Origin of the sequence: Botryobacter ruber (genome assembly GCF_003347595.2) — a bacterium.
Lineage (GTDB): Bacteria > Bacteroidota > Bacteroidia > Cytophagales > Hymenobacteraceae > Pontibacter > Pontibacter ruber_A.
The window spans coordinates 1-57,671 of the sequence record NZ_QCZK02000006.1 but is presented as its reverse complement, the minus strand read 5'-3'; the positions used below and the strand labels follow the sequence as shown (position 1 = coordinate 57,671).

Genomic DNA, 57,671 nt, shown 5'->3' with positions numbered 1-57,671 from the left:
GATGTAAACAACACCAGCGGCGGCCTTGCCTATGCCATCCCCGCCGATAACCCGTACAAAGACAACACCCAGGGCTTCCGGGAAGAAATTTTTGCCTACGGCCTCCGCAATCCCTGGCGCTTCAGTTTTGACAGGGCCAACGGGCGCCTGTGGGCTGCCGATGTGGGGCAGTATGCCCGCGAGGAAATCAACCTGATTACCAACGGAGGCAACTACGGCTGGCGCATCATGGAGGGTACGCTTTGCTACAATCCTGCTGCCAACTGCCCGACAGGAGGCCTTGTTCTTCCGGTTTTTGAATATGTTAATTCAGCCAGTACCGGCGAGTCGATTACAGGTGGCTTTGTGTACAAGGGGCAGCAGCTTCCGGGCATGGTGGGCAACTATGTGTACGGCGATTATATCACCAAAAAAGTATGGGCACTCTCCTTCAACGATAACGGCACGGCAGCCGGAAATGAATTGCTGCTGACGGCGCCCTTCTCCATTTCCACGTTTGCGGAGACACGCAACGGGGAGTTGTTGGTAATTGCCTATGGAGCTGCCGGGAAAATATGGCGATTAACCGAAAATGTAACCAACCTGCCGGGCGAATTGCAGGAGGAACTTACATTATACCCGAACCCGGCAAGCGGTAAATTAAACTTAGCAATAGGTGCCGGTATACAGTTAAAAGATATACAACTGCTGATAATGAATACAAATGGCCAGACTGTCAGGCAGGTAAAGCAGGTACTGTCGGAAACTGTGCAGGTAGATTTGTCGGGACTGGCTGCGGGCATTTATGTGCTCCAGGTGCAGCAGGCTGGGAAGGAGATGAAGCGGTACAAAGTCGTGATAAGGTAGGTGGCGGCGCAACCGTGGCTGTTCAGACTTACTTCTGGTTTGCAGGCCTGTCTGGCAATACCCTGACCGGATGACAGGCTGGAGGCTTTTCTGGAGGAACACTTGCAGCAGACACTTTTATTTACAACATTTGTAGGTACATGGGTTGTGTACCCAACTTATATGTGCTATCGTAAGTATAGGTTATGTAGTTAAACCGTCAGCAGTGTACGACACCTTGTCAGGCAGTAATTTTTGGTAACAAATTTGTCGGGCTTATATTTATTATATATTTGTCATTATATAAATTTTGAATCTATTCAACTAAATGTTAAAGTTATGGCTAACAAAGCAATAGAAATTACAGACGCAAACTTTGATGAGATCATCAATTCAGATAAACCGGTTTTAGTAGACTTTTGGGCAGAGTGGTGCGGACCATGCCGCATGGTAGGCCCGATTGTAGAAGAACTGGCTGGTGAATACGAAGGCAAAGCCGTTATCGGTAAAGTAGACGTAGATGCCAATCCGCAGACTTCTGCAAAATTCGGTATCCGCAGCATTCCTACCCTGCTGGTGTTCAAAAACGGCGAAGTGGTAGACAAGCAAGTGGGCGCTGTGCCTAAAAATGTGTTATCTCAGAAACTGGATGCGCAAATGGCGTAAGTAAGCAGTAGGAATTTTTTAAACGAGAAAGGCCTCTTCCGGACAGAAGAGGCCTTTTTTGGTTTTTGGGTAATAACTTAACGCCTCCTGCTGCTGCCGGTTTTATTGTAGAGCAGGTGCAGTGGCTATGGAGGCAGGTGCAGCAAAGAAATTTACTCCTTCTCTTTCAGAATAATGCTGATGTCGCCGCTCCGTTCGAGGTAGGCCGCTTTAATATCGGTAAGTTCGCCGCCACTACCCGACTTTCTCAGGGCTTCCAGTAAATCATTTTCTGTTACACCGTGCTTTTTTAAGGTCTTTTTCTGCAACTCGCCGTCTTTTATTAATACCAGCGGCCTCCCCTTGATAAAGTTTCCAAATCCAAAGTTTGTACGATAGGCAAGGGCTGCCAGAATATTGTGCAGTACTACCAGCACCAGCGCAGCTGCAATAGTGGGCCAGAAGGGGGAGTTGCCGGTAATGGCGCGGCTCAGGATAGAGCCATAAATTACACCCAGCACAATGTCGAAGGCGGTATGTTTGCCAAATATGCGGGGGTTGCCAATTCTGATGATAACGAGGGCTGCAAAGAAAACACCCACTGCCCTTATGGACATTTGCCACCAGGTCAGGCTTTGGTCTCCGATGCCAAACGCAATGCTTAACGAATCCTGCATACCATCAGAAACGGGTACAGCTGCCGGAATGTTATCCGCCAAATTTAACACAGCCACGCGAAACTGAACCTTGCTCCTGCTATTGGAGTATGGATATACTGTGGGGAATTAGCTTTAAAGTTTCTTAATGCATATGGTAAATTATATTTTTTCAGGCGCAGCCTTTCTGCTGTATTTTCTGTTCATTTTTAGCGCTTCGGCCCAGCATTCGGAAACAGATACAGCACGCGACGAGAAACCGGTGCAGCGGCTGTCAGAAGAACAAAAGATTGATCAGCTGCTACAGTACATCAGCAACATGCAAGGGGCCACCTTTATCCGGAATGGCAGCGACCATTCGCCAAAGGATGCAGCAAAACACCTGCGGTCGAAGTTCAGGAAACATGCCGCCAAGATTAAAACAGCGCATGATTTTATAGACCACCTGGCAACAAAATCGTCCATGTCAGGCGACCTGTATAAGGTCAGGATGGCAGACGGAACCATCGTAGAAACGTATAAGCTGCTGAACCTGGAGCTGCAACGGATAGAGGGGCAGTTTAGTCCTTAACAGCACGAATAATTTGATTTCAAGTAAACTACACCTTACACAAACATGCTACATATATTAGATGAATCAAGAGAAAATGTAATTGCGGTACGCATTAATGGCCACGTGGATAAAGGCGATTACGACATGATACTTCCCATTATGGAAGAAAAGATAAAAACATACGGCAAAATAAACGTGTTCGTAGAGATAATGGATTCCATGGACTTTACGGCGAAGGCGCTGTGGGAAGAGCTGAAGTTTGATGTGAAGCATGCCCGCGATTTTAACAAAGTTGCCATTGTAGGCGACGGAAAATGGATAGATGCCCTGAGTGTGGCGGCCACTCCGTTTACTTCGGCCAAAATTAAGAAATTCGGGCGGGGTCAGCGGCAGGAGGCGTTTAACTGGGTGCGGGCGGAAGCGTAACAGTACCTCCGTTGCGCTGAGGTGGAGCAGAGGCTGTGGTGGCAGGTGCAGAACACTTTTTTGCCGGCAATTTGGTTTTGGAAGCATACAGCGGGGTGCCTGGCAGCCTTTTGACAGCTGAAAAGTTCTGCTGTACCTGTCACCACAGCCTCTGCACGAAAAGTTACTGCCAGAACGTATAGCGAGGCTGCAGCAGGCTGTAGAACACGTAGCTCACCACAAACCCAAAAATGATGTGCGCAAAAATGAGCGTTACCAGGTAAGATTTTAAAGAGATATAAGGCGGGTTGGTATGGATCATGAAGAAGAAGTACCAGATAATCATGGCCAGGATGCCGTTGGCAAAGCCCAGGAACACACCCCATGAAGCAGTAGGAGCGCCCACTTCTGAATTCCAGAGCGCCAGGTACCCTATGGCAAACACAATACCTGCCACAAAGTGCGCGATTGTTCCCACAGTCCGGGTTTTAGTATCATCGGCAAGGCCACCATCGGGTTGGGTGCGGTCCAGCAGCATCGTGCCCAGCGTTTTTGCCGTTTTCATAACCCGGTGTGTGGCGTAGGTGAGCAGGTACAAAAAAGCTGTCATGGCGGCAGTGCCGGCAAGTCCGGCCAGGATTGCGTACAGTAGTTTCATGGGACTGGCGTGATGGTTTAGCTTTTATACGCAAGGTATTCGCAAAGTTTAATATTTGTGAAGCGAGGCGGGTAAAGATGTTATAAACCAATTGATTAGCTAAGAAACTTTGCTGCTGTCATGGCAATAAAAGCAAGACTGATACTAAGTGACGAAATCTTATTCATGCGCATGGTATTTTCAAAATTAACCTCCCGCTTATCCCGCTGCGCACGCGTCACCCAGGTCGTGAAAAAGTAAAGCACTGGTGCCGTACACACCAGGAAAATAAAAATGTTGCGCAGCTGACCGGTTGTGTAGTAAAGCCAGAGCAGCGAAGCCGCGCCCAGCAGCAGGCTGATTCCGGCAAACAAAAAGGTGCCATTTATGCCGAGCAGCAAACTGAGCGTTTTATCGCCGCGGCGGGCGTCTTCGTGGTGCTGGTAAATTTGGGTAAGAGGGTAGGAGCCACACAGGAAGAGGGTGCTGATGAGCGCAAACCATGCATTCGGCTTTTGCAGCACCTCCGGCAGCGAAATCCCCAGCCCCACCTGCACCATGGCATAGGTAAAGGCGCCCTGGAAGAATGTAACCACCACCGTGCTGAGAATCGGATACCTTTTGAGCCGGATATATTCGTTGCTGTACGCCTTGGACACCAGCAGGTACAGCGCCACCATCCCCCCAAAAACAGGAGCCACCAGCAAAGCCGTTATAACCGACAGCAGGTCGAAGAGCAGCACCAGGTAAAACAGTTCGCGCGTTACCTTGGGCGGACGTTTTAAGCCCCCGATGCTGTCTTCGTCGCGGTCGCAGTAGGAGTTGTAGCCGTTGCTGGCCGGGTACACCAGCAGGTGCAGTATCACGAAAACCGCCACCGCCCGCCACAGTTCATACCCGGATACCGTGCTTAGCGCAAACCAGAAAATAGGCATCAGGTACACCGAAAACGGTATCCGCATCAGCACCAACGCATTTTTATAACCGGTAGCAGCAACCTGTGGCATTGTTTATATTGTTTAATTGTTGAATTGTTAAATGGTTAAAGCTTCTTCAACTTATAATACTCCTGCTGATCATCAACAATTTAGCAATTAAACCATGTAACCATCAATAAATTAACACATCAGCACATTAAAAAATCAGCACATTAACTTTCCGGATAGCCGATCAGGTAAATCACATTTTTCCCGAGCCGGGAGCTGACTTTGCCGGTGCGCCAGGTGTAGGCAGGCGCATGTACCTTAGCGGCCATTTGCTGCAGCATCTCCGGCGTGTAAATACGCAGGAGCGAAACGGTGCCATCCCAGAGTATGCCCAGCGGAATTACCGGGACCAGGTACGTGAAAAATAGCCTGCTGAGCCTGAACGGGCGGATAAATGGCGTTACGAGCAGGATAACCCACGGAAAAAACAGCCAGAGGGCCAGCATCTCCAGCCAGCTTTTACCTGCACCTTCAAACACCCCGATAGCGGCACGCTTGTTGGCGGCATCCTGCAAAATGGCCTGCGCCTGCTTTGGGCTGAAGTGATGAAAAGAAGAAAATATGGTGCGTACTCCTGTAATATTTTCGGGTACGGCGGTGGCATTTACCGGTTCAGCTAGATAGCGAATCTGGCCGCCGGAGTGCTTTTGTAAATACTGCCAGGCATCCAGGTTGGGGTACAAATCGGTGAGCGTTACCTGCACGGGTGCCTGCATGCGCCGGCTGAGATCCTCCCGGATAACCTCAATACCGCCTCCTGCTCCCGAGCACAGATCCGTAATGTGGTGCTGCCCTGTTTGCTCGAGCAGTTCCTGCAACAAAGGTAGCGCAGCATCATACGCCCGCAGCTTCGAGATCATAAACCGCAGAAAATCCAGCATGCCCTGGCGGATGATGTGCGGAAACCAGGGCTGGTCTTCCAGCTCGAAAAGTTGAAGTCTGACGTTCAAATTGCTTGTTTCTGAGCTGTTACTCCGCCAAGGCTGTAAAGGTTGTCACAACCTGTCCAGAGTAAAAAATAAGAACGTATTATTCCGTCGTCAGTCCGCTTTTGCCTGCGCGCAGGCTTATGTTTTGGTTTGTATTGCTGAAAAGCTGCCAGTATACATCTTCCGGTTTCGAGGTGTCGGGGGTAACCGTGAGGTGTAAGCCATTGGAGAAAAACAGGGAAAAGCTGTAATGTTCGCCTGCCTCTATACGGGTTGGCGCCATTGCTTCGTTTTTATTAACCAGTTCTTTCAGGCGCTGGTCGCGCAGGTTGGCACCCGGTACTTTCCAGTCGAAGGGTGCGCCGGGAGCGGGAAGTCCTGCTTCGCGTTTTCGCTGGAAAACCTCGTCGTGTTTAAGGATGCTCCCATCGGGCAAATACAGCTGCCACGGGCAGTTCAGGGCCAGCGTAAATTCCCCCACATCGAGCACAAGTCCCTGTGGGGTAGTGTAATGCGTGCTTCCAAAATGGAAATATTGAACCAGCTCGTTGCGAGTTGTGTTGGTCAGGGATAGGCCCATGACGTTTGCAAATATATCCTGTAGCTGCTGTTGCATGTTGTTCCGGTTTAAAAGTATTGCCTGTCAGGCAAAGATAGGCAGAGCCGCCAAAAATCCTGCAGGTAAGGAGGTACAGCTACTAAGTTTTATGCCTTTAACCCATAGATGTTCTGTACAAAAGGTATATTTGCATTAGTTTTGGAAGAAGCGTGATTTTGAATAAGTAAGGGTGAGGCCCTCGTTTTATGATAATGCTGGATAAGCAAGAGAAAGTAGACAAGCCAAAGAAGTCAATTTACCGAACGATAGTAAGTACTGCCTGGAAGCTGTTTGTGCTGGGGTTCGTACTGGTGGTGGGCTACCTGTTCAGTGTGGAACACAACCTGTTTTACCTGTTCGGTGCATCTCCAAGCCTGGATAAACTGGAAAACCCCCGAAGCGACCAGGCCTCTGAACTCTACACCGCCGACGGGCAGCTGATCGGGAAATATTTTAAGGAGAACCGCAGCCCTGTCGGCTACCCGGATATTGCACCGGTGCTGATCAATGCGCTGGTGGCTACAGAAGATGTCCGGTTTTATGAACATGCCGGTATCGACCCGAAGGCGATTGCATCTGTCATTTATTCAACAGTGCAGGGCGACAGCCGGGGCGGCAGTACCATCACGCAACAGCTGGCGAAAAACCTCTACAAAACCCGCACCGACGACTCCAAAGGCGTGCTGGGCCATATTCCGGGCCTTAACATCGTTATTTCCAAAACAAAAGAATGGCTCACGGCCATCAAACTGGAGCAGCGTTATACCAAAGAAGAACTGCTGGCCATGTACCTGAACACCGTCGACTTTGGCAGTAACTCCTTCGGCATTAAAGTAGCTTCTAAAACATTTTTCAATACCTCGCCCGACAGCCTGAAGGCGGAGCAGGCGGCCGTGCTGGTTGGCTTGCTGAAGGCCCCGACCTACTATAGCCCCCGCTTTAACCCCGAAAACGCTACCCGCCGCCGCAATACCGTGCTGGCGCAGATGGCCAAGTATGGGTATATGACGGATGCTGCAGCCGATTCGCTCAGCCAGCTGCCGCTGGTGCTGGACTACAAAGTTGAGAACCATTACGATGGGCCTGCTACCTATTTCAGGGGAGCAGTGGCCGATTTTATGAAAGAGTGGTGCAAGCAAAATGGCTATGACCTCTACCGTGATGGTTTAAAAGTGTATACCACCATCGACTCACGCATGCAGGCACATGCCGAAGCTGCCATGGAAAAGCATATGCGTACGCTGCAGCGCCGCTTCGACAATCACTGGAAAGGCAGGAACCCGTGGGTGGATGAGAAAAACCGCGAAATTCCGGGTTTTATCGAGTCGACCATTAAACGCACCGCCTATTACCAGCGCCTGAAAGAGAAGTACGGCAACGACGAAGCTGCCATTAACCGGGAGCTCAACACGCCACGCGAAATGATGGTGTTTACCTGGGATAATCCGGAACGGGAGAAGAAAGTAACCATGTCGCCACTGGATTCGCTGGCGTATTACAAGCGCTTCCTGCATGCCGGTATGATGACGATGGACCCTGTTTCCGGTGAAATAAAAACCTGGGTAGGTGGTATCAACTTTAAATACTTTAAGTACGACCACGTGAAACAGGCCCGGCGGCAGCCAGGCTCAACGTTTAAGCCCTTTGTGTATGTGGCTGCCATCGACAACGGCTACTCGCCCTGCGATAAGATTGTAGACCACCGTGTTACGATCAATTATGTGGAGAAAGGGGAGAAGAAAAGCTGGTCGCCTACCAATGCCGACTGGGAATACACTGGCGCTCCCATGACGCTTCGCAGAGCTATGGGCAAATCGGTTAATTCGGTTACCGCGCAGCTCACGGAACTGATCGGCTGGGAAACGGTAGTGAAGTACGCCAAGCGCCTGGGCATTAACAGTCCGCTGGATGTGGTGCCATCTATTGGCTTAGGGCCGAGCGATGTATCGGTATACGAAATGGTCGGGGCCTATAGCACCTTCCCAAATCACGGGTTCCACACGAATCCCATGTTTATTACCCGCATCGAAGACCGGAACGGCAACCTGATCAAGCAGTTTGTACCCCAGCAGAAAAAGGTGCTGAGCGAAGAAACCGCTTTCCTGATGATGCACATGCTGAAAGGCGGTATGGAAGAGCCGGGCGGCACCTCGCAGGCGCTGTGGGAGTACGACCTCTGGAAAGGAAATGAAATCGGCGGCAAAACCGGTACCACCTCCAACCACTCCGACGGCTGGTATATGGGCGTAACCAAAGATTTAGTAACAGGCGTGTGGGTAGGGGGCGAAGACCGCAGCATTCACTTCCGGACATCGGCACTGGGCGAGGGCTCTAAAACGGCGCTTCCGATCTTCGGTCTTTATATGGAGGAGCTTTACAAGGATAAGGAGTTGGGCTACACCATGGGCCGCTTCCCCAAGCCTACGGTTAAAATCCGGAAAAAGTATAACTGCACCACGGTACTGCCGAAAAAGGTAGAGGTCGATTCCACGGCTGTGGATCTTGGCCTGGAGTTGCTGGAAGATTCGATTTAGAAGCAGTATTGCTGCTTGTTCAGGAGCAGTGGCAATGGTGGCAGCTGCAGCAGAATTTTTTGAACCAGAAGAGGTATCGGGGTAGTATTCGGTAGCTGAAAATAAGAAGCGGCCCGGCAGAAGTGTATCTGTCGGGCCGCTTGCGTTTGGTGCAGAAAGTTTTTAAGCTTCCGGTTTATAAAAAGAATTTAAGGCTTCGTCGATGTAGTTGTACTCAAAAGTAAACCCGGTCTGCAGCACCTTATTGGCGCTAACGCGCTGGCTGGCCAGGATGGTTTCGCTTTTTTCGCCAAGCACCAGGTTTACAGCAAAAGCAGGTAAATTGGGGAGTACGAGTGGCTTGTTCAACACCTCCGCCAGTTCCTTTACAAACTTTTTATTTGTAATCGGGTGCGGGGCTACGGCATTATACACGCCATGAAACCCGTGATCTTCGATGGCACTGATGAACAGGCGGCAAAGGTCGTCGATATGAATCCAGGACATGTACTGGTTGCCGGAACCGAGCGGTGCGCCGGCCATCAGTTTTATGGGGCGTGCCATCTGGGGCATGGCGCCTCCTTTATCACTCAGCACAATCCCGATCCGGTAAATTACCGTCCGGATGCCCAGGTCGTTGATGCGCCAGGCGGCTGCTTCCCAGTCTTTGCAAACGCGGGCCAGGAAATCATCGGCATATATGCTTTCTTCCGACATCAGTTGCTCGCCGGAGTCGCCGTAAATACCAATCGCCGAGGCCGAAATAAAGCCTTTTACATGATGCTCCGTGTTCCGGAGGCAGTTGTACAGTAAGGTGGTGCTTTTAATGCGGCTGTTGTAGATGTTTTGCTTATGCTCTTCGGTCCATTTGGCGCTGGTTACATTGGTGCCTGCCAGGTGAATGATGTAGTCGGCCCAGGTAATGGCGCTATCGTCTATCCGGGCATTCTCGATGTCCCATTTAAACGTTTTGTAGTGGGTAAATTTGGTAGCGTGCCTGCTCAGGTGAGCCACTTCGTACCCCTGGTCTATCAGTACTTCAGATAAGCGGGTGCTGATTAAGCCTGAGCCGCCTGTGATAAGTATTTTACCTGGCATAGTTCTTTTGCATAAGCATTATGGGTTCTGACTATACGTATACAGGGTAGTCTCCTGTTGTTATGAGGCCCTCTGTATGCAAAAAAGCTTGTTTTCTGTTTAGTAGATGAGCTGCGCCTATTTCAGACGGATGTGCCCCAGGAATTCGTTCCGGTACATGTCCTGCTCAAATATACCGGAATATTCGGCAGTAATGGTACTGCTGCTCACATCATTTACGCCACGGCTCATTACGCAGAGGTGGTCGGCCTCTATCAGCACCGCCACATCTTCTGTTCTTAAAGCCTTTTTCAGTTCGTTTGCAATCTGCATGGTCATGCGCTCCTGCACCTGCGGACGGCGGGCGTAGTGCTGCACAATCCGGTTCAGTTTAGACAGGCCGATCACGTGCTCGTTGGGCATATAGGCCACGTGGGCTTTGCCAATGATGGGAACAAAATGGTGCTCACAGGAAGAGTACACGGTAATGTCGCGCTCCACCAGCATCTGCCTGTACTTGTACTTGTTTTCGAAGCGGCGGATAACCGGTTTGTTTTCCGGGTTCAGTCCGTGAAAAATTTCCTGCACATACATTTTGGCCACCCGCAAGGGGGTTCCTTTCAGGCTGTCGTCGGTCAGGTCCAGGCCCAGCGTGTGCATGATTTTTTCGAAGTGGCCGGAAATGATGCGGATTTTCTCTTCGTCAGGTAAATCAAAAGCATCAGGGCGTAAGGGCGTCTCCAGCGAGCTCATCACATGGTCGTCCATTTGTTCGTACTCGTGCTCCTGGTCCTGCTTATCCATGATATTCAACAAAGTTTCGTTCAGTTTCATAAAGTGTTACAGCTAATTCCAGTTCCCTGCTGATTTTATCCCGGAGGCGGTTCCAGATAACGGCCGCAATGTTTTCAGCTGTCGGGTTCAGCTGCTGAAACTCAGGCGTATCGAGGTTCAGGTTTTTGTGGTCGAAGCGCTCCAGCACTTCTGTTTTCAGCAGGTCGCTCAGTTTTTTCAGGTCGTATACATAACCTGTCTCCGGGTCTACAGGACCTGTTAGCTTTACAATAAGTTCGTAATTATGCCCGTGGTAGTTGGGGTTGTTGCACAGGCCGAAAGTAGCGCTGTTTTGCTCATCGGTCCAGGCGGCATTGTGCAGCCTGTGCGCAGCATTAAAGTTCTCTTTCCGGCAGACAGTTAGTTTCATACTAGCTTCAACAAATCCCGAGGGTTTAATGTTCGGCAATTTGCTAAAAACATTATCAAACTGCCTTGCTAAATTATACAAAGTTAGTGTTGTATGTCCGAAAGGCAAATCTATTGCCTTATAACTTCATCCAGCGCTGAACGAGCTTATCGGCAAACCGCTCGTCGCGCCAGCCGGCAAACCTGGCGTGGCGGGTGGGGGTGTGGTACACAAACCACTTTTCGAGGATTTCTTTCAGGGCAGGGTATTGGGTGGAGAGCGCGGCGTAGTCGGTGGCGCTGATCAGTTGCTCGCTTGGCCTTGCCGGCACCGCTATTATTTTGGGCTCCAGCTCACCTTTAATATCCAGGTGCAGCACCCCCAGCGGAACAATTTCTAATACTGTACCTGTCTCCATAGCCTCTGCTATTACCAATACCTCCAGCGGATCGCCGTTGCCGCCAACCTCTGTGGAGGGAATAAAGCCATAGTTGCCCGGGAAGGGGAGGAAGCCGATCACCCTGTCGCGTCCTGCTTCTTTGGTGTTCACAAATTCTTTGGTGGCTTTGTCGTAACGAAGCTTGTGGTTGGTGCCTGCCGGATTTTCGATAACTGCCTGCAATTGTTTACTGGCCGAGTAGGTGGGCAGGTCGGCATAATCGTTTTTACAGCCGGTCAGCAAAAACAGAAACAGAAGAGGAAGGAGGTAAAGGTAGTTTTTCATGCGTGTTGGCAGGAACGAAATAGTTTGCTGCTGCAAATATACGCAATCCGGTTGCAGGTGCCAGAGGGCAGTAGCTTGCAGGCAAAAAAAGAGGAGCCGCTGAAAACGGCTCCTCTTTGTAAAACTATAGTAAACTTATGAAAACAGGTATTTTTATCTTCTTTCTTTGATTCTGGCAGCTTTACCTTGCAGACCACGCAGGTAGTAAAGTCTTGCTCTTCTAACACGGCCTCTTCTGATCAGCTCGATTTTCTCGATGCTTGGAGAAAGAAGCGGGAAGATACGCTCTAAGCCAATCTGATTAGAAACTTTACGTACTGTGAAAGTTTCGCCGTTTGTATTTATGTTTTTACGCTGGATTACAACGCCCTGGAACTGCTGGATACGCTCTTTGTTTCCCTCACGGATTTTAACGTGAATATTGATTGTGTCGCCTGCCTGGAAGTTAGGGAAAGAAGCACGCTTCTCGGTTGATTCCTGCTCAATAAAATTTAATAGTTCGCTCATGGCTATGTTCTTAAAGCTAAATATCTTCTTGAAATTTCGGACTGCAAAGATATGTAAATATTTTTTAGATAGTAACTGTTGGTGAAAAAAAATATTAATTCTTGTAAAGAAGCGAGGAGGCCGCCTGAAACAAGTTCATTTGCCTTGTTGCAGATTAATTTTTGAAGGCGAAAAGGTATTGGCAGCGCTGCCGCCAAAAAATATATTAATATGTAAAAGTTACGACACTGAAGTTTCTGGTTCTTTTGCGCTTTTTGGAATGATTAACGGTGTAGCAGGTTTATTGGCAGGATACCACAGGATGCCGGAAAAAAATTACTTTTCTACATTTAGCCATTCAAGTTTATCTTTTTTACATACTACAGCTGCCCTGGCTTTTTTTTATTTCCGATAGTGCAAACGATAGCGCTTTTGAGCCAGGCAGTAGTATTTTTTTATTTCTTTCCTTACTAACATTAGTTTTAAATTTTTTGCTTATGCAGCCTATGTCTTAAAGCAGAGTTTGGGTGAAGAGCGCTTCCGGAACTGGTGGAGCGGGCGTTCATCCATTGCTTGACCTAAGTTGGTCATCTGTAAGACTTCGGCTGTAAAGAACTGAATAGTTAATTAAAATTAAACTATATGAAGAAATAATTACGCTCTCTTTGTATTCTCCTCTGCCAGCTGAAGGCAACCCTTCAGTTGTGCGTCGTGTCCTGCAATACCCTTTTTTAGTCAATCAGATTACTGACTGCCCTGGCGCAAGCTGTGCCGGTAGTGTTACCGGGTGCCGGAAAAATATCGTTGCTTTTAGAATGTTTTTTATAATAAAATTTACGCAATTAATATGATGTGCAACCTTTTACGGAATTCTTTAAGTCTTCTGCTGCTGCTATTTGTTGTGGCAGGTTGTGAAAAGAAAGAATTCAAAGAATTTTATGAACGTCCTGAAACCTTGGAAGAACCTGTTTACCAGGTGTTGCAGGCAAAAGGAAATTTTAAAAGCTTCCTGGCCTGTGTAGACAAGGCAGGCTATAAGGATGTTTTAAGCAAAGCCGGCTACTGGACCATTTTTGCGCCAAACGACGAGGCTTTTCAATTATACTTTCAAGACGCCGGCATTGCTGGTGTAGAGGCTATGGACGCTGCTACAGCAGAAAAAATTGTGAAGTATGCCATGGTTTACAATGCTTTCAAAACTGACAGGCTGGCCGATTACCAGTCTGGATTAGGCTGGAAATCTAACCAGGCTTATAAGCGGCGAACTGCTTACTATGAGGGTGTTCAGCGGGAAAATATAAATGGCGCTGAAAATCTGGTAGTTGCTTCAAACAGAAACAACAGGTCCGGCAGCGATTACTATAATGTAAACGATAATAATAACAAGTACATCCCGTATTTCCTGAACAAGTATTTCAACGCCAGGGGCCTTACCGCCTACGACTACAATTATTTCTACCCGAACACACCCTTTACCGGTTTTAATGTGGGTGGCGCAAAAATAGTGACCTGGGATATCATTGCAGAAAACGGGGTTGTGCATGAACTAGACAAGGTAATTACGCCTCTTCCGAATCTTGACAAGTACCTTGCTTCGCAGAACCGATACAGCAAGTTCAGATCCATCTTTGAGAAGTACATGGTGTCGTACCTGGTAAATGCGCCGGCAACCGAAAAGTATAATCTCATAAACGGCGGCAGCAACAACGTTTATGTGAAGGTGTACGATGCCGGGCTCATGTATTCGCCCAACAACGAAAACTACCTGAAGTTTGAGGACAATGACGGGCAGCAGGAAGGGTACACGCTTTTTGCCCCTACCAACGAAGCCCTGGATGCTTACCTGAAGAATGTATTGCTCGAGCATTATCCAACGCTCGACGATGTGCCAAAGCAGATCATCTACGACTTTCTAAATGCCCACATGTGGAACATGACGGTGTGGCCGAGCAAGTTCCAGAGCACGCATAACAGCTTTGGACAAGGAGCTTTGTTCAACCCGGAAACAGATGTGGTAGACAAAAAGGTACTGAGCAACGGTATGTTCTATGGTACCAGCAAAGTGCAGGAAGCCAATGTGTTCAGTTCCGTTTTTGGGAAAGTGTACCTTGATCCGAAGTATTCCTTAATGACACGCGCCCTGACGGTAGCACTCAAGCCGATCCTGATCAACACCAGCATTAAATTTACTGTTTTCCTGGCTTCTGACGAGGTAGTGAAAGCAGCAGGATTTGATTACAACCTGGATGCCAACAGGTGGGAATATACTCCTCCGGGCGGTGGCGCTAAGCTTACCGGAACAAGTGCCTGGGATAAACTTAACCGCATTATCAATGCGCATGTGGCTCTCGGCGATTTTACCAACGTGACAACCGGTAACGGTGTTATCGAGACGTACAACGGCGAATATATCCGGTTCAGTCAGAATTCTGTTTTCTCTGCCGGAAACCTGGAAAAAGATATGGCGCCCGGAGCTTCTAACCAGAAAGTTACCTCCAACGGAACCGTGTACTATGTCGATCAGCTGTTCCTGGACCCGCAACAGGCTATGGGGCTGCACCTGAAAAAACTCGCAGAACAGCCGGATTCTCCATACAAAAAGTTTTATGATTACCTGAGCAACGCTGCTATCTACACACCTGCCACAGGTGCGCTTCTGGGAGTGGCAGATGGCTCGTTCTATACCCTGCTCGCTCCGGATAATGCGGCCATCGATGCCGCTGTTGCAGAAGGTTACCTGCCTGCCGCTACCAATCCTTCGGAAAATGAAGATAAAGAGAAAGTTGCCAATTTTATCAGGTATCACATCATCAGCAAAGCAGCTGTTGCGGCTGACGGTAAAAAAGAGGGTGGGTATCTTACCATTTTAGATAAAGAGAATGGTGAGGCAACCATGGTAGCTGTAACAAACACACCGGGCAGCATGACTGTCCGGGATATGAAAGGCGGCACGGCCCGTGTTATCACGGCCAGCAGCAATAATGTATCCAACCGTGCTGTAATCCATTTGCTTGATGACTTTTTGAGATTTGATACCAAGTAATACTAGAATCAATACCAGATTATGAAGAGATTAATACAACTTCCTTTTTATGGTAGTCTTGCTGTTGCGTTGCTGCTGTTGCTGAACTTTGGTTCTTATGCACAGAACACCGGCGTGGGCAAAACCATTAAAGGAAATGTTTCAGACAAGGAAAGCGGCATAACCATTATTGGCGCTGTTGTTACGGAAATCGACAAAGAAGGTCGAATTGTAAATGGCGCCAACACAGACCTGGACGGAAATTTTGTGCTGAAAGTGGCAAACCCGGCTAACAAGCTAGCGGTGTCATTTATCGGTTATAAAAAGATTGTTCAGGAGATAGGCGGCCGAACAGTTTTCAATTTTAAGTTGGAATCTTCGGCCAACCAACTGCAGGAAGTAGTGGTGGTGGCCCGCCAGACCTCCAGTAACGGCCTGATGGAAGTGGAGAAACGGAGTTCCACGGTGAGTGTTGCTAAAATCGATGCCCGCGAACTTGAGGAAATGTCTTCCAGCTCCATCGACCAGGCTATCCAGGGACGCCTTCCCGGTGTAGACATCGCGGCAAATTCCGGTGACCCGGGTGCCGGCATGCAGATCAGGATTCGGGGTACGTCTACCATCAACGGTTCATCAGACCCTTTGATCGTGGTGGATGGCATGCCCTTCGAAACAGAAATTCCCTCAGACTTTAACTTCGGTACCGCCGACGACCAGGGCTACGCCACGCTTTTGAACATTGCACCTTCCGATATCATGGAAATTGCTGTATTGAAAGATGCGGCTGCTACGGCGGTGTGGGGATCCAGAGCTTCCAACGGGGTGTTGTTAATTACCACCAAGCGCGGACGTGTAGGAAAGCCTGCTGTAACCTATACCTTCAGGGGTACCATGGCAAAACAGCCACAGCCCATCCCGATGCTGACCGGCGACCAATTCTCCATGCTGATTCCGGAGGCGGTGATGAACCGTAATGGTGCACCTCTAAATACCGAGCAAGTAAAGGAATTCCTGTACGATATCAGTGATCCTTATTACTACTACAACTACGGCACGAATACCGACTGGCTCGACCTGATTACCCAGACCGGTTATAAGCACGACCATAACCTTTCGTTGTCGGGTGGTGGTGAAAAAGCACGGTACTATGCTTCGGTTGGCTACCTGGATGAAACCGGTACTACTTTAGGCACAGGTTTAAGCAGGATTTCAACCCGCATTAACCTGGATTACGATGTGTCGAGCAGGCTACGATTCAGAACAGACATTGCCTATACAAACACGGATACCGATCGTAATTACAGCAACAACGCGCGCAGCATTGCCTACGATAAAATGCCGAATATGAGCGTGTATGAGTACGATCTGCAAGGCAACAACACCGGTTTGTACTTATCCCCGCTCCGCAATATCCAGGGCGAATACCCGCGTACCTACAACCCGCTGGCTTTGCTGACAATGGGTATAAACAATGTGCGCAGCGAGCGGATTATCCCTAAATTCAACCTGCAGTACGACATTGTGCCCGACCTGCTCCGCACCACTTTTGACGTGCAGTTTGATATTGACAACACGAAGAGCAGCACTTTCCTGCCGCAGCTGGCAACGGGCAGACCAATGAGTGAAACAGTGGTAAACCGCGCCTATGACGGGGATGTGGACCGCTTCGGTATCCAGACCAAAACAAACCTGATTTACACGCCAAAGCTGGGTGAAAACCATAGCCTGATTGGTTTGGTGTCTTTCCTGTCGGACGATAACAAGGTAAGCAGCGTACAGTTGCAGTCTTCTAACTCAGCTTCGGCATTTCTGCAGGATCCTTCAGCGGCTGCCCGTATCCAGGGCATGAGCTCCGGTTATTCCCATGGCCGTAGTGTGGCGCTGCTTGGTAATGTGCAGTACAGCTACCTGGACCGCTATATCTTTAACGCTGCCTTGCGCGGCGATGGTAATTCCAAGTTTGGTCCTGACAACCGTTATGCCGCTTTCCCTTCGCTTTCTACCCGCTGGAGAGTATCAGGTGAGCCTTTTATGCAGCAGTTTGGGTTTATCAACGACCTGAGCTTACGGGCCAGTTTCGGGCAAAGCGGACGTGCTCCTCGCAATAACTATTCCTTCTACAGCGTCTACGGAAACTACGACTGGGACTACATTGGTGGTCCTGCCGTGTACCCGCAGAACATGGAGCTGTCTACGCTACGGTGGGAAACAGTTACCGGACACAACGCCGGGTTTAACCTGATCATGTTCAAAAACAGGTTTGATGTGGATGTTGATTTCTACCGCATGAGAACAACAGACCTGTACTTCCCGGATCTGCAGTTGCCAGGCATTTCCGGTTACAGCTCCATTAACATGAACGTGGGTACCATGGACAACCAGGGCTGGGAAGTGAACATTCAGGGCACACCCATCAAAACAAAGGACTGGACCGTGGACCTGAACTTCAATATTTCCAGGAACGTGAACATCATCCGCGAAATATCAGAGTTTTACCCACGCGAAAAAGGTAATTCAGCTGCCAATGGCCAGTATAAATCCTTCCTGCAGGAAAATACACCGTTTGGGTCTTTCTTCGGTTACCGCTACAAAGGTGTTTACTCCGATGCTGAAGCAACCGTAGCGCGCGATAAAGACGGCAACGCTATTGTAGGTCTGGATGGAGAGCCGCTCTTTATGCGGTTTAACTATCCATACACAGACTATATCTTCCAGCCGGGTGATGCCATGTATGAAGATATTAACCATGATGGCAACATCGATTACCGCGATGTGGTGTACCTGGGCAATGGCAACCCTAAATTCATTGGTGGTTTCGGACCAACCATCACCTACAAGTCAAGACTTAAACTTACAGCTTTCTTCAGCTTCAGAACGAAATACCAGATTGTGAATGGTACACAAATGAACACCACCAACATGTATGGTTATGATAACCAAAGCACTGCCGTGCTGCGGCGCTGGAGAAACCCTGGCGATCAGACCGATATGCCACGTGCGCTCTGGAACAGTGGCTACAACTGGCTGGGCTCCGACCGCTATGTAGAAGATGCATCCTTTGTAAGGTTAAGAGCTCTAACAGCCCGCTATGCTTTAGGTAAAAATGCGCTGAGCAAAATAAAAATGAAGAATGCCAGCGTGTATGTAACAGCAGAGAACCTGCTCACCTTCACCAACTACACAGGCCAGGACCCGGAAGTATCTACCAGGGGAACGGATCCATTCAGAGTTGCCATTGACAATTCCATGACGCCTCCAACCAAAAATATTGTTTTGGGCTTTTCTGTAGGTTTCTAAAATTAAGCAATCCATACCATGACCAGAAATACAACATATATTTTAGTTCTTTCAGCACTGTTATTACTGACTACTACATCCTGTGACAAATACCTCGACCTTAAACCTAAGGATGGCGTGGTGCGGCAGGAGTTCTGGCAAACCAAGGAACAGGTGGCGGCTGCCGTAAACGGCTGTTATGCCTCGTTGCTTGCCCCGCCGCTTGTGGAAAACCTGTTTCTGTGGGGAGAATTGCGGGCAGATATGCTGGAGGCGCGATCAGGCATCAGGCGCCAGGAACTCGATATTATCAATGTGAACATTGAGTCAACCAACCCTCTCTCGAACTGGGCTGCCGTTTATACCACGATTAACTACTGCAACAACGTGATCAAGTTTGCACCGGAGGTGCTCCGGAACGACAATACTTTCACGCAGGCAGCCCTTAATGGCTACATTGGCGAAGCGATGGCACTCCGGGCTTTGATGTACTTCTACCTGGCCCGCACGTTTGGTGATGTGCCGCTCAAGCTGGAGCCAACTGCCAGCGATAAAGACGAAGTGCAGCTACCGAAAAGCTCGCAGCAGGATGTGCTGAACCAGGTGGTGACCGACCTGAAGCAAGCCGAGCAGTATGTGCAAACCAACTATGGCAAAAATGAGCTGAACAAGGGCAGAATTACCAAATATGCCGTAAATGCCATGCTTGCCGATGTGTACCTGTGGCAGAACGATTACCAGAGCAGCATAGCCGAATGTAACAAAGTAATAAACTCCGGCCAGTATGGCTTAGTTGTAGGAGACAATAACTGGTTCCCAACCATTTTCTACGAAGGCGGGTCCAGCGAGAGTATTTTCGAAGTCTACTTCAACATAAACAGGCTGAACCCCTTTTACAGCATGTTCTCGCCTTCCGTGTCCCGGCGCTTCGGGGCTTCGCTGTTAGCTAGAGAAGAAATTTTTGCCTCTAATCCGGAAGAAATAATTGAAAAAGACATTCGGGGCGATGGCGCTGCTTTTAAATTAAATGATGGCAGCATCTGGAAATACCTGGGTGTAAACTCCGGTACAGCGCGGTCATCGGCTGCCTCTTACGGTAACTTCATGGTGTACCGCTATGCCGATATCTTACTGATGAAAGCGGAAGCTCTGAATGAGTTGGGTCAGGGGCAGGAGGCGCTTGACATCATTGAGATAATCAGAACAAGGGCAAATGCATTGCCTGAAACAGCCCAGGTGGTAGAACCTGACGACAAAAACGGCATAACAGATTACATACTGGCCGAAAGAGCGCGGGAGTTTGCCTACGAAGGCAAGCGGTGGTATGACCTGTTGCGCAATGCCAGAAGAAACAACTACGAACGAAGTGATCTGCTATTGAATATTGTAGCAAATACAGCGCAGTTGGAGTTCCAGCAGTCTGCCATTACCAAGCTCCGCGATAAGAACAGTCATTACCTGCCAGTATACTTCTACGAACTCGCCACCAACAAGAAACTGGTTCAAAATCCTTTTTATCAATAATCAAAAACTAAATTAATCAATATAGTAGGATATGGAAAAAATGAGTTCTCCTAAAAACTGGTTGGCCCCACTCGTCGGAGTGCTGCTGCTGATCATTACATTTACATCCTGCCAAAAGGAGGAGTTTGATATCTACACAACTTCTGATGTAAACATATCGGAATACCTGCAGAAAGATCCGGCCACCTTTTCTCATTTTTCAAAAATTCTGTCCTTAACAAAAGCAGAAGGCTCGTTAGGCGGGTACGGTACTTATACCGTATTTGTGCCTACCAACACAGCCATTGAAGCTTATCTGAAGGAGCAGGGAAAAGCTTCGGTAAGCGATATCAGTATTCCGGAGCTGGAAGAACTGGTGAAATTTCACCTTATCCGCGATACCATTCCCTCCAGGGAATTCAACGATGGCAAGTTGCGTACAGCCACTATGTTCGGCCAGTACATCATTACCGGAGCGCAGAACAACGATGGCAACACCAAACGGCTTATCAACAGGCAGGCTTTGCTGGAACAGGCCGACATCAGGGTGGGTAACGGTATTATCCATGTTATCGACAATGTGCTGAAGCCATCCAGGCAGACGCTGGCCCAGATGATCGAGGCTAACCCGGAATACTCTGTTTTCAGCCAGGCACTGAAAGAAACCGGTTATTACGAATACCTGAACATCCTGCCCAAAGACCTGAGCGACTCGTCCAAAATGTTTCATACGGTTATGGTAGAGTCAAACACGGTACTGAAGGCAGCAGGTATCAATTCCTTCAACGATCTGAAAGCTAAGTATTCAAACACCGGTGATCCGAAGTCGGCATCCGACAGTCTGAACCTGTACGTGGGCTATCATATTCTGCCAGGCTTGAAGTACCTGCCCGAAATATTTAAAGCGACATCGCATAACACGCTCTCGCCACTGGATGTAATTACGATCAAACTAAATGGAACTACCATCCTGGTAAATGATGATTCTTTCAATGGTAAGCATGAGCCAGGTTCTGAGATCAAACGGGAATCCAGCGACATTACAGCTGTAAATGGAGTGCTGCACACCATGAAAGATCCTTATGCCATTAAAGTACGGTTTCCGATTGCTGTTTTCTGGGAAGTGACCGATCAGCCCGAGATCACCAAGCTGGCAAACTTCAGAAAAATGAACACAAGCAGCCCTAAATTCAAACCTGGCGATCTGCAGGATGTAAACTGGCAGATGGGGGATGTGCAGTACAGGGTTGCACCAGAAGCACGCCAGTTTTATGTGTATCATAATGATTACTTGTTCTTCCCGGCGCTCCGAACCAATGTGGCAGCTAACAGCTGGATTGAATTCAAGACCCCTCTGCTGGTGAAAGGACGTTACAAAGTATGGATTTCCTTTATCAGGCGTAAAGGCGGTGGTGGTGTACTGGTATCCTTCAATGGCAAACCGCTTCCACGTATCCTGAAATTTAATGAGCAGTTAGCGGGCATGCGGTTGGTGGGTGACACCTATACCTATCCGGAAGGAGTGACTCCGGAATCGCTGGAAGCCTTAGGTATAAAATCACCGTTTGGCGGACGACCTGAACCGGAGTATCGTGTTCCTTTCTACAACAACCCGGAATTATTTATTGAATACCACGGTAGCCAGAACTATGCGCTGCTGGCCGGAACCATTGACGTGGAGAAAACCGACCGTCATGTACTGCGCATGGATGCAGTTTGGGAAGGCAGCGGCGATGTGCAGTTCGACATGATACACTTTATCCCGGAGGGCGAAGACCAGTTATGGCCTAAGTTTAACCCGGATGGAACCATTGTTCCTAAACCTTAAAAGATGAATACAGCGTTAGCCTCAGCCACTGGGGTTAACGCTCTAAAAACCGGAACAAAATGAACTTTAAATCAAGAATTTTTCTCGTTTGCTTTAGTGTGGCAGCGTTTGGTTTTTCGGGCTGTAACGATAAGTTTGAGGAATACACTAAAGTAACTGACGCCACTTTAAACAGTAACCTGTACCAAAAAATACAGGCCAATCAGAACCTGAGCAGGTTTGCCGAATTCCTGAAGCAAACAGGCTATGACCAGGAAATAGCTTCCTCTAAAAAGTATACGGTGTGGGCACCAACCAACCAGGCGCTCGAGCACCTGGATCCTGCCATTGTGAACGATGAGGCAAAGCTGAAGGAGTTTGTAGGCTACCACATCGTTCACCAGAGCTACTTTACCAACAGCCCGAAACCAGAGCTTCGGCTGAAAACACTCAATGGCAAATACCTGAAGTTTTCTAACGCCACTGTGGAAGATGCTGCCATCCTGGAAGCGAACCAGTATGTAGGCAATGGTGTGCTGCACATTGTTGACAAAGCACTTATTCCCAAACTGAATGTGTGGGACTATGTCATGTCGATTTCCGGGAAACAGCGGGATTACATGCAGGGGCTGAAGTACACTGTTTTTGATCCGACGAAAGCAGAGCAGATTGGCGTAGATCCTGATACCGGTAAACCAAAGTACAGAGAAGGAACAGGAGAGATCGAGAAAAACTTCCTGTTCGATAAAACCGGTAACCTGGCTAATGAAGACCAGGAGTATACTTTTATCCTGTTGACGGATGCTGCCATTGAGGCAGAGCGGGAAAAAATAAGACCGTTTACAAAAGGAGCTACTCCGGAGGAAGAAGAAAAGTTAGCCTCTGTGTATGCTATAAAAGACCTGGCCTTCAAAGGTTTGTATACGCCGGAGAATCTGCCGGCCTACCTTACTTCCGAAGATGGCGTGAAAATTCCCATTGACCGGAATGCCATCATCAGCCATCACTTTACCAGCAACGGGATTGTGTATGTAATGAGCGCTGCAGATGTTAGCCTGGCCGAGAAGATACTTCCGGTGCGGGTGGAAGGGGAGCATCCGGCAGGCTTCAGCCGCACCGATAAGTCCGGTAACATTGCTTACCGCCTGCGCCGGAACCCGGAAACGCAGGAGCTTTTCAACGACATCTATGTCTTCAATCATAAGGTAAACCAGTTCCATGTGCGGTACCAGTTGCCCAACATGTACAGTGGCACCTACAAAGTGTACTGGGTAGCGCCAAACGATGTGCAATCTATCGCTTTTAAACAACGGTTTGCCGTTAACGATCCGAAGTCAACGCAGTTCTCCGAGACAGACGTGCCGCTTAAAAATTTTGAAGAAGTATATGTAGGGGAGTTTACTGTCGATAAACTGAGCGATCTGAATATCTACATAGTGGGTGCTGACAACGGGGTAGACGGGCAGAATTCCATCAGCCTGGATTATTTTAAACTTGTTCCGCAGCTACCATAAAGAGAAAAGCAATTCAAAATATCAATTCCTATTAACATGTATATAGTTACCAGATCAATAAAAAGACTGATGCTCCTCGGTTTGGTTGTTATTACTGTGCCGGCAATGGCCCAGGAAACGACAACAGAAGGGAGAAGCGGCGCAGACGCTGTTGCTGTCAGGAAGAACATTAGTTACAAAGGAATTAAAGCAACAGGTACTGTAAGAGATGCTGCCACCGGAGTACCCTTAGCAGGTATCAACATCAGTGTGCCGGGCTATTCTGCTGCCTTTACCGATGAACAGGGCAATTTCAGCATAGAAGTACCTTCCTATAAAGCGACGCTTCATGTATCCAGTCCTGATTTCCAGACCAGGCAGGTGGCTTTGAAGGGCGAGAACGTTGTGGTAGTAGGGCTGCATGAGAAAAGCTTTAACACGGTTTATGAGGCTGCCGTGCTGCCTTCCGGTGCCAGGGCGAAAAGCCAGGTGCCTTATGCCGTTACCTCCATCAACACCGCAGGCAGTTGGCAAAACCCTATGGCATTTCCGGATAGCTACCTCCAGGGAAAGGCAGCCGGCGTGGATGTTATCCGGAAATCGGGAACGCCGGGCCAGGGGGCAGAAATACTGTTAAACGGGTACAACTCGCTCTATGGCAGTAACAAACCGCTCATCATCGTAGACGGGATGATCTATGAACACGAATCCTTCGGTAGTTCCCTCATCAAAGAGCATAGCAATAATCCGCTGTCCAATATCGATATCAAAGACATCGACAACATCACGATCATAAAAGACGGCGCTTCGTTGTATGGCACAAAAGGGGCAAACGGCGTCATCCTGATTTCTACTTCACGGGCCAAAGAACTGGCTACGAAAATAGATTTCGCTGCGTACGGAGGTGTGAATTTTGCACCTAAAAACCTGCCGGTGCTCAACAACGGCGATTTCAGGCTTTACCTCTCGGACCTGCTCAGGACCAGCGGCATGACGGATGCCCAGTTGCAGGCGCAGCCTTACATGAACGACGATCCGTCGAACCCGGAATATGCCCGCTACCACGCCAACACCGACTGGCAGCGCGAGGTTATGAGCAACAGCTATAACCAGAACTATTACCTGAAAGTAACCGGTGGTGATAACATTGCTAAATACGCGCTGTCGGTTGGTTTCCTCGAGAACCAGGGGCTTACAAAAGAGACAAGCCTGCAAAGGTACAGCACCCGCTTTAATGCCGACCTGAACCTGAGCCCTAAGCTAACCGGCAACACCAGCCTTTCGTTTACCTCAAACCAGCAAAGCCTGCGCAACCAGGGCCTCGATTTTGGCACTAACCCGCTACTGGCTGCACTGGTAAAAGCACCTTTCTTACGTGTGCAGCAGGTTACCGACGAAGGCGTGGAGTCACCGAACCTGGCCGATACCGACATCTTTAACCGGAGCAACCCAACGGCGCTGATCAACAGTACACAGGGGCAGGACCAGAATTACCGCTTTTTCGGATCCGCCAAATTCAACTATGCCCTTTCGACTTACAGCACCATCAGCTCCCTGATCGGGCTTACTTTCGATAAAGTGCGGGAAGACATCTTCATTCCTAGACTGGGGGTTGCGCCGGAAGAACTGGACAACGCCATCGCCTACAGCCGTTTGGGTAACCGCGTGCAGCGCTACAATTCTTTATTCAACGATACCTACTATGCCTACAACAGGAACTGGTCCGGAGGACATAGCTTTACCGGCAGGGCTGGTTTTAGGTTCAGCAACATTAAAAGTGAAGAAGACAGATCGTACGGCTATAACTCGCCGAGCGACGACTTTGTAACATTGGGTACAGGTGTGAATTCGCTGCGGTATATTACGGGCGATATGGGCGAAGCAAGGTGGTTAAATTCCTATGTTTCCGCGGACTATGGCTGGCTGAGCAAGTACCTGCTAAGCGTTAATATGTCGGTAGATGCATCCTCCAGGTTTGGTCCTGCCATACCGGATGCTTTCTCCGTGAATGGGATGAAACTGGCTGTGTTGCCTTCCGTTGCTGCTGCCTGGCTTATTTCTTCCGAAGATTTTATGGCTGGTATCAGTGCTGTTAACCTGCTTAAGCTGCGGGCGAGCTATGGCCTGACCGGTAACGACGACATCGGCAACTATACCGCCAAGCAATACTACATTACCCAGAACCTGTTTGGCGCCCAGGGAACCAGGAGAGGCAATATTGCCAACCCGGAAATTATGTGGGAGACAACCCGTAAGCTGAACTTCGGGCTGGATGCTTCGGTGCTCAACGAGCGCCTTTCACTCAGCCTGGATGTATTCAACAGCAGAACAACCGATATGCTGGTGTACGAGCCCGTGCCGGCACAGACAGGCTTAGATTACATGCTGACAAATAATGGCGGCATGAAGAACAGCGGCATCAATGCTGGCTTGTTCAGCAGAGTGGTAAACACCGGTGACCTGAAGCTCGACCTGGGCCTGAACCTGTCTACTTACCGGAATGAGCTTACCCAAATCCCCGGAAACCGCCTGCTGACTAACTTTGCAGGAGCCACCATACTCTCAGAAGCCGGGCAACCTGCCAACCTGTTATATGGCTACAAAACAGACGGCATTTTCACGACTGAGGCAGAAGCGGCGCAGGCCAACCTGAAAACAAAAGCGCCAAACGGTGACCTGATTCCGTTCAGAGGCGGTGATGTGAAGTTCCTGGATCTGAACAACGACCACATTATCGACGAAAACGACAGAACCGTGATCGGCAATCCGAACCCTGATTTTTACGGAAGCTTCAGCAGCAACCTGTCCTGGAAACGGTTTTCGGTAAATGCATTGGTTACTTTCCGTAGCGGGAACGATGTCTACAACGGCGTGCGAGCCAACTTGGAAGCCATGAACTCTACTCAGAACCAACTGGGCTCTGTGAACAACCGCTGGCAGTTCGACGGGCAGAACACCGACATGCCGAGAGCAACTTACGGCGACCCTGCCGGCAATGCCCGTTTCTCCGACCGCTGGATAGAGGACGGTTCCTACATCAGGCTCAGAACCCTTTCGGTTGCCTATGAACTTCCTGTAAAGCCCGGCTTCATCAAAGGCACTTCCGTGTATGCCTCCGCTAACAACTTACTTACCAGGAGCAGCTACATCGGGTACGACCCGGAGTTCAGTGCGGCCAGCCGTCCTGTAGCACAGGGCATTGATGTGGGCCTGGAGCCACTGTATAAGTCGTTTATGGTGGGTGTTCGCCTTGGTTTATAATTTACTTTTAGTCAAATGAAAAGAAATACATTAAAGACATCTTTACAGATCGTGGCGCTTGCTGTTGGTCTTACGGGTGCTGTTTCCTGTAAGGAAGCATTTGATCTGGATCCTCAGAATGCCATAGATTATACGAACAATTACCAGAACATTTACGATGCCGATGCAGCGGTAACGGGTGTGTACGGGCAGTTCCTGACGGTTGCCAGGCAGTACGAAGTGCTGAACGAGCTTCGGGCCGACCTGATGAGCATAACCTCCAATGCCGATGTGTACCTGCGGGAAATAAACAGTCATAACGTAAGCGAAGGAAATCCTTATGCTAATCCGAAGGATTTCTACAGCGTGATCCTGAACTGTAACGATGTGCTGAAGAACCTGAAGATCATGCAGGAGAACAGCAAGATCACGAAAACAGAATACGACCACCGTTATTCGGACCTGGTGGCGGTAAGAAGCTGGCTGTACTTCCAACTGGGCCTGCACTTTGGTGAAGTACCCTACATTACTGAGCCAGTAGAAAATATCGATGAGGTAAAGAACATAGCCAAACATCCGCGCCTGAAGCTGGAGAGCCTTGTGTCGAAGCTTATAGAGGAGATGGAGGCACTTCCCTACAAAGATCCGTATCCGGCTTCCAGTTCGATGGTGGCGCAGATAGACGGGTATCCTACCAAGATGCTGTTTGTAAACAAAAATGCCTTGCTGGGCGATTTGCATTTGTTCCGCAACGATTACCACCAGGCAGCCATTGCCTATAAAAATGTGCTCGAAACAACTACACCCCTGGGTGCCGGCGCTGGTTATGTATACTACAACACTTATATAGGCACCAGTGGCACCGACAACGATGCCGTTACAGCATCGGCCTGGCAGACGTTTATGTCGCGCTCCCAGAACGACCGGGAATACCAGGCAGAGTGGGTATGGACGATGTTTTTTGACAAGAATTTCAAGCCGCAGAACCCTTTCGTGGAGCTGTTTTCGAACACCGGCGGAAAGTACCTGTTAAAACCATCTGAACTGGCCATAGAAAAATGGCAGGCACAAACGCAGACCAACGATGCACCCTACGATTATCGTGGCGAGAACAACTCTTATAAAGTGATTAACGGGCAACCGGTTGTCATGAAATTCCTTTATAACTACCTGAATGCCAATACCGGGGTGCCAACCAACCTGCTGGAAAAAAACGGCAAATGGCTGTTGTACCGGGCTTCGCTGCTTCACCTGCGTTATTCGGAAGCTGCTAACCGCGAAGGGCACGACAAAATAGCCTATGCTTTTATTAACAACGGGATCAAGGCTACTTACAATAAAAATCCGAATGCGACAGCTGCAGACGAAAAGCAGGCTACTTTCCTGGATTTTCCTTACGACCTGGATGCCCGTAAACTCGACGCACCATTCCACCGGGGCAAATACCATCGAAATTTAGGATTAAGAAACCGGGTGAATGTGAAGTTGTCGCTGATAGATTCGGCTGCTTATTTTGATATGTCTGAACCGGCCCGCTTCGATAAGCCGTTGAAAGAGGGCGTAGAGCCGGAATTCAGAAATTACATGGAAGATAAAATTATCGAAGAGGCTGCGCTGGAACTGGCTTTCGAGGGTAACCGCTGGCAGGACCTGGTCCGGATTGCCTTGAGAAGAAACGACCCGTCTTACCTGGCAGACAGGGTATACCAGAAACTGGTAAAAGAAGGTGACCCGGCAGCGGAGGAGGCCCGGCAAAAACTGATGAACAAACAGAACTGGTTCCTTCCCTTTAAGTGGGAGTAGGCATTCCTGATTTTCCTGATATTGAAGCAGGCCTCCGGAGCGTAAGTTTCGGAGGCCTGCTTTTTTAGTGCCTTCCGGTCAAATGTGGCCGAATCGTATCAACCTGCTTTCACACATGAACAGCAGAGGCTGTGGTGGCAGGTGCAGCAGAATTAAAACAGCAAAAAGGGATGCTGGAAAATGGCTCCAATTCTACTTCAGCTTCTCCTTAAAAAAATCAATGGACCGGTTCCAGGCAAGTTCTGCCGCCGCTTTGTCATAACGCGGGGTGGTGTCGTTATGGAAGCCGTGGTTGACGTTGGGGTACATGTACGCCGTGTATTCTTTGTTATTTGCTTTTAGCGCAGCTTCATACGCAGGCCACCCCTCATTTACCCGCTTGTCCAGTTCTGCAAAGTGCAGCAGGAGGGGAGCCTGAATGTTTGGAACATCTTCGGTCGCCGGCTGACCACCATAGAAAGGAACTGCTGCCGCCAAATCTGGGATGCGCACGGCCATCATATTGGCAATCCAGCCACCGAAGCAGAAGCCAACCACGCCCACGTTCCCATTACAGGCTTTGTGGTTTTTCAGGTAATCATAGGCCGCGATGAAGTCTTCTAACATCTCCTTCCGGTCACGCTTGCTTTGCAGGGCGCGGCCTTCATCGTCCGTACCCGGGTAGCCACCTAAGGGGGTTAAAGCATCGGGTGCAATGGTAATAAACCCTGCCAGGGCAGCCCTTCGGGCAACATCTTCGATATGCGGATTCAGGCCCCGGTTTTCATGAACCACTACAATGCCGCCGAGTTTCTTTTTCGCATCCGCCGGCATAGACAACAAGGCTTTTATCCTCCCGCCACCTTTTTTGGACTGGTAATAGATGTATTCCGATTTTAGACGCGGATCATCGGAGGCAACCTGGATGGCGCCTTTGTAATCGGGCATCAGAAAACTCATCAGCGACGCTACGGTAAGGCCTCCGACGGCATACATAGATAGCTTCTGCATAAATTCGCGCCTGTTAACCCGGTTGTGGGCATAATCATCATACAGGTCAAACACTTCCTGTTTGATATCTTCTTTTTTGATTTCGTTCATGTTGTCTGCCGGATATTTTTGTTAATCGTTTAGGTACCCACTGATTCTTTGTTTTACACCATTCCTCCCGTTGCTCCTGACATGGAAGCTATGTAATAGTTGGAAGCATAAATGCCAAGCAAAACCAATAACATGTCCTGCGGTTTTTGGTCGTAAGTGATGTCGTAATTAAAGTTGAATATGCTCCAGCTGAATTTTGGGTCAAATTGCATTAGCTTTTCTTCGTCTTTGTTTTCGATTACATATTTGTTGTGAAACATACCTTTTGCTTTCAAAACAAATTCTTTTCCATCCTGAAAAGTAAACACAACTTGTCCGCGCCAATTCATTTTTAAGTTCGCTATTTCTGCTCCGTCTTTTGTCACGGTGATGCTTGTTCCGAAAATACCAACCGGCTTAACCTGATAGAGGTCCGCATTTGCCAGCTTAATTTCAGCTTTCAGAAAAAACAAATTTTCGTAAATCAGTTCGCCTAACGTTTGCCCGTTATCGAGGAGTTGAAAAGTCTTTTTATCTGTTGATTTTGATTCCATCGTTTTGAAGGTTTACTTTTTACTTCAGTTGGAGTATTTTAATAACCACTGATGGGGTGGTTTGAAAAATGGCGGAGCGTCTGCAAGAATTTTGTCTGTACAGTGTTACCTGCCTTTTACTTTGTTCAATCGTAAAAACCAAGCCAATCATATGGTTGGGGATTTGTTAATTTATACACTGTTTTTTCATGGTCGTTTAGCGATGAGTAATATTTGCTAAACTCTATCATATAATTTTCGCCTTTCCCCATTCTCCAGAACATATCCACGCTTTCTGTTTTTGGATACTGCTGCCAAGGAGGTTGAATGGAATCATTTAGATGTTTGAAAAGCCCGAAAGCTTTGAAGAAATCACGAACTTCCATTAGAGCAAAACCTAAAAGGTTTTGTCCACGCCAAACATAAATATTGTCAATGTCATTATCGTCCTGCGACAAACCTATACCCCAAACTGTGTCAATCGGGCTTGCCTCTACTAATATTCTATTTTCTGTTTTAAGGAGAAATTCTGCTAGCTCTGGATTTTGGTTGAATTTATGAATGTTTCCAAGCTTTACAATCTCGAATTTCTGATCATTCCATACATCGTCGTCATAGCCTGAAACCTCTCTTCCGAGTGCTTTTGCTTCACCTGGTTTGTTGCTGCTAATTATTTTTTCAAAGTTGTTACTATCGCCAAAGAGGAGTGCTTTCTGGGCCATCATCCAATGTTCAGAAGTTTTGTAGGTTATTCCCTGAACTGTAAAGGGACTTTCATACCACTGGCTAAAACAAAATTTTCCTACAGGTTCATTATACTTATTGGTGTGTCCCCAAAAATAAATGAACTTCAATGAGTCTCCTCTTTCAAATCTTTCAATTAACCAATTTATATCGTAATGTGTTTTCATGTAAAATTGCCATAATCTAGCGCATACCAATACTAAATATACACTTTATTATCATGTTTTGCAGCTAACCGGAACTGTGTTATCAACTTCGCTCTGTTTTATTTTCAGGTTATTGGCAAGCTGACTTGCTTAACCGCCATTAGCTCAGTCAGTACCTGTTACGTCAATGTAATAAAAAAATCTTTATAGTTTTAAGAGAGTAGGCCTGTCTGAAGTCCAACAGGACAGCGCAGGATGCGAAAACGAACTATTATTAGTACTTTAGGCTTTTTTAAAAAGATGCCGGCGTTCAAATAAAGGCAGTGCTTAGATAAAAGCACTGCCTGTTCTCTGGCAGCCATTTTAGTAAAGCAACTCATGATAAATAAAAACTTTGGAGCCCTCGCCTTAGCGGTACTGGTATCGTGCCAGTCGCAGCACCTGGCTACCCAGCAGAACAGCACTGCTGCCGCCACCGAAAAAGCGGTGGCTCCTGCCACCACTGCCTCTGATTATAAACTCGATCGCGCCCGCCCGCTGCGTTACAAACCCGAAGGCAACAGCTTTGTGATTGTAAACGGCACGAAGCGCTTCAACCGTGCCCTCTACGGCACCCACAGCGGCTTCCGGGTAGAAACTGGCGACCTGCCCGAGTTCCTGCTTTACATGCCCAACAAAGGCGGCAACCTGAAACTGGGTTTGGCCACCGACAATGGCGACAAATGGCTCATCAAAGCCGACCACATTAAAGCCATCTACACCCCCGGCACCATGCGCTACGAAATTAAAGATGCGCTGCTGGGCGAGGGGCAACTGAACATACAGGTGCTGGCGATGGCCGATGCAGAGGGTATGGTGGTAGCGGTAGAAAGCACCCCGAACACGCCCGCCTTCGATTTGATCTGGACCTACGGCGGCGCCAGCGGCCACCGCCCGTCCCGCGACGGCGACATCGGGGCCGACCCGGAATCCGGCTTTTACCTGCACCCGGAGCACACCAAGAACAACAGCTTCACGCTGAACAAAAATACTTTCCTGCTCGACTTCAAAATCAAGAACAACGACGCGCAGATTTATGGCGTAGTACCGGCTGCTTCCACCATAGCCTTAGCCGATGCCAACCAGCAGGAATCACCGAAGACGCTGCTCCAATCCGGTAAGTCGGAGTTGCCGGTGGTAGCCGGAAAGCAGCAGGTAAAAGGGCAGCAGAAGCTGTATTTTGCCATGCAGAACGGCAAATCGGCCAAGCCGCTTACCTATGAGCAAATCCCGGCAGCCATTGCCAAGGCAGAAGCCGCTGTTCAGAAAACAGCCAGCCAGATTCGCCTCGAAACGCCGGACCCGTACCTGAACACGCTGGGTGGCGCCCTGAGCATTGCCGCTGACGGGATTTACGATGGCCAGAGCTACATGCACGGCGCTATTGCCTGGCGCATGCCGCTCAACGGCTGGCGCGGCGCTTACGTGGCCGATGCGCTGGGCTGGCACGACCGCGCCCGCTCCAACTTCCGGGGCTACAGCGAAGCACAGGTAACCGAACCGGCCAGCGGACCCGTGGTGCCGGACGAAGAACGGAACTGGGCACGCCAGACCGAAAAGCTGGGCATCTCGCTCTACACCAGCGGCTACATCTCCCGCAACCCGGGTAAAAAGCACGTGGCGCACCACTACGACATGAACATGGTCTTCATCGACCAGATGCTCCGCCACTTCCTCTGGACCGGCGACAAAGAATACATAGCGGAAGCCTGGCCTATCCTGGAGCGGCACCTGGCCTGGGAGAAACGCAATTTCGACGCCGACAACGACGGCCTCTACGACGCCTACGCGAGCTTCTGGGCCAGCGACGGCGTGCAGTACAGCGGCGGCGGCGTAACCCATTCCTCTGCCTACCACTACTTCTCGAACAAAACTGCTGCAAGGTTGGCCGAGCTGCTGGGCAAGAACCCGGCACCATACCGCCTGGAAGCCGAAAAGATAAAGAAAGCCATCGAGTCGAACATGTGGCTATCCGACAAAGGCTGGTACGCCGAGTTCAAAGACCTGCTCGGGCAGCGCGGCCTGCACACGTCAGCGGCGCTCTGGACCGTCTACCACACCCTCGACTCCGAAGTGGCCGACCCGTTCCAGGCCTACCAGACGCTGCGCTACGTGGACACGCAGATTCCGAAAATCCCAATTAAGTGCAGCGATTTACCGGACGAGAAGCTCTACACCCTCACCACCACCAACTGGATGCCTTATACCTGGTCGGTAAATAACGTGGCGCTGGCCGAGGTGGTGCACACCGCCCTGGCTTACTGGCAGGCAGGTTTCGCCGAAAAAGCCAACCAGCTGATGAAAAGCGTGCTCGTGGAAAGCATGTACATGGGGTCCAGTCCCGGTAACCTGCAGCAGCTGTCGTACTACGACCACTACCGCGGCGAGCTCTATCGCGACTTCGCCGACGGCATCGGCATGACCTCCCGCGCCCTGGTTGAAGGCATGTTCGGCCTCGTGCCGGATATGCTGGCCGGCGAACTGACGGTACGTCCCGGACTACCGTCCGACTGGAACCACGCGCTCCTCGAAACCCCGGACGTGAAGTACAGCTTCCGCCGCGAGGGCAGCAAAGAAATTTACAGCATCGAGCCACGCTTCGGCAAGCAAGTGAAACTGAACTTCCGGGCCACCGCTTTGAAAGATAAAGTAGCCTCCGTAAAAGTGAATGGCAAGTCCGCGAACTGGAGCAGCTACGCCGAAGCCATTGGCAAACCACAAATTACCATCACGCCTGCTGTGGCTGATACCTATGAAATCGAGATTGAATGGGCCGGAAACACCCTGGCCGCCCCAAAACATGCAGCCGTAGCTGCCAACGGAGCAGCCATGACTGTGGATTTAGGACAGGCCGAAGTGCTCGACCTGAAAGACCCGCAGCAGCTGTTAGCCAGCAGCACGAAGAGCAAAAACAAAGCAGAAGTAAAACTGAAAGGAGAGGAGGGGCACCGCACCTTCTTTGTGCAGACAAAACAGGGCCAGCTGACCTGGTGGCAACCGGTGGACGTAGAGCTGCGGGAGCCTTTCAAACTCGTAGCGCAACCGGATAACGGCCAGCCGCAGCTCCATTTCGTGCTGCAGAACAACACCGCCGAAGACCTGAACAAAGAAGTTACCATCAGCACCGGCAGCTATTCGCGCAAACTCAGTCTCAACGCCAAAGCGCAAAGCGCTTCTGCAGCTGTCACCATTCCCGCTTCACACCTCGTGCCGGGCAGCAACCGCGTCCAGGTAAGCACCGGCGACAACGTACTCGCCACCGCCGACCTCATCAACTGGAACCTGCCGCTACAGGCGCAGGCCACGAAGCAGAAGTTCGAAACCGTAGACCTGGCCGAACACTACAACGACAAGGTAACGCAGATTTTCAAAAACAAATACCTCTCGCCACGTCCCGCCTCTGCCACGCTGCAGCTGCCCACGCAAGGCATAGGTAACTGGTGCTACCCACTGGTAACCGCCGAGATAGACGATACCGGCGTACGTGAAAAAGCTGGCACAAACGGCGGCGTATTCGCGTTGCCTAACGGCCTGCAGTTCAGCACCGCCGGCCCCGGCACGAGCAACAACATTATCTTCACAAGCCAGTGGGACAACTACCCGAAAGAGGTAACGGTACCGGTCAGCGGCAACGCCAGCCACGCCTACTTCCTGATGGCCGGTTCCACCAACCCCATGCAAACCCGCTTCGACAACGGCGAGGTAGTTGTCACCTACACCGACGGCACCACCGAGAAACTGGTACTCCGCAACCCCGAAACCTGGTGGCCTATCGAGCAGGATTATGTCCTCAACAACTACTCCTTTAGCAGCTCCAAACCCAAACCAATCCGGGTAGAACTGAAGACAGGCAACATCATCGGGCAAAACTACCGCTACTCCGACATCAAAGGTTTCGCCTACGACAGCGCCATCCCCGGCGGTGCCGCCACCGTCCTGGACCTGCCCCTCAACCCGAAGAAAGAGCTTAAATCGGTGCAGGTGCGCACGCTGGCAAATGATGTGGTGATAGGGTTGATGGGGATGACGCTGGTGCGGGATACGGTGTCGGCGCGGTAGTAAATTGTCTTAACCTTTGATTTACGGTGATTTGTTGATGGGCTAAGATTTTTGTCTGAACCTTTGATTTAAGGTGATTTTCTTGATGGACTGTGATTTTTTTGACTATTAATGTAAAAAAATCAATTAAATTAAACTAATCACCGTAAATCAAAGGTTCAGACAATTTTTGCAGCCTTTTCCTGTTCCATATTTTTTCTATAGGGCGAGTAGGGCGAGCCTGAATTCCCGGCACATCCAGGAGAAGGTATGCCAACCGATCCAAATAGTTTTCTCCCCAGGGTATGGTTGCTTTATGGAAGCCAAAAGTCTGCTCTACCTCCCAACTTACCTTTTACTGGGTCCCCCGCTTCTCCTGCCAATAAGTGTAGCATTGTAGGTGGTGAACCCGGAAGAGTAGCCCGACATGAGCTGGCCTGGTGGAGTATGCCTGTTAAAAATTGTAAAAAACAGTCAGGATTGGCTAACAAACAGTTGGATTGCTAAAGGTCATAGCTTGATAATTGTAAAGGTAAAAGAAGTGCCTTTTCTGCTGGAGAAGCGGAGTATCCTGTGGGAGAAAGGGATAGGAATTTTAGCCTTCTGAGCTGGTAACTTTAAAAAAATAGCCTAACTATGGTAAGTTAGTTAAGTGTTTTTATTACATTTATAGCCTTGCCTGTTCCTGCCATGCAGCACATCGAGGGGCTGCCGGAACTCAGGGTCCGAGACAAAGCCAGTGGGCACGGCAAACTAAGCCCGGACAGGATGGTACTGATGGTGCAGGTGGTCGGCTTTTAAATTTTAGCAGAATAGTCACTGCAGAAAATGCTACAATAATATGGTCACATCAAAGATCTTATCTTATAAATGGGGGGCGCTGGCCTGCACGGTTATAGCCTTACTGGCTACAGCTGCAACAGCCTACAGCCAGCAGCACCCCATGCTGCTCGACGGTTTTACATCGTTTCAGAAGCCAGGCAAGAGCTGGCAGCTGGCAGGTAACGTAGTGGCCGACCTGGCCAAAGACAACAAGCTGGAAACAAGTGCGGGAACAGGGATACTGGTAAACCTGCCAGGCAAAAAAGCGAAAGGCGAGGACCTGTTCACCAATTTTGAACATGGCGATATGGACCTGGAACTGGATTACCTGATGGCCAAAGGATCGAACTCGGGCATTTACCTGCAGGGGCGGTATGAGCTGCAACTGACAGATAACTGGGGTACAGCTGGTACTTCAGCAGGCAGTAACGGCGGTATTTACGAGCGATGGGATGAGAGTCGTCCGCAGGGGCAGCAAGGCTACCAGGGGTATGCGCCGCGGCAAAATGCAGGACGTGCACCCGGCTTATGGCAGCATCTGAAAATTTCGTTCAAGGCGCCCCGCTTCGACGCGAGCGGCCGCAAAACAGAAAATGCCAGGATCCTGCGCGCAGAACTGAATGGCGTCACCATTCACGAGAACCTGGAGCTGTTCGGGCCTACACGAGGTGCCATCGGTAATGACGAAGCAGCAACCGGACCGCTGCGCCTGCAGGGAGACCACGGTGCGGTCGCTTTCCGGAATATAAAGGTAAGCCACTACAGCAAGCCCCGCCCGGAGCTCAGGAATCTTACTTACAAAATCTACAGGGGCCTGTATGAAGAAGAGCCGAACTATGCCAGCCTGCCAGCCCGGGCAGTGGGACCGGAGGGTAAGTCTGATTTGCTTACTTCCAACCTGAACGAAAAAGCACGACAGTTTATGGTGCGCTACACGGGAACGTTGGTCGTGAAAGAACCGGGCAAATACACTTTTAAAACGAATACAGCTGCCGGAGCAGGGCTGGTAAGAGTTAACAACCAGGAAACCATCCCTATGAAAGCCTGGAACGGTTCAGGTACGGTAACGTTGCCTGCCGGAGAGGTGCCTTTCGAGCTGCTGTACGCCAAAACAATGGACTGGGGAAGACCTTCTTTTACGCTGCATGTGTCCGGGCCGGGGGTACGGGAGTTCCTGATCAGCGATAAGGACGCAGCAGGGCAGTCAGATGCGACCGATCCGATCCTGGTGGATGTGAAGGAAAGACCCGTGCTGCGAAGCTTTATGGACCTGCCCGGGCGCTATCGTGTGACGCATGCCGTGTCAGTGGGCAGCCCGACACAGCTGCATTATACCTATGACATGGATTTCGGTACGATTGTGCAGCTGTGGCGCGGCGACTTCCTCGATGCAACGCCTATGTGGCATGAGCGCGGCGACGGATCTTCCCGTGCGATTGGTTCAGTGCAGTATTTTGGGAAGCCAGCTACCACTCTGGCCAGACTGGCCTCAGAGCAGGACGCCTGGGCGACCGATACGGCAGGCACTTCTTTCCGCCAGAAAGGATATAGTTTAAACCAGCAGGGGGAGCCTACTTTTAAGTACCAGATTTACGGGGCGCGTGTACAGGATGCCGTGCGTGTGATCGACAATGGGAAAGGACTGCAGCGCGAGTTGAACATCCAGCAGCCCGGCGCCGGTTTGTATGCCCGCTTAGTGGAAGGCAGTAGGATAGAGGAGGCCGGTAAAGGAATGTACCTGATAGACGACAAAGCCTATTATGTGCGGCTCGACGATGCAGGCGGCGCTAAACCGGTGATTCGGAATATAGGCGGTCGTCAGGAACTGGTGATACCGGTGCGGGAGAAGCTGGTGTATTCTATTCTTTTCTAATTTCTAACGAACAACACAAATGAAAAATACAGGAAAGAAGTTTTTGCTGAAAGTGCTGCTGGCGGGCGCGCTGTTCGCAGGCATGGGTACTGCAGCCAAGGCGCAGGAGTCGCCGATGGAAGAAGACTTTTTCAAAATCATGCGTGTGCGTGTACCGGAAGGGGTGCTGCTGGAAGTCGGCGGTTTAACCGTATTACCCAATGGCAACCTGGGAATAGCAACACGCAGGGGAGATATTTTTATAGTTGAAAATCCGACCAGCGCCAGACCCCACTTCCGCAAGTTTGCCTCCGGGCTGCACGAAGTACTGGGCCTGGCTTATAAAGACGGCGCCTTGTACTGTGCCCAGCGCGGCGAACTAACCAAACTAACAGACACGAACAACGACGGAAAGGCAGACGAATATGAAACGGTTTATGCCTGGCCTTTGTCGGGAAATTACCACGAGTACAGCTTCGGGCCAAAAATAGCACCCGACGGGTCCTTCTTTGTTACCACCAACCTGGGCTTTCCGGAACCGTGGTGGCATGCCAAAAGCCTGGCGCCCTGGCGCGGCTGGACACTGCGCATTACCGAAGACGGAAAAATGGAACCATGGGCTACCGGCATGCGCTCGCCGGCAGGCCCCGGTATGGTAGACGGCGAACTGTTTTATACCGAAAACCAGGGCGACTGGGTTGGCTCCGGCGGGCTCTGGCATCTGAAAAAAGGCGCTTTTACGGCACATCCCGGCGGGCTGCGATGGGCAGACCAGCCAGAGTCGCCGGTGAAGCTGAGCCACGAACAGATTTATAGCAAAATCGATCCCCGATTTGATAAAAACGAAAAAGGAGGGGATGTGAAGCCGGAGGACAGAAAAGAGGACCCTGCGGTAACCATGTACGACATGAAAAAACAGCTCCCTGCCATGCAGCTGCCTGCCGTGTGGCTGCCGCACGGGGTGCTGGGCATTTCGAACACAGAGGTTGTTAAAATACCCGAAGGGCACTTCGGGCCTTTCGAGGGGCAACTGCTGGTGGGCGACCAGGGGCAGAGTAAACTTTCGCGGGTAGTGCTGGAGAAGGTAAACGGCGAGTACCAGGGCGTAGCGATCGACTTCCGCAGCGGTTTCCAGTCGGGGGTACTGCGCATGGCCTGGGCAAACGACGGCTCCCTGTTCGTAGGGGAAACTAACCGGGGATGGGGATCTGCCGGCGATGCCGCGCAGGGCTTGCAGCGCCTCGTGTGGAACAACAAAGTTCCTTTCGAGATGCGCACCGTACGGGCCATGCCCGACGGGTTTGAGGTAGAGTTTACTACTCCTGTAGACCGGAAATCTGCTGAAGATCTGGCTTCGTACACCGTAGAAAGCTTCATCTATAAGTACCATCCGGTGTATGGCAGCCCGACGGTAAACAAAGAGCAACTGCCAATCAAGGGTGTAAAGCTGTCGGAGGACGGCCTGAAAGCCCGTTTGGTGGTAGACAAGCTGCGGGAGGGTTACATTCACCTGCTTCGCCTGGAGGGCGTACGTGCAAAAGAGAACTACTATACCCTGGTGCATCCGGCGGCTTATTATACGCTGAACAGCATTCCGGAAGGGCAGAAGCTCGCGCTGAACGAACTAAGCACCAGGAGCTCAGAAAAGGCAGCAGCGCCAAAAGCTGCTCCTTCAAAAACAACAAAAGCAGTTGCTTCCACTGCAAAAACGGCTGCTGCTACCACCAAAGCCACTCCCGCCAAAGAAGCGCTTACGTTCAATGATGTGAAACCCCTGCTGGCAAAAAACACCTGCCTTGCCTGCCACAACACCAACAAGAAACAAGTAGGACCGGCGTTTAAAGAAGTAGCTGCTCGCAACTACACCAACCAGCAGATTGTGGAGCTGATTCACACGCCTAAACCCGAAAACTGGCCGGACTATGCTACCCCTATGCCGCCTATGCCGCAGGTTCCTAAAAGCGAAGCTTTAAAAATTGCTGCCTGGATTAATTCCTTGAAATAAATGTTAAACTGATGTTACACAAAAAATTACGATAGGAGAAAAAGTCCCCCTTTGAAGCTAATCTTGTAGGGAAAAATGGTACTATTAATCAATTTCTGCCGCAAGTTTGAGCGCAGCGGTAACTTGTGGTACTAAATAGGGCCAGTTTGTAACTGGCGTGCGTACAAAAGCACAAATATTCAGCCACGCCAGTTACAAACTGGCATCATAAATAACCACAAGTTACCGCTGCGCTCAAGCTTGCGGTATATAAAAAACAATAGGCTTTTAAAATATTACAAAACTTTCCCTACAAGATTAACTTTGAAGGGAGTTGGGGGATGATTTACACCTGCAAACAAAATACTACTGTACAGGTTGTAGTCCACATTTTTTCTTCAGCCCGGGTATCATCCCCCTTACCCCCTTCAAAAGGGGACTTTTTGTTCGCATGGATTTATGAGTAACATCAGTTTATAAGTTAGAGAAATAAGTTCGTTTCTTGGGATGGAAGAGAACCTAACACAAAAGATACTATGGATATTCCCCTTTCAATAACACGAAAAACGGCATTTGCTGCCCTGGCAACCGCACTACTGGCCTTTACAAACGCGCAGGCACAGGAGGTGCCTAAACCTCCGAAAATGGCACCTGAAATGACGGAGTTCTGGGAACCGGAACCACGGGTGGTAACGCCGGGAGCCACGAATACAGCTGCCCCCTCAGATGCCATCGTGCTGTTCGACGGGAAAAACCTGTCGGAGTGGAAAGCTAAAAATGGCGGAGGCGAAGCAGCCTGGCAGGTAAAGAATGGCGAATTTACAGTAGGCAAAGGCGATATCGCTACCAAAAGAGAATTCCAGGACTTCCAGCTGCACATCGAATGGAGTGCGCCTGACGAGGTAAAGGGCAACAGCCAGGGGCGCGGCAACAGCGGCATCTTTTTGCAGGACCGCTACGAGGTACAGGTGCTGGACTCCTACAACAACCGCACCTACTCCAACGGACAGGCCGCCAGTATTTACAAGCAGCACCGTCCGCTGGTAAATGCCATGCGCAAGCCCACCGAGTGGAACGTGTACGACATCATCTACACAGCCCCACGTTTTAAAGAAGACGGAACCGTTTTTACGCCTGCACGGGTAACGGTGCTGCACAACGGGGTTTTGGTGCAGCATAACGTGGAAATAAAAGGGCCAACCGAATACATCGGCCTGCCGGAGTACAAAGCACACGGCAAAGCCCCGATTAGCCTGCAGGACCACGGCAACCCGGTAAGCTACCGCAACATCTGGATAAGGGAACTGTAATTTTCCTGTACCGAAGCTATTGGCATTGAAACGAGTGGCAGCCTTTGCTGCCCCTGCCAGAACATTCAAACTGCAGCAGCCACCTTACCTGTTCAGGAGAAACACACGCAGGTCTCTGAACTACTTTGGGACAGGCTTTCAGGCGCTGCAGTGACATTCCTTGCAGAGGGGGAGTCTGATAACCAAAAAAATGTACACCTGAACGGGAAGTGCTGAGGCAGTGGTAACAGGCGCAAGAGTGGCTGCTGCCCCAGTTGCTGTAGCACTTACTCAAAGAGCTGCTGTGCACTCTGGCACTCTTTCTTGTATTGCAGCGGGGTTTTACCGGTTATCTCCCTGAAGAGTTTGTTGAAGTTGGAAAGCGTATTGAACCCGCTTTCGTAGCACACCTGGCTGATGTTTTGGTCTTCTTCGCTGAGCAGTTTGCAGGCGTGCCCGATGCGTATTTCGCTCAGGAAATCGGAGAACGACTTGTTTGCCCGCGACCTGAAGTAGCGGCTGAAGGAGCTAAGCGACATATTGGCAATGGCGGCTACTTCTTCCAGGCTTATCTTCTTGTCAAAGTTTTTCAGCACGTGCGCATACACCCGGTTCATGCGGTCTTTCTCAGACTCCTTGTTCAGGTTCACGTACCCGGCGTTGGTAATGGGGTGGCAATCGGTGGACTGTGAGAGGATGTGCAGAATCTTTAAGAGTTGTATCACGCTTACCACACCTTTCATCTGCGTCAGGGCTATCATCATCTCGCCCACCAGGGCGTTGGTAGCTCCTGTAACCTCCAGTCCGCGTTTCGACCGGTGGAAGAGGTGGAGTATTTCTTTCATCTCTTCTTTCTGCTGAATGGCATCGCCCAGGAAATCTTCGCTGAAATAGACAACGATGCCGCGTGTCCGGAGGTCGTTGTTTTTGTCGAAGTACTCGTTGTTGCTGCGCCACAGGTGGGGGAGGTCAGGCCCCATTAGCACCAAATCGCCTTCTTTAAATTGTTTAATGTTATCGCCAATAAAACGGGTACCTCTTCCTTCCTGCGCATAAAATAGCTGGTACTCAGGGTGGAAGTGCCAGTTAGGGTCGAAATAGGGAGCGACCAGGTGTTTAACCACGAAAGCCCTGGAGTCCGGTATAGCGGATTTTCGCGCTGCAATTTTCATGAGGCTAATGACTTTTGTCTTGATTTAAAGCAATAATAAAAAATAATTGGCAAAATACAGTCAGTGTTGGCTAACGTGCAGTAGTTTTGATGTGCCTGATAAAAGCATGTATTAGTTACCAGTTTCCCTTCTCTAAAGAGCCAGATGCCTCATGCGGCTCAAGAGTTCTTTGCCCGCAATTTCAGGTAAATTGGCCTAAGCAATCTTAATTTTTTCTTAACAATTGGTCGGCTGTGTCTTTTTTATAAAAGAAAAATACTTATATTCGCCTAATTAATGTTAGTTAGACACTTTATTGTGTGGCTGGCTTAAGTCTGAATAAATTAAGGTTTTCTTTACCTGGTGCTGGTGTGCACCGGATTGTTTTAATATAGCGTGTGCAGCCACGCCGGTTTCGCTGCTTTAAACTTTAAATTTCTTTTCCTATGACTGTCTACCAGGTTGATTTAGAAAAAACGCAGGCGTTTCTCTTCGGACTGTTCAAGCGAACTGCGTCGGAGCAGGCTGTGGGCTGGCTGGAGGATAAACTGCAGCAAATACGTGCTGCCGCTTCCGGTAAGGACCTGTATCTCGCCTTCAGCGCTGCCCCGCGCTTTACAGGCAAAATCACACTGGCGCTGCAGGCAGCAGACCTGGAAAGAGCGGAAATCCTGCGTACCGGCTTCAACCCCTCCGGCTGGACAACCGACCAGACTGCACGTACGCTAATGCTGCTGGCTACCCCGCACCAGGACCGGGAAGCGTACCTGAACCGGCTGGACCAGCTATTCAGTACTGCCGAGATGGGCGAACTGGTAGCGCTGTACGGAAGTCTGCCGTTGCTGCCTTACCCGGAAGCACACAGGGGCAGGGCTGCAGAAGGCATCCGGAGCAACATGGGCAATGTGTTCGATGCCATTGCCCTGGGCAATCCCTATCCTGCCGGTTACCTGGAGGAAGGCGCCTGGAACCAGCTGGTGCTCAAGACAGTGTTTGTCGGCAAACCACTCTACAAAATCTATGGATTGGAGAAACGCAGCAATCCCACCCTTGCCCGCATTCTCTCAGACTACGCCCACGAGCGCTGGGCAGCAGGGCGGCCGGTTACGCCGGAGCTCTGGCAGCCGGTGGGGCCGTTCCTGAACAAAGGGCTCATCCAAGACATTAAAAAGCTCTTTGCCCATCCCGACCGCATTCAGCAGGAGGCGGCGGCGCTGGCCTGCGCGCAGAGCAGTTTTCTGGAGGCGCGGCAATTACTGGAGGAGCACCCTGTGCTGAAAAACGAAATAGAAACCGGCAAGCTGAACTGGAAAAACATCGGCATCAAATCTTTAACGCAAACTAACAAAACATTTATACCACATGACACCTGACCAAATGATGTTCATAGATCCGCACGTGCACATGACCTCCCGTACCACGGACGATTATGCCCGGATGCGCGAGGCCGGCATCGTTGCCATTATAGAACCTGCTTTCTGGCTGGGGCAGCCCCGCACCGAGGTGGGCAGCTTTAAAGACTACTACAGCAGCTTGCTCGGCTGGGAACGCTTTCGGGCGAGCCAGTTTGGCATCCGGCATTACTGCACCATCGGCCTGAACTCCAAAGAAGCCAACAACGTGGCGCTGGCCGAGCAGGTGATGGAGATCCTGCCCCTGTTTGTCTGCAAGGAAGGCGTGGTGGGCATCGGCGAGATAGGCTACGACGACCAGACCGCTGCCGAAGACCGGTTCTACCGGCTGCAGCTCGACCTGGCAAAAGAAGTAGGACTGCCCGTGCAGATACACACGCCGCACCGCGACAAGAAAGCAGGCACTATCCGCAGCATGGAAGTAGCCGTAGAGCACGGCCTGAGCCCGCACATGGTTATCGTGGACCATAACAACGAAGAAACGGTAAAAGACACCCTCGACAGGGGCTTCTGGGCCGCCTTCACCATTTACCCGGGCTCCAAAATGGGCAACGAGCGCATGGTGGAGATTGTAAAGAAGTATGGCACCGAGCGCATCATGGTCAACAGCTCCGCCGACTGGGGCGTGAGCGATCCGCTGTCGGTTCCCAAAACAGCTTCGCTGATGCTGGAAAAAGGCATCTCAGCAGAAGCTGTACGCAAGGTGTGTTACCAGAATGCACTTGATGCTTTCGGCCAGAGTGGTCAGATGCACGAGTCGGACTGGCTGCAGCCTGCGCAGGTAGATCAGCGCGAGAAGTTCTCTGACAACTCGGTGCTCCGGGGCGGGCAGACGCCGGTGGTGGGAGAATTCAAAAGAACGGTTCCGGTAGAAGATAACATCGTACGGTAATGCAAATCAGAGCTTATATCAGGTTGATGCGCCCCGCCAATATCGTTACTGCCGTTGCTGATATACTGATGGGGTTTGCCGCTTCCGGTGCACTGCTTTCGCTCACGGTAGGTGAGAGCAGCTCCTTTTCGCTGGTAAACCTGCAACCGCTCCTGTGGCTGGTGCTGGCCACCATCGGCCTCTATGGCGGCGGTGTGGTGTACAACGATGTATTCGATGCCGAGCTTGACAGGGTGGAGCGTCCGGAAAGGCCTATTCCGAGCGGCAAAGCTACGGTAACAGGAGCTGCCACACTGGGCGCCTTGCTGCTGGCAGGCGGCATCCTGGCGGCCTGGCAGGTGTCGGTGCTGAGCGCTGCCATTGCCGGTGCCATCGCCCTGTGCGCCCTGCTCTACGACTGGAAAGGAAAGCACCACCCGGTGCTGGGGCCTGTGAACATGGGCGCCTGCCGGGGCGGTAACCTGCTTTTGGGCATCAGTGCCATTCCGGCAGCCGTGGAGCAGTTCTGGTTTCTGGCCCTCATCCCGATTGTCTACATCTCGGCTATTACGATGGTGAGCCGGGGCGAAGTGCATGGCGGGAACAGTGCAGCCCTGAAGGGGGCGGTGCTGCTGTATGCGCTCGTGATTGGCGGCATCGTCAGCCTGACCTTGCTGCCGCACTTCAACGTGCTCTACAGCCTGCCTTTTCTGCTGCTTTTTGCCAGCCTCATCTTTCCGCCACTGCTTCGGGCCATGCCGGCCAAAGAGCCTGCTGCCGTGATGCGTGCCGTGAAGGCCGGGGTGCTGGCCCTGATTGTGATGAATGCCAGTATGGCCGCCGGTTTTGCAGGCTGGCAGTACGGGCTGCTGGTGCTCCTGCTCTTGCCCTTGTCGCGCTACATTGCCAAAAGTTTTGCCGTTACCTGAGTTGTCAGAAGCGGCGTTTAGTTTAGCTTATTTTTATGAAAACAATACAACAGGATTTCCAGGTATCTTTTAGTTACGGAGTCCATTTTACAGAAGGTTTATTTGATAAACAGAATACACTGCTGGCCGACCTGCTGCGGCAGAAAAGCGGCGGTACTGGTGCTGCTAAAGTGCTCTTTGTGCTGGACGAAGGCGTAGCCAAAGCCCACCCGCAATTAACAACAGACATAGCGGCCTATGCCGCGCACTATGCCGACACGCTTACGGCCGTTGCTGCGCCGCTGCTGGTGCCGGGAGGGGAGGAGGTTAAAAACAAGCCTGCTGTGCTGAACCAGGTGCTGGAGGCTGTTCACAGGTTCGGGGTGTGCCGGCATTCCTATCTCGTTGCCATTGGCGGAGGTGCCGTGCTCGACATGGCCGGTCTTGCCGCAGCCATCGCACACCGCGGTATCCGCCACATCCGCGTCCCCACCACTGTGCTTGCGCAGAACGATTCGGGTGTGGGGGTGAAGAACAGCATGAACGCCTTTGGCAAAAAGAACTTCCTGGGCACGTTTGCACCCCCTTTTGCCGTGCTTAACGACAGCTGCTTCCTGCTTACGCTCGAAGACCGCGACTGGCGTGGCGGCATATCCGAAGCCATAAAAGTGGCCCTGATAAAAGACGCCGCTTTCTATGAGCAGATAAAGCAGCAGGCCAGCCGCCTGGTGGCCCGCGAGATGGAGCCGATGCAGGAGCTTATCTTCCGCTGCGCCGAAATGCACGTGGAGCACATCGGGAGCGGGGATGCCTTTGAGTTCGGTTCTTCGCGCCCGCTGGACTTCGGGCACTGGGCGGCGCACAAGCTCGAGCAGATTACAAATTACGAGCTCCGGCACGGGGAGGCGGTGGCCATTGGCATTGCCCTCGACGTGACCTATTCTAAACTGGCGGGGATGCTGAGCGAAGCCGAATGCAATGATATCCTCAGCCTGCTCTGCGAACTTGGGTTTGATATTTACATTCCGGAGCTGTCGGAGGGGCTGGATACGCCGGCCGGGAAGCTGCACATTTTGCAGGGGCTGCAGGAATTCCGCGAGCACCTGGGCGGGCAACTGACCATCATGCTGCTGGAGCAGATTGGCAAAGGCGTGGAAGTGCATCACCTGGACGAAGGGCTGGTAACAGAAGCAGTGAACCAGCTGAAGCACTGGCATACTGAAAAAGTACTTCTTCCTACTTCCTGATTTTTTACGATACCTTTCAGTCATGCGCCTACAGCAAAACCTTCACTTATCTTATTGCACCAACATCCATCCCGGCGAAACCTGGGAAGAAGTGTACAACAGCCTGGTAAAGCACCTGCCGGTACTCAAAGCGCAGCTGTCGCCTGACCAGCCCTTCGGTATCGGTTTGCGCCTTTCGGATGTTGCCAGCCGGCAGCTTGCCGAGGAGGCTGAACTGGCTGCGTTCCGGTCGTGGCTGGAAAGCAACGGCCTGTATGTGTACACCATGAACGGCTTCCCGTTCGGGGGCTTTCATAACCAGGTGGTAAAAGACGCCGTGCACAAACCCGACTGGACCACGGCTGCCCGGCTGGAATACACCATCCGCCTGGCCCGTATCCTGGCGGAGCTGCTGCCGGAGGAAGTGGAGGGAGGCATCTCTACCTCGCCGCTTTCCTACAAACCCTGGCACACCAGTGCAGAAGAGTTAAACGAGGTGTATGCCCAATCCACCGGCAACCTGTTGGCGCTTGTAGCGGAACTGCTGCGTATCCGGGAGAAGACCGGCAAAACCATCCACATCGACCTGGAACCCGAACCGGACGGACTGCTCGAGAACAGCGAAGAGGTTATCCGGTACTTTCACGAGTGGCTGCTCCCGGAAGGAATAGCACGCCTGGCGCCGGTTGGGAAAATATCAGCACACGAGGCAGAAGCGGCCATACTGACTCATATAAAGCTCTGCTACGATGTCTGCCACTTCGCCCTGGCTTATGAGCAGCCGGAGGAGGCCTTCCGGAAACTGGCTGAAGCTGGTATAAGAATAGGTAAAATACAGCTGAGCGCGGCCCTGAAAGTTAACGTGCCAGCCGATGCTGCCGGCAGAGCGGCACTGGCCGGAAGGCTGGCTCCTTTTGTGGAGTCTACCTACCTGCACCAGGTGGTGGCACAGGATGCCGCCGGCAACCTTACCCACTTCACAGACCTAAACCTGGCCCTGGACAAATTGCAGGAGACGGAAGCAAGGGAATGGCGCACCCACTTCCACGTGCCGCTCTTTACCGATGCCTACAATGGGCTGCAGTCTACCCAGGACGACATTGCGCAGGTGCTGGCACTCCTGCAGAAGCAGCACATCACCGATCACCTGGAGGTGGAAACCTACACCTGGGAGGTGCTGCCCGAAGGGCTGAAAGTCGATTTGTCACACTCCATTCAGCGGGAGCTGGAATGGGTTATCCATACATTCAATAAAAATAAGCATGCAGAAGACGGTCGTAATCAACGTAGTGGGGCTCACGCAGTCGCTTATAGGTAAACACACGCCATTCCTGGCGGAGTGGGCTGCACAAAGAGCAAAGGGAGCTGCCATTTACCCGGTGGTTCCTGCTGTTACCTGCACGGCACAGGCTACTTACCTGACAGGCAGGACGCCGGAGGAACACGGGATAGTCGGGAACGGCTGGTACTTCCGCGACGAGTGCGAGGTGAAATTCTGGCGGCAGTCGAACAAGCTGATCCAGGCGGAGAAAGTATGGGAGGTGGCCAAAGCAGCCGATCCTTCTTTTACCTGCGCCAACATGTGCTGGTGGTACAACATGTATTCTTCCGTGGATTACTCGCTCACGCCCAGGCCGCAGTACCTGGCCGACGGGCGCAAAGTACCCGATTGCTACACCCACCCCGCCAGCCTGCGCGACACCCTGCAGCAAAAGCTGGGCACCTTCCCGCTCTTCAGCTACTGGGGGCCGAAAACCTCCATCAAGTCGAGCCGGTGGATAGCAGAGGCTTCTAAAATAACTGACGACCTTTACGACCCCACGCTCACGCTCATTTACCTGCCCCACCTCGACTACAACCTGCAGCGGCTGGGGCCAGGTAACCCGCGCATCGCCACCGACCTGCAGGAAATAGACGCCGTCTGTGCCGACCTGATCCGGTATTACGAAGCGCGAAATGCCAGCGTGATTGTGCTCTCGGAGTACGGCATTTCGGATGTAAACCAGCCCGTGCACCTGAACCGGGTGCTGCGCAGGCATGGCTTACTTGCCCTGCGCGAAGAGCGTGGGCTGGAGCTGCTGGATGCAGGCGCCAGCGAGGCTTTTGCCGTGGCCGACCACCAGGTAGCGCACATTTATGTAAAAGACAAAAGCCGGATAGAGGAGGTAAGACAACTCCTGCTGCAGGTACCGGGTGTAGAGGCAGTGGTGGCTGGTGCAGAACGGAATAAATACAGCCTGGCCCACGACCGCTGCGGCGAACTGGTAGCCATTGCCGCCCCCAATGCCTGGTTCACCTACTACTACTGGCTCGACGATAAGAAAGCCCCGGACTTTGCACGCACCGTCGAGATTCATAAAAAGCCGGGCTACGATCCGGTAGAAATGTTTGCCGACCCGAAAATCAAATTCCTGCTGCCCCTGGTGGCGGGCAAGCTGCTCAGGAAAAAGCTCGGCTTCCGGACACTCATGGACATCATTCCACTCGATGCTACCCTGGTGAAAGGTTCCCACGGGCGCATCCCCGACAGCAAAGACGAGTACCCGCTTTTCCTGACCAACCGGAAAGAACTGGCCCCCGCAGCAGACATACAGGCAACCGACGTGTACCAGCTGATCCTCCGGCATCTTGGTGTAAGGCAACAGCAGGAAAAAATGAAACAACGTGTAGCTGCATTAGAATGACCTGAAACCAACTGAGGCCCGGGATGCGCAGAGGCTGTGGTGGCAAGTGCAGCATATAAAAATAAGTTTGCTGCACCTGCCACCACAGCCTCTGCTGCTTTATAGCCTGAGACCCTTCTGCTTCACCTCCTGTTGCCCGTCAAAAAAACCGGCTGCCTGACCGCGTTGTTGCTGCTGGTGTAGAATACCAGTGCCCAGGGGACGCAGAACCTGCTGTAATAGAGCTGTTATTGCATGTGTGTTCTTATATTAGTTTAAAGGATGATAAAATACAGTCAGAATTAGCTAACAAACAGTAGGATTGCTAAAGTAAATTGTTGGATAATTGTTAAGGTAACTGCTATGCCTGTACGGTTGTGTATGCTGGCGGAGAAGCGGTAATTGATTCCATTTTTCAGGAGGTCAATTTTTTTAGTTTTTAGTGCTAACTATTGTAAGTTAGTAAAATGTTTTTATTACATTTAAACCATTGCCTGTTCCTGTCATCGTCCGATTAAAGCCAGGAATACACTTTTAAGCCAGTGACGCCGGCATCAGAAGCAGATTCACGCGGGAAGGCAGGGCAAAAAGCTGGACAATAGTGTCTGATTTTCACCTTTGAAAACAATAATAAAACAAATATTTATGAGGAAGTTACTTTACATACTCTTTATTGGCAGTACCGTCTTCAGTAGTTGTACAAAAAAGACTCATTCCGATGTGAGTGCCGAAACCCCTCCGCCCCCCAAGCGGGTGGAAATTCTTTTTCTGGGCCACGACAGCAAGCATCATGACTCTGAGAAATATGCGCCCATGCTGGCTTTGCCTTTGTTTCAGAAGGGCATCAACATCACGTATACGTCCGACCTCAGCGATATCACCCTCGAAAACCTGAACAAGTACGACGGGCTGATGATCTATGCTAACCACGACCAGGCGACTCCCGCAGTGGAACAGGCTGTAAAGGCGTACGTGGAAAGTGGTAAGGGGCTAATTCCGGTGCACTGCGCTTCCTTCTGTTTCCGGAACTCCGACTGGTATGTAAGTGCAGTGGGCGGGCAGTTTAAATCACATCGTACCGGCACCTTTACTGCTAAAATAACGAACACGGAGCACGAAGTAACAAAGGGGCTGCAGGAGTTCGAGGCCTGGGACGAAACCTATGTGCACACCAAAATAAATCCGGACATGACGGTGCTGATGGAGCGTGTGGAAGGGGAGCGTCATGAGCCCTGGACCTGGGTACGGACGCAGGGCAAAGGCCGTGTATTCTATACGGCTTACGGCCACGACGACCGCGTTTGGGGCAATCCGGGCTTCCATAAACTGATGGAGCAGGGCATTCTGTGGGCAGTGGGCGAGCAGGCCAAAGACCAGCTGGCGCGCCTCGATCTGCCAACGCCTACCTTTACAGATGCGGATGTCCCGAACTACGAAAGACGGCCGGAACCGCCTAAATTCCAGCATGCCCTCACGCCGGAGCAGTCGCAGAAGCTGACGCAGGTGCCGGTGGATTTTGAGCTGCAGCTCTTTGCTTCCGAACCCGATATCATCAACCCCATTGCCATGGCCTGGGACGAAAAAGGCCGCCTGTGGGTGATCGAAACGCTGGATTACCCCAACGAGGTGCGCGACGAGGAAGGTGTGGGCAACGACCGCATCAAGATATGCGAAGACACCGACGGCGACGGGAAAGCAGACAAGTTTACTGTTTTCGCTGATGGCCTCAACATCCCTACCAGCATCACCTTCGCCAATGGCGGTGTTATCATTGCCCAGGCGCCGCACTTTGTCTTCCTGAAAGATACCAACGGCGACGACAAAGCCGATATTAAGAAAAACATTATCAGCGGCTGGGGTAAAAGCGACACGCATGCCGGGCCTTCTAACCTGAAGTATGGCCTCGATAATAAAGTGTGGGGCGTGCTGGGTTACTCCGGCTTCGACGGTACCGTCAGTGGCAAGCACCACCGGTTCAGCCAGGGTGTTTACCGTTTCGATCCGGCTGGCGAGAACCTGGAATTCCTGGGCCGTACCACCAACAACACCTGGGGCCTCGGCTTTTCGGAGGAGTTTGATGTGTTTATCTCTACCGCCAACGGCCTGCACAGCGCCTATTTTGCCATGCCGCAACAGTATGTGGTAAGAACAGTAGCGGGTGGCTCAGGCAACACCGTGTTCAGAACGGACAGCCACTACGATATGCCGCACGTAACGCCTTACCTGCGCCAGGTAGACTTCCACGGTGGGTTTACAGCTGCAGCAGGCCATAACCTCTACACGGCCCGTAACTATCCAAAATCGTACTGGAACAAAGTAGGCTTTGTGTGCGAGCCGACCGGGCGCGTGCTGCACAAGGCTGTGCTGGAGCGCGATGGGGCCGGCTACAAAGAGAAAAACGGCTTCAACCTGCTGGCCAGTGCCGATGAATGGTTCTCGCCGGTGCATGCCGAAGTAGGTCCCGATGGTGCCGTGTGGGTAGCCGACTGGTACAACTTCATCATCCAGCACAACCCGACGCCGCGCGGCTTCCAGAACGGCAAAGGCAACGCCTATATTAACCCCTTGCGCGACAGCGGCCATGGTCGTATTTACCGCGTGGTGTACAAAGGTGCCAAGCCTTACAAGCCCATGCAACTGTCGGCTAGCAATACCGAGGCCCTGCTGGAAGCTCTAAAGAACGACAACATGTTCTGGAGAACGACCGCCCAGCGCCTGATTGTGGAAAACCAGAACAAAGCCGTGATACCCGGTCTTTACAATCTCATCAACAATCAAAGTGTGGACGAAATTGGCCTCAACAGCCCGGCTGTGCATGCCCTCTGGACGCTGCATGGCCTGGGGCAACTCGACGGGTCTAACGAAGAAGCCCTCGAAGTAGTAACCAGGGCCCTGAACCACCCGGCTGCCGGTGTCCGCAAGAATGCGGTGCAGGTGCTGCCACGAAATCAGCGTTCGCTCAACAGCATCCTGAAGGCCAACCTGATGAAGGACCCCGACCTGAAAACCCGCATGGCTGCCGTACTGGCCGTAGCTGATATGCCTGCCTCAGCCGAAGTTGGAAAACTGCTGCACGAAGCTAGTCTGGATGCCGCCATAGGAAAAGACCAGTACCTGCCCCAGGCTTACTTTGCCGCAGCGTTGAAGCACGAAAGCGGCTTTTTGAGCGCTGTTCCAAAAGATCCGCACCTGGCGCATAAGCCGGATTCGGTGCTGACGCTTACAGAGCGCATTACCAGGAGCCTGGAAAAAGAGCGCTATGCCCTTAACCGGCGCATTCCAATACTTTTCCCGCCAGATGTAACAGGTAAGGAAATAACCGTTCAGGCCACCATGGGTCCTTCAGCCGAGGGCATGGAAGGTGTGGTGCTGGCACAGGGCGGTAAAGCAGACGGTTACAGCCTGTACGTGCAGCATAATAAGCTGCACTGGGTCGTGAAGCAGAATGGAAAGACCTATAAAGCTGTTACCACCACCGCCTTGCCTGATGAACGCTTTACCGTTGTGGCCAGACTGGAGGCAGGCGGCTTGATGCGGGTGGATGTTAACAACAAAACAGTAGCCACAGGCAAAGCGCCGGCCCTGTTTTCGCAGGCGCTGTCGCCGGTAGAGGTAAGGATAGGGCGAGATTACGATAACGAGAACAAAATCGGGGATTATCCCAACAGGTTCTTCTTCAGGGGTGATATGCGCAACGATGGCGTGCTGGAACTGACCAAGCCTTCTGTCGAGGCGCTGGCTGCTGCAGTGAAAAAGGCATCAGCCAAAACCGCAGCCGCACATCATGCACATGCGACCGCTTCGGCTACGCCTGCAAAACCTGCCGCTAAAGCTACGCCTGCCGCCAAAAAAACAGCTAAACCCGCCCCGGCAGCTAAAACAGCTGCCAAAGCGGCAAGCTCTAAAGCTACTGCGAGCGCTGTTACCATTAACATCAAGGTAATTGAGCACGAGATGAAGTTCGACAAGAAGAGCTTCACCGTGAAAGCTGGTCAGAAAGTAACGCTCCACTTCGACAATCCTGACTTTATGCAGCACAACTTTGTGCTTGCCAAACCAGGTGCACTGGAAAAGGTAGGAAAGGCTGCTGATGCACTGGTAAGAGATCCGAAAGGGCAGGAGAAAAATTATGTGCCCCAGATACCGGAGGTGATTGTAGCCACCAGGCTGGTTGACCCGCAGGGACGCGAGACGCTGGTGTTCACAGCTCCCTCCCAGCCAGGAGATTATCCTTTTGTGTGCACCGTTCCCGGCCACTGGCGACTCATGAACGGGGTGATGACAGTTAAGCAAGCAGATAACTTATAAACAGGATTTTTTATGATTGAGAGCAATGTGCATGCAGCTGCCCGGCAAGAGGCACCTGACAAAAAACTTTTCTGGGGTTGTTTTGTAGCCCTTGTAACCACATCCTTCGGCTTTATCCTGCGGGCGCTCACACTGCCGCAATGGGGCGAAGAGTTTAATCTGACCAACACCCAGATAGGAGAAATAGCAGGCGTAGGACTATGGCCCTTTGCCATCAGCATCGTACTCTTTAGCCTGATCATCGACAGGATAGGGTACAAGAACGCTATGATCTTTGCTTTCGTTTGCCATCTATCGTCGGCCATCCTTACCTTTTTTGCCACCGGCTACTGGTCGCTCTACATTGCTACCCTAGTAGTGGCCTTAGGCAACGGTACCGTGGAAGCGGTCACAAACCCGGTAGTGGCTACCATGTTCCCGCGGGAAAAAACGAAGTGGCTCAACATGCTGCACGCCGGCTGGCCAGCAGGCCTGGTGCTGGGTGGCATCCTGGCCCTGATGCTGGGTGCGGAGACCAGCTGGAAACTGAAGATGATTCTCATCCTGCTGCCCACGCTGCTGTATGGTATCATGATGTTTACCCGCCGCTTCCCGGTAAATGAGCGTGTGAAAGCCGGTGTTTCGTACCTGGCCATGCTCAAGGAGGTAGGCGTAGGCGGCGCCTTGATAGTTACCGCCCTGGTGGTGTTCCAGCTGGGGTCCATCTTCGGCTGGTCTACTGTTACCAATGTGGGTATTACTTTAGCCATTGTGGCCCTCTTCGGGTTCTATGTGCGCAGCATCGGGCAGCCGGTGTTCATTTTACTCAACCTGCTCATGATTCCGCTGGCCATTACCGAGCTGGGCACCGACAGCTGGATATCAGACCTGATGGCGCCGGAGATGCAAAACATCGGCATACAAGCAGGCTGGATTCTGGTGTACACTTCGGCCATTATGGCCGTGCTGCGCCTCTTTGCCGGCTCTATTATTCACCGGATCTCGCCGCTGGGCTTGCTTGCAGTTTGCTCGGCTACAGCCTTCCTGGGGCTGCTGCTGTTATCCGTGTCAACAGGTGCAATGGTTTTGGTGGCAGCTACCGTATTTGCCCTGGGCAAGACCTTCTTCTGGCCAACCATACTGGGCGTGGTAGCCGAGCGCTTCCCCAAAGGAGGTGCCCTTACCCTCAACATAACCGGTGGGGTAGGTATGATCGCTGCCGGTGTAATTGGTGCAGTTATTCTTGGCTTTGCCCAGGATAAGACCATCGACAAAAACATCAGCGCCTACGATGCTGCCAACAGCACCGCCCTGCACAGCACCTTCGCCACCGAAGAAAAGACCAGCATATTTGGAGATTACCAGGCCCTGAACACTGCTAAACTGGCAGAGGCTGCTCCTGAAGTGCAGCAAACGGTAGAAACCATCCGGAATGGCGCCCGGAAAGAAGCCCTGCAGACCGTCGCTATTTTCCCGGTGATCATGTTTGCCGGCTTTATCTTCCTGATGCTCTACTACAGGGCCAGAGGCGGCTACAAAGTGGTGGTGCTGCAGGATGAAAGCAAAGCAGTGGCTGTTCAATAATCAAAAAGCTAAAACAGATGAAACTGGAAATAAAATTTGGCGTCAGCACCTGGCTGTGGACATCCCCCTTCACGACGGAAACAATAGCCTTGTTTCCTAAAATTAAAGCCATGGGCTACGATGCGGTAGAAATACCGATCGAAGACCCGGCCCTGATCGATGTAGCCAAAGTAAAAGATGCACTGGCCCGATATGAGCTGGAGCAAATCATCTGCGGCGCCTTCGGGCCCACCCGCGACCTCACGCACGACGATCTAACTTACCACCAGACCAGCTTCGACTACATCGAATCCTGCCTCGACATTTGCCAGGCGCTGGGCGCTAAGTTTTTTGGTGGCCCCATGTATTCGGCTGTTGGCAAGGCAAGGCTTGTGTCGCCGGAGCAGCGGCAGGTGGAGTGGGAGCGGGCGGTTACGAACCTGCGTAAAGTATGCCGGATGGCAGAAGAGCGGGGACTGCAGATTGCCCTGGAGCCGCTCAACCGCTTCGAGTCAGACCTTGTTAATACTGCAGAAGATGTAGTTCGCCTGGTGCAGGACATTAATCATCCGGCAGCCAAAATACTGCTCGACGGCTTTCATATGAACATCGAGGAGCCTGACATCGAAAGAGCCATCCTGCTGGCGGGCGACAAGCTGCTGCATGTGCAGGTGTCGGAGAACTACAGGGGCACCCCCGGTACCGGCCAGACCCGCTGGGATGCCTACAAGCGCGGCCTCACAGCCATTGGCTACGAAGGTACCCTTTCCATCGAAAGCTTTACGCCGGAAGTAAAAGAGCTGGCCGGGGCCGTGTGCATCTGGAAACCGCTGGTGCCCAGCCAGGATGGGTTTGCCAGCGAAGGACTGAAGTTCCTGAAGGAGTGGGCCGCTGCGCCGGAACCTTTGGAGCGGCAACTGGAGGAAGAAATAGCTACTTATGTAAAATAATCAACTCTTAACAAGCAGATTTTATGAGTGAGAAGAAAATCAACATAGCCATTGTTGGGCTGGGATTTGGTGCAGAGTTTATTCCCATTTACCAGAAGCACCCGAATGCCAACATGTATGCCATCTGTGCCCGCACACAAAGCAAGGTAGATGAAATCGGAGCCCTCTTCGGTATTGAAAAAAGATATACCGATTTCGAAGAGCTGCTCAAAGATCCCAATGTGGATGCCGTTCACATCAACACGCCGATCCAGAACCACGCCGAGCAGTCGATAGCTGCCCTGCGTGCCGGCAAGCATGTGGCATGTACGGTACCGATGGCCACCACCGTAGACGAGTGCCGCCAGATTGTGGAGCTGGTGCAGGAAACGGGGCTGACATATATGATGATGGAGACGGTGGTGTACAGCCGCGAATTCCTCTTTGTAAAGGAGCTGTATGAGAAAGGCGAACTAGGCAAGCTGCAGTTCCTGCGTGCCTCGCACCAGCAGGAGATGGCCGGCTGGCCGGGCTACTGGGAAGGACTTCCGCCGATGCACTACGCTACCCACTGCGTTGGCCCGGTACTGGCGCTGCCAAGAGCGGAGGCTGAATATGTATCGTGCTTCGGTTCGGGTAAAATAGATGCGAACCTGATTGCTAAATATGGTTCTCCGTTTGCCATCGAATCGTGCCACATTAAGTTCAAAGATTCAGACCTTTCGGCGGAGGTAACGCGCTCGCTGTTCAATACAGCCCGCCAGTACCGCGAGAGCTTTGATGTGTACGGCTCCAAGAAGTCATTTGAATGGACACAGATAGAGCACGAGAACAGCGTCATCCATACCGGCGAAACACCTGAAAGGGTAAAAATTCCTGATTACGCGCACCTGCTGCCAAAAGAGATACAGCCCTTTACTACCGCCGGTGTTTACGACTCAGACGAGAACCAGCACCTGTCCTTCATCCAGGGAGCCGGTCACGGTGGTTCGCACCCGCACCTGGTGCACGAGTTTGTGAGCGCCCTGGTAGATAACCGCCAGCCTTACCCGAACGCACAGCAGTCGGCCAACATCACCTGCGTAGGAATACTCGCACACGAATCGGCGATGAAAGGCGGTGAAATCATCAAATTACCGGAGTTTACTTTATCTGCTGCAGAAGTGGAGCAGTAAGCGGGGTAGCAATTTAGAGCAAGCTTAAAAGGAGCTGGCGGTATGGGCAATACCGTCAGCTCCTTTTTTGTTTGTTAATTGGGTATATTGGGAGAGATGATGATATTTAGGTGTAATTGTAAACCATTTCTGAATAGATAATGTGCAGGAAATCTATTGCTTATATAAGAAAGCTAGCCGAACAAACTGGTAAAACAAATAAATCTGTTTATAGATGAAACATGGACTGTACTCCAATAATGGGTATAACTTTTATGAAAATGGCTATCAAAAATTTTTAATAGTTAATTCAAATCAAATTTATGAGACTTTGGATTATGCCAGAACACAAGCGATAACCTATATTGTCATAAGTTATGCTCACGGATATAATCTTAAAAGTATTGATTTTGTTAAAGATTATCCATTCATTCAAGGCTTACATATTGTTAAGGATGTAAATGGGATGAATATAGATGCTGTGCACGCATTATCTAATTTAGAATATTTGTATATTAATAGAGCCCCTGAACAAACTTTGGATTTAGATGTGTTTCCTAAGCTTATTACATTAAATTTTGAGTGGGATAAACATGTTAAGAACCTTTCCAGCTGCACCTTTCTTAAAGAGCTGACAATA

42 protein-coding genes (1 of these 42 running past the window's edge) are annotated in these 57,671 nt (G+C 51.0%); 28 read left to right on the top strand and 14 right to left on the bottom strand.

Annotated elements, in window-relative coordinates:
• A protein-coding gene (locus DCW36_RS01005) for a PQQ-dependent sugar dehydrogenase (RefSeq protein WP_114783040.1) crosses the window boundary here: on the top strand, positions 1-846 show its 3' portion. It extends 579 nt beyond the left edge of the window; 846 of the gene's 1,425 nt are visible here — the last part of the coding sequence; the start codon falls outside the window, past its left edge; its stop codon occupies positions 844-846.
• A gap of 318 nt (positions 847-1,164) precedes the next feature.
• The gene (gene trxA, locus DCW36_RS01000) at positions 1,165-1,491 is read left to right on the top strand and encodes a thioredoxin (RefSeq protein WP_114783039.1); all 327 of its coding nucleotides are present in this window, start codon (positions 1,165-1,167) and stop codon (positions 1,489-1,491) included.
• 152 nt (positions 1,492-1,643) lie between these two features.
• Here trxA and DCW36_RS00995 read toward each other — a convergent pair whose 3' ends face one another.
• Entirely contained in the window at positions 1,644-2,189 is a 546-nt protein-coding gene (locus DCW36_RS00995) for a DUF421 domain-containing protein (RefSeq protein WP_240675993.1), read from the bottom strand.
• 91 nt (positions 2,190-2,280) lie between these two features.
• Here DCW36_RS00995 and DCW36_RS00990 point away from each other — a divergent pair, with 91 nt between their 5' ends.
• Both DCW36_RS00990 and DCW36_RS00985 read left to right on the top strand, forming a co-directional pair.
• Entirely contained in the window at positions 2,281-2,697 is a 417-nt protein-coding gene (locus DCW36_RS00990; protein ID WP_114783038.1) for a DUF5329 family protein, read from the top strand.
• A gap of 45 nt (positions 2,698-2,742) precedes the next feature.
• The gene (locus DCW36_RS00985) at positions 2,743-3,105 is read left to right on the top strand and encodes a SpoIIAA family protein (RefSeq protein ID WP_114783037.1); all 363 of its coding nucleotides are present in this window, start codon (positions 2,743-2,745) and stop codon (positions 3,103-3,105) included.
• Positions 3,106-3,268: 163 nt separating this feature from the next.
• On the opposite strand, the gene DCW36_RS00980 is transcribed toward DCW36_RS00985, so the two are convergent.
• The 4 genes from DCW36_RS00980 to DCW36_RS00965 all read right to left on the bottom strand — a co-directional run bounded on the left by DCW36_RS00980 (position 3,269) and on the right by DCW36_RS00965 (position 6,252).
• The gene (locus DCW36_RS00980) at positions 3,269-3,742 is read right to left on the bottom strand and encodes a DUF6789 family protein (protein ID WP_114783036.1); all 474 of its coding nucleotides are present in this window, start codon (positions 3,740-3,742) and stop codon (positions 3,269-3,271) included.
• A gap of 95 nt (positions 3,743-3,837) precedes the next feature.
• Positions 3,838-4,728 (bottom strand): UbiA family prenyltransferase, encoded by an 891-nt coding sequence (locus DCW36_RS00975; RefSeq protein WP_114783035.1) that lies wholly within the window; start codon positions 4,726-4,728, stop codon positions 3,838-3,840.
• Between the two features lie 143 nt (positions 4,729-4,871).
• Positions 4,872-5,657 (bottom strand): class I SAM-dependent methyltransferase, encoded by a 786-nt coding sequence (locus DCW36_RS00970; RefSeq protein ID WP_114783034.1) that lies wholly within the window; start codon positions 5,655-5,657, stop codon positions 4,872-4,874.
• A 79-nt stretch (positions 5,658-5,736) separates the two neighbouring features.
• The gene (locus DCW36_RS00965) at positions 5,737-6,252 is read right to left on the bottom strand and encodes a hypothetical protein (RefSeq protein WP_114783033.1); all 516 of its coding nucleotides are present in this window, start codon (positions 6,250-6,252) and stop codon (positions 5,737-5,739) included.
• A gap of 194 nt (positions 6,253-6,446) precedes the next feature.
• Here DCW36_RS00965 and DCW36_RS00960 point away from each other — a divergent pair, with 194 nt between their 5' ends.
• Complete coding sequence (locus DCW36_RS00960) at positions 6,447-8,768, top strand: penicillin-binding protein 1A (RefSeq protein ID WP_240675992.1); 2,322 nt, start codon at positions 6,447-6,449, stop codon at positions 8,766-8,768.
• A 162-nt stretch (positions 8,769-8,930) separates the two neighbouring features.
• Here DCW36_RS00960 and DCW36_RS00955 read toward each other — a convergent pair whose 3' ends face one another.
• The 5 genes from DCW36_RS00955 to rplS all read right to left on the bottom strand — a co-directional run bounded on the left by DCW36_RS00955 (position 8,931) and on the right by rplS (position 12,238).
• A complete protein-coding gene (locus DCW36_RS00955) occupies positions 8,931-9,845 on the bottom strand; it encodes a TIGR01777 family oxidoreductase (RefSeq protein ID WP_114783031.1) in 915 nt (304 codons plus the stop codon).
• Between the two features lie 117 nt (positions 9,846-9,962).
• Complete coding sequence (gene folE / locus DCW36_RS00950; RefSeq protein ID WP_394344787.1) at positions 9,963-10,658, bottom strand: GTP cyclohydrolase I FolE; 696 nt, start codon at positions 10,656-10,658, stop codon at positions 9,963-9,965.
• Positions 10,621-11,028, bottom strand: coding sequence for a 6-pyruvoyl trahydropterin synthase family protein (locus DCW36_RS00945; protein WP_114783029.1), 408 nt, complete (start codon positions 11,026-11,028; stop codon positions 10,621-10,623). Before DCW36_RS00945 ends, folE begins: the two co-directional genes overlap by 38 nt.
• 118 nt (positions 11,029-11,146) lie before the next feature.
• Complete coding sequence (locus tag DCW36_RS00940) at positions 11,147-11,731, bottom strand: inorganic diphosphatase (RefSeq protein WP_114783028.1); 585 nt, start codon at positions 11,729-11,731, stop codon at positions 11,147-11,149.
• A gap of 153 nt (positions 11,732-11,884) precedes the next feature.
• Positions 11,885-12,238, bottom strand: coding sequence for a 50S ribosomal protein L19 (rplS, locus tag DCW36_RS00935; RefSeq protein WP_114783027.1), 354 nt, complete (start codon positions 12,236-12,238; stop codon positions 11,885-11,887).
• A 934-nt stretch (positions 12,239-13,172) separates the two neighbouring features.
• Here rplS and DCW36_RS00930 point away from each other — a divergent pair.
• Genes DCW36_RS00930 through DCW36_RS00900 form a run of 7 tightly spaced genes read left to right on the top strand, consistent with a single transcriptional unit; the run spans position 13,173 to position 28,361 of the window.
• Positions 13,173-15,260, top strand: a complete 2,088-nt coding sequence (locus DCW36_RS00930; protein ID WP_164890993.1) for a fasciclin domain-containing protein — start codon at positions 13,173-13,175, stop codon at positions 15,258-15,260.
• A 21-nt stretch (positions 15,261-15,281) separates the two neighbouring features.
• Positions 15,282-18,536 carry a SusC/RagA family TonB-linked outer membrane protein gene (locus DCW36_RS00925; RefSeq protein ID WP_114783025.1) on the top strand — a complete coding sequence of 1,085 codons (3,255 nt, stop codon included), beginning with the start codon at positions 15,282-15,284 and terminating at the stop codon, positions 18,534-18,536.
• Between the two features lie 18 nt (positions 18,537-18,554).
• The gene (locus DCW36_RS00920; protein ID WP_114783024.1) at positions 18,555-20,039 is read left to right on the top strand and encodes a RagB/SusD family nutrient uptake outer membrane protein; all 1,485 of its coding nucleotides are present in this window, start codon (positions 18,555-18,557) and stop codon (positions 20,037-20,039) included.
• Between the two features lie 31 nt (positions 20,040-20,070).
• A complete protein-coding gene (locus DCW36_RS00915) occupies positions 20,071-21,846 on the top strand; it encodes a fasciclin domain-containing protein (protein ID WP_114783023.1) in 1,776 nt (591 codons plus the stop codon).
• Positions 21,847-21,905: 59 nt separating this feature from the next.
• Positions 21,906-23,339: a fasciclin domain-containing protein gene (locus DCW36_RS00910; RefSeq protein ID WP_114783022.1), complete on the top strand. Its 1,434-nt coding sequence runs from the start codon at positions 21,906-21,908 to the stop codon at positions 23,337-23,339.
• 36 nt (positions 23,340-23,375) lie between these two features.
• Positions 23,376-26,579: a SusC/RagA family TonB-linked outer membrane protein gene (locus DCW36_RS00905; RefSeq protein WP_114783021.1), complete on the top strand. Its 3,204-nt coding sequence runs from the start codon at positions 23,376-23,378 to the stop codon at positions 26,577-26,579.
• Between the two features lie 15 nt (positions 26,580-26,594).
• Positions 26,595-28,361 (top strand): RagB/SusD family nutrient uptake outer membrane protein, encoded by a 1,767-nt coding sequence (locus DCW36_RS00900; protein ID WP_114783020.1) that lies wholly within the window; start codon positions 26,595-26,597, stop codon positions 28,359-28,361.
• Between the two features lie 192 nt (positions 28,362-28,553).
• Here the strand turns inward: DCW36_RS00900 and DCW36_RS00895 are convergent, their stop codons facing one another.
• From DCW36_RS00895 to DCW36_RS00885, 3 genes are all read right to left on the bottom strand, one after another.
• Positions 28,554-29,441: a dienelactone hydrolase family protein gene (locus DCW36_RS00895; RefSeq protein WP_114783019.1), complete on the bottom strand. Its 888-nt coding sequence runs from the start codon at positions 29,439-29,441 to the stop codon at positions 28,554-28,556.
• A 53-nt stretch (positions 29,442-29,494) separates the two neighbouring features.
• Positions 29,495-29,974: a hypothetical protein gene (locus DCW36_RS00890; RefSeq protein WP_114783018.1), complete on the bottom strand. Its 480-nt coding sequence runs from the start codon at positions 29,972-29,974 to the stop codon at positions 29,495-29,497.
• 125 nt (positions 29,975-30,099) lie between these two features.
• On the bottom strand, positions 30,100-30,864 hold the full coding sequence (locus DCW36_RS00885; RefSeq protein WP_114783055.1) for an NADAR family protein: 765 nt from the start codon (positions 30,862-30,864) through the stop codon (positions 30,100-30,102).
• Positions 30,865-31,221: 357 nt separating this feature from the next.
• On the opposite strand from DCW36_RS00885, the gene DCW36_RS00880 reads away from it, so the two are divergent.
• From DCW36_RS00880 to DCW36_RS00865, 5 genes are all read left to right on the top strand, one after another.
• On the top strand, positions 31,222-34,941 hold the full coding sequence (locus DCW36_RS00880; protein ID WP_114783017.1) for a DUF4450 domain-containing protein: 3,720 nt from the start codon (positions 31,222-31,224) through the stop codon (positions 34,939-34,941).
• 654 nt (positions 34,942-35,595) lie between these two features.
• On the top strand, positions 35,596-35,721 hold the full coding sequence (locus DCW36_RS22930; protein ID WP_262708134.1) for a hypothetical protein: 126 nt from the start codon (positions 35,596-35,598) through the stop codon (positions 35,719-35,721).
• A 40-nt stretch (positions 35,722-35,761) separates the two neighbouring features.
• Positions 35,762-37,615: a family 16 glycoside hydrolase gene (locus DCW36_RS00875; RefSeq protein WP_114783016.1), complete on the top strand. Its 1,854-nt coding sequence runs from the start codon at positions 35,762-35,764 to the stop codon at positions 37,613-37,615.
• Between the two features lie 19 nt (positions 37,616-37,634).
• Positions 37,635-39,599, top strand: coding sequence for a c-type cytochrome (locus DCW36_RS00870; RefSeq protein WP_114783015.1), 1,965 nt, complete (start codon positions 37,635-37,637; stop codon positions 39,597-39,599).
• Between the two features lie 515 nt (positions 39,600-40,114).
• Positions 40,115-40,888: a 3-keto-disaccharide hydrolase gene (locus DCW36_RS00865; RefSeq protein WP_114783014.1), complete on the top strand. Its 774-nt coding sequence runs from the start codon at positions 40,115-40,117 to the stop codon at positions 40,886-40,888.
• A 266-nt stretch (positions 40,889-41,154) separates the two neighbouring features.
• Here the strand turns inward: DCW36_RS00865 and DCW36_RS00860 are convergent, their stop codons facing one another.
• The gene (locus DCW36_RS00860) at positions 41,155-42,039 is read right to left on the bottom strand and encodes an AraC family transcriptional regulator (protein WP_114783013.1); all 885 of its coding nucleotides are present in this window, start codon (positions 42,037-42,039) and stop codon (positions 41,155-41,157) included.
• A 425-nt stretch (positions 42,040-42,464) separates the two neighbouring features.
• Between DCW36_RS00860 and DCW36_RS00855 the strand changes: the two genes are divergently transcribed.
• The 11 genes from DCW36_RS00855 to DCW36_RS00805 all read left to right on the top strand — a co-directional run.
• Positions 42,465-43,391 (top strand): EboA domain-containing protein, encoded by a 927-nt coding sequence (locus DCW36_RS00855; RefSeq protein ID WP_114783012.1) that lies wholly within the window; start codon positions 42,465-42,467, stop codon positions 43,389-43,391.
• Positions 43,381-44,322: a TatD family hydrolase gene (locus tag DCW36_RS00850; RefSeq protein ID WP_240675991.1), complete on the top strand. Its 942-nt coding sequence runs from the start codon at positions 43,381-43,383 to the stop codon at positions 44,320-44,322. The genes DCW36_RS00855 and DCW36_RS00850 overlap by 11 nt, the downstream gene beginning before the upstream one ends.
• Complete coding sequence (eboC, locus tag DCW36_RS00845; protein WP_114783010.1) at positions 44,322-45,230, top strand: UbiA-like protein EboC; 909 nt, start codon at positions 44,322-44,324, stop codon at positions 45,228-45,230. The genes DCW36_RS00850 and eboC overlap by 1 nt, the downstream gene beginning before the upstream one ends.
• A gap of 35 nt (positions 45,231-45,265) precedes the next feature.
• A complete protein-coding gene (locus tag DCW36_RS00840) occupies positions 45,266-46,456 on the top strand; it encodes a 3-dehydroquinate synthase (RefSeq protein ID WP_114783009.1) in 1,191 nt (396 codons plus the stop codon).
• Positions 46,457-46,478: 22 nt separating this feature from the next.
• Complete coding sequence (gene eboE / locus DCW36_RS00835; RefSeq protein WP_114783008.1) at positions 46,479-47,753, top strand: metabolite traffic protein EboE; 1,275 nt, start codon at positions 46,479-46,481, stop codon at positions 47,751-47,753.
• Positions 47,698-49,119, top strand: a complete 1,422-nt coding sequence (locus DCW36_RS00830; RefSeq protein WP_114783007.1) for an alkaline phosphatase family protein — start codon at positions 47,698-47,700, stop codon at positions 49,117-49,119. Before eboE ends, DCW36_RS00830 begins: the two co-directional genes overlap by 56 nt.
• A gap of 624 nt (positions 49,120-49,743) precedes the next feature.
• Positions 49,744-53,406: a PVC-type heme-binding CxxCH protein gene (locus DCW36_RS00825; protein WP_114783006.1), complete on the top strand. Its 3,663-nt coding sequence runs from the start codon at positions 49,744-49,746 to the stop codon at positions 53,404-53,406.
• A 12-nt stretch (positions 53,407-53,418) separates the two neighbouring features.
• A complete protein-coding gene (locus DCW36_RS00820; protein WP_114783005.1) occupies positions 53,419-54,969 on the top strand; it encodes an MFS transporter in 1,551 nt (516 codons plus the stop codon).
• Between the two features lie 17 nt (positions 54,970-54,986).
• Complete coding sequence (locus DCW36_RS00815) at positions 54,987-55,898, top strand: sugar phosphate isomerase/epimerase family protein (RefSeq protein WP_114783004.1); 912 nt, start codon at positions 54,987-54,989, stop codon at positions 55,896-55,898.
• Positions 55,899-55,921: 23 nt separating this feature from the next.
• Positions 55,922-57,052 (top strand): Gfo/Idh/MocA family protein, encoded by a 1,131-nt coding sequence (locus tag DCW36_RS00810; RefSeq protein WP_114783003.1) that lies wholly within the window; start codon positions 55,922-55,924, stop codon positions 57,050-57,052.
• Positions 57,053-57,266: 214 nt separating this feature from the next.
• Positions 57,267-57,671: hypothetical protein (locus tag DCW36_RS00805; protein WP_205702848.1), on the top strand; the 405-nt coding region annotated here is incomplete at its 3' end.

Bases quoted from the DNA above. Each gene is read 5' to 3' on its own strand.
- DCW36_RS00875 (WP_114783016.1), top strand. From the start codon at position 35,762: ATGGTCACATCAAAGATCTTATCTTATAAATGGGGGGCGCTGGCCTGC.
- DCW36_RS00945 (WP_114783029.1), bottom strand. From the start codon at position 11,028: ATGAAACTAACTGTCTGCCGGAAAGAGAACTTTAATGCTGCGCACAGG.
- DCW36_RS00925 (WP_114783025.1), top strand. From the start codon at position 15,282: ATGAAGAGATTAATACAACTTCCTTTTTATGGTAGTCTTGCTGTTGCG.
- DCW36_RS00900 (WP_114783020.1), top strand. From the start codon at position 26,595: ATGAAAAGAAATACATTAAAGACATCTTTACAGATCGTGGCGCTTGCT.
- DCW36_RS00815 (WP_114783004.1), top strand. From the start codon at position 54,987: ATGAAACTGGAAATAAAATTTGGCGTCAGCACCTGGCTGTGGACATCC.
- DCW36_RS00890 (WP_114783018.1), bottom strand. From the start codon at position 29,974: ATGGAATCAAAATCAACAGATAAAAAGACTTTTCAACTCCTCGATAAC.
- DCW36_RS00825 (WP_114783006.1), top strand. From the start codon at position 49,744: ATGAGGAAGTTACTTTACATACTCTTTATTGGCAGTACCGTCTTCAGT.
- DCW36_RS00840 (WP_114783009.1), top strand. From the start codon at position 45,266: ATGAAAACAATACAACAGGATTTCCAGGTATCTTTTAGTTACGGAGTC.
- trxA (WP_114783039.1), top strand. From the start codon at position 1,165: ATGGCTAACAAAGCAATAGAAATTACAGACGCAAACTTTGATGAGATC.
- DCW36_RS00985 (WP_114783037.1), top strand. From the start codon at position 2,743: ATGCTACATATATTAGATGAATCAAGAGAAAATGTAATTGCGGTACGC.
- DCW36_RS00965 (WP_114783033.1), bottom strand. From the start codon at position 6,252: ATGCAACAGCAGCTACAGGATATATTTGCAAACGTCATGGGCCTATCC.
- DCW36_RS00850 (WP_240675991.1), top strand. From the start codon at position 43,381: ATGACACCTGACCAAATGATGTTCATAGATCCGCACGTGCACATGACC.
- DCW36_RS00920 (WP_114783024.1), top strand. From the start codon at position 18,555: ATGACCAGAAATACAACATATATTTTAGTTCTTTCAGCACTGTTATTA.
- DCW36_RS00990 (WP_114783038.1), top strand. From the start codon at position 2,281: ATGGTAAATTATATTTTTTCAGGCGCAGCCTTTCTGCTGTATTTTCTG.
- rplS (WP_114783027.1), bottom strand. From the start codon at position 12,238: ATGAGCGAACTATTAAATTTTATTGAGCAGGAATCAACCGAGAAGCGT.
- DCW36_RS00855 (WP_114783012.1), top strand. From the start codon at position 42,465: ATGACTGTCTACCAGGTTGATTTAGAAAAAACGCAGGCGTTTCTCTTC.
- DCW36_RS00865 (WP_114783014.1), top strand. From the start codon at position 40,115: ATGGATATTCCCCTTTCAATAACACGAAAAACGGCATTTGCTGCCCTG.
- folE (WP_394344787.1), bottom strand. From the start codon at position 10,658: ATGAAACTGAACGAAACTTTGTTGAATATCATGGATAAGCAGGACCAG.
- eboC (WP_114783010.1), top strand. From the start codon at position 44,322: ATGCAAATCAGAGCTTATATCAGGTTGATGCGCCCCGCCAATATCGTT.
- DCW36_RS00940 (WP_114783028.1), bottom strand. From the start codon at position 11,731: ATGAAAAACTACCTTTACCTCCTTCCTCTTCTGTTTCTGTTTTTGCTG.
- DCW36_RS00885 (WP_114783055.1), bottom strand. From the start codon at position 30,864: ATGAAAACACATTACGATATAAATTGGTTAATTGAAAGATTTGAAAGA.
- DCW36_RS00960 (WP_240675992.1), top strand. From the start codon at position 6,447: ATGCTGGATAAGCAAGAGAAAGTAGACAAGCCAAAGAAGTCAATTTAC.
- DCW36_RS00820 (WP_114783005.1), top strand. From the start codon at position 53,419: ATGATTGAGAGCAATGTGCATGCAGCTGCCCGGCAAGAGGCACCTGAC.
- DCW36_RS00910 (WP_114783022.1), top strand. From the start codon at position 21,906: ATGAACTTTAAATCAAGAATTTTTCTCGTTTGCTTTAGTGTGGCAGCG.
- DCW36_RS00915 (WP_114783023.1), top strand. From the start codon at position 20,071: ATGGAAAAAATGAGTTCTCCTAAAAACTGGTTGGCCCCACTCGTCGGA.
- DCW36_RS00830 (WP_114783007.1), top strand. From the start codon at position 47,698: ATGCAGAAGACGGTCGTAATCAACGTAGTGGGGCTCACGCAGTCGCTT.
- DCW36_RS00980 (WP_114783036.1), bottom strand. From the start codon at position 3,742: ATGAAACTACTGTACGCAATCCTGGCCGGACTTGCCGGCACTGCCGCC.
- DCW36_RS00880 (WP_114783017.1), top strand. From the start codon at position 31,222: ATGATAAATAAAAACTTTGGAGCCCTCGCCTTAGCGGTACTGGTATCG.
- DCW36_RS00810 (WP_114783003.1), top strand. From the start codon at position 55,922: ATGAGTGAGAAGAAAATCAACATAGCCATTGTTGGGCTGGGATTTGGT.
- DCW36_RS00975 (WP_114783035.1), bottom strand. From the start codon at position 4,728: ATGCCACAGGTTGCTGCTACCGGTTATAAAAATGCGTTGGTGCTGATG.
- DCW36_RS00905 (WP_114783021.1), top strand. From the start codon at position 23,376: ATGTATATAGTTACCAGATCAATAAAAAGACTGATGCTCCTCGGTTTG.
- DCW36_RS00955 (WP_114783031.1), bottom strand. From the start codon at position 9,845: ATGCCAGGTAAAATACTTATCACAGGCGGCTCAGGCTTAATCAGCACC.
- DCW36_RS00870 (WP_114783015.1), top strand. From the start codon at position 37,635: ATGAAAAATACAGGAAAGAAGTTTTTGCTGAAAGTGCTGCTGGCGGGC.
- eboE (WP_114783008.1), top strand. From the start codon at position 46,479: ATGCGCCTACAGCAAAACCTTCACTTATCTTATTGCACCAACATCCAT.
- DCW36_RS00895 (WP_114783019.1), bottom strand. From the start codon at position 29,441: ATGAACGAAATCAAAAAAGAAGATATCAAACAGGAAGTGTTTGACCTG.
- DCW36_RS00860 (WP_114783013.1), bottom strand. From the start codon at position 42,039: ATGAAAATTGCAGCGCGAAAATCCGCTATACCGGACTCCAGGGCTTTC.